A 57671-nucleotide genomic window follows, 5' to 3' on the forward strand; every position below is an offset into this window, starting at 1 on the left:
ACATTCGCATAGGATAGAATGTGAAAGGGGGTGTCACCATGAGCGGTTACACTCAAGGCGGTTCTGGATCATCAGGCTTTGCTTTAATTGTTGTGTTATTCATTTTGTTGATCATTGTAGGTGCTGCATACTTGTGCTAAAAAAAAGCCCGCCCCCAGCAATGGGGGTGGGCAATACATAGTGTTATGCGCTAAAGAATACTTCTACATATAAGGATAAAATGAGGATTGTGATTAGAATGTTTACAGTCCGATATATCTTAGGCTGCTTTTCTTCTGGAATCTCTCTAGATTGGCAAAGAGCAAATGTCATTTTATTAATTTGATATAAGTAGAACAATGAAAATAGAATGGTAATCGCTATAACCATTTTAGACCTCCTCTTTCTGCTTCTGTACTATCATAGCAGAATTTGTGAGCAAAAGGAAAAACCTAAACCTTGTATGGAGAAGGTAGTTAAGACTCCACTCGGGATTTTGTTAGGTAATCATTCGAGTCGACATAGGTTTTCTCGATGTTTTGAAAACCGCGTTCGAAAATATCCATAAAGTCATCGCCATAAATATTACGTAAGACAGACATGACCTCGAGAAATTCTGGGAACTTCCCGTAAATATCGCGAATTGGAAGAGACCCTTGAAGAACACTGTAATCTTCATTATGATAATTTGCGTTCATCTCTACGAGTAACTTTTTGCCTTCTTCTGAAACCGTCACATATGTATTGCGACGATCGTCTTCCTTTTTGGAAAAGTATAGAAGTTGACGTTGTTCCAGTTTCTTGGAGAAGTTGAAAGCAGTTGAGACGTGCATAACTCCGAACTTGGCGATATCTGAAATAGTGGCGCCTTCAAGGTGGTAAGCGATCCATAAGATATGATGTTCGTTGATATTGAGGTCATACGGTTTAATCCATTGTTGCCAATCTTTCTCTACAGCTTTCCATAATGCTTTGGACATTTGGGCTACGCGCTGATTGAAGATCATGGCATCTTTACGTGAAATGATTTGCTCTGCCATCGAGACACCTGCTTTCTGTCAGTCTTTTTTATTTATTATACCAAAAAAGCAACAAATAAAAAAGACGGAATAATAAAATAATTAGACCTAGGCGTATATACCCATGTAATACAGCTCTTTAATAGCTTGTATCGTGTGGGTATGCACACGTTGACTAGCAAGTACTGGATGGACGCTGAAAGAGAAATAGATTAACGAGTTCCGATGGATTTCTCTAGATCATCCAATGCATTTTGAATGGCAGAAATTTCTTTCTCTAATCGCTTCTTGTTGTGCTCAGTCGAGCGCTTCCAGTCTGCTACGGAAACTTTCATTTCTTCGACAGTCTCTGGCACAAGCTCCTTTGCTTCTTTAGACAAATCTGTCACAGAATCTTTTAAATCTGCTACTTGGCCTTTGACATCTCTCAACTTATCTTTCAGTTCCAATGATGCAGTTTTGACGCTGTCTCGTAGTTCGCTACCCGCTTTTGGAGTAGAATATAGAACCGTAATAGCAGAAGTTACAGCACCAGCTGCCAGACCAATAAAGAATGTGGACGCTTTCATGTAGACGACACTCCTTTTGTATAGTTATTATTTTATTAAAGCATGTTACTACGTATATGAGCAAGAAAATTAATGAAATATTATACAATCAAAAGCTTTTCAACCTAAAAGAGCGAAAAGGTGGAAGCGAGTGCAGGTTTTTATCAAATGAAGTAGAAAGAAATACAGTGTACTTCTTTTCTACTTACTCGGTGTGTTATTGTTGCAGGCGTTTTGAAATACTTGACGCTAGTTCAGAGACTACGTCCATCGGGAACTGCTCCACTTTTGTATGGAATTCTACGTTCAAACCATCTGATTTATCATAACGAGGAATTAAGTGCATATGGAAATGATAAACCGACTGCCCTGCGAAGGATCCGTTGTTTTGCAAGAGGTTCATGCCACATGGCTGAAACTCTTCTTTTAAAGCATTGGCAATTTTCGGTGCTACTTTAAATAGATTTCCTGCTTCATCTTCAGTTAATTCATACAAATTCTCACGGTGAGTTTTCGGAATTAGAAGTACGTGGCCTTTTGTAACCGGCATAATATCCATAAAGGCGATGACATGTTCATCTTCGTACACTTTTTCTCCTGGAATCGTTCCTTCTACAATCTTGCAGAAAATACATGAAGTCATTTCTACACTTCCTTTCATGTTTGGATGTATTGTAGCATATTTTCAGATAGTTAACGAAGGCGGATAAAGCAATTTTACAATTTCTTTGCTAAAATAATAAAAGAAGATTGGAGGAAATACAATGGCAATCCTAGAACTAGAACATGTAACAGGTGGTTATACGCGCAAGCCCGTTTTACATGACCTTTCATTTCAGATAGAAGAAGGTGAATTGGTCGGGTTGATCGGTCTGAATGGCGCAGGTAAAAGTACAACAATCAAACATATTATAGGTGTTATGAACCCGCTTGAAGGAATAATTAAAATTGACGGCGCTACATTTAGTGACAAAGAACATTACCGCCAATCATTCAGTTATATTCCAGAGACGCCCGTGTTATACGAAGAACTTACATTACAAGAACATTTGGAACTGACTGCCATGGCATACGGTCTGGACAAGCAGCAATTTGAAATCCGTACCGAACAATTGCTAAAAGAGTTCCGTATGGAAAAGCGCTTGAAATGGTTTCCAGCGCACTTCTCCAAAGGTATGCGACAGAAAGTCATGATCATGTGTGCTTTCCTCGTAGAACCGAAACTATATATTATCGATGAGCCATTTGTTGGGTTGGATCCGTTGGCGATTCGTGCATTGCTTGATCAAATTATCGAGAGAAAAAATGCCGGCGCTTCTATTTTGATGTCGACACATGTGCTCGCTACAGCTGAAAAATATTGTGATCGTATTATCCTGTTGCACGAAGGACGGGTGCGTGCGAATGGTACGATGGACGACTTGCGCAAGGCGTTCGGACGACCGGATGCCACACTGGATGATTTATATATTGCTATGACTGAGGAAACCGATCATGAACAACATGCATGAGATTTGGGGACAGCGGTTCTTCCATTATGTCAATGAATTACAGAAATATATGCGCTATGTATTCACAGGACATTTGGCCATCGTCTTCATGTTTGCCATTGGGGCAGGGGGCTATGCGTACAGTGAATGGTTGAAGGGAGTACCCATCACATTCCCTTCTGCCTTCATCATATCTGTTGTCATTGCCCTATTATTAATGAAGGCTGCGCCGACTACTTTGCTTAAGCCGGCAGACATTGTATTTTTCTTGCCATTGGAAAATCAATTGCCGAACTATATGAAACGTTCGAAAACTTGGTCGACATTTTCCCAACTGCCATTGCCGCTAATCGCCATGGTCGTCGCATTGCCTTTATTAAAGGCGACAGAAGTAGGAACTGGCACGGATTATATTTTAGTCATGTTACTGATTATTGCTTTTAAAGGACTGTTTGTAGCGACTGAATACAGTGTTCGGATCGCCAATCATGATTTCGTATGGCCGGATCGTGTTGTTCGACTAGTTCTAACATTTTTAACGATTCAATTCGCACTGACATGGAGCCCAGTGGCAATCTTCATTGGAATTTTGATCGCCATGCTCTATGCGAAGTTTTGGGATAAAAAAGCAGCACACTATCCGTTTCCCTATGAGCAGTTTATTGAATTGGAACAAAATCGTATGATGCGTTTTTATCGATTCGCGAATTATTTTACGGAAGTACCACATTTGGTTGGATCGGTGAGTAAGCGTAGCTGGTTGAAATTTGCAATGAAACGTTCCACGTTTAAGCGTAGAGATGTGCAGAGTTATTTGGTTGCCCGGACATTCATTCGTACAGATGATACATTTTGGTTGTGGGTAAGATTGACGGCATTATCTGCATTGGGCGCGTTTTTAATACCATTGCCAATTGTGTCATTCATATTTGTTGGGGCGTTAGCCTTCGCGACTGCCGTTCAGTTGATTTTGGCACTCGAAGGCGGAGTCGAATTCACGATGGATCAGCTGTTTCCTGAAATGCAGGAAAAAACGCAAATCAAAGCGGTTCGTTCGTTAGTAAGAAAATTGATTTGGTTACAAGCGATTATTCTATTATTGGCGGCCTTGCCGTTATATGGCTTAAGCGTTACACCCGTCTTGATTGCGGTTGTTGCATTGATTGTAGGAGAAGCGACGATTCAATTAACGAAAGAGCAAGTGAGAGAGATATGATGATAGGCGTAAAATGAAATGGTGTTAGTAAGACATAGTTTTCAAGTAATTATTTATTTTTTACAGAATTATTTGAATATATGTACCTAGTCAATATTCTTCTATTTATACGAAAGTAATTCAAAAGTTCGAATAGTATGATTAAGGGTTGCAATTCATATTCTACTGCATATATAATTACTAAAAGGTATCAGGGGTGAGAGAGATGAATAATAACAACTCATATGCTGAATTTTTGAAAGCGGTAGGTAACAACAGCACTTCTCTCCAAGCGGAAAAGCTGCTGAATGAAATCTATTGGGATCTGTTTCTACAACACATTCATTGGGAACAAACGCAAGCGCGAATCATGACGTTGATTGATGATGCGCTAGATCAAAATGACAAAGACGCATTCGACCTGTATACACAACAATTACTCGATATTTCACAAGAACAAGGATATGAACTTAAAACAAAATAATGTATGCATAGGCACTGCTAAGGCGAAATCCTGGCAGTGTTTTTTTATTGTATAGAATGTCATAGCTGTAAGTTTCTTTCACAAAGTACAAGGGTACAATAAAGTACATAGAGAGTTAGCTTAAAACGTACGTTCGTTATTTCTTTAGAAAAAACACGAGGTGTGGTAAAATAGAAGGACAGGTGTTTAAGAAGAGGAGTGGAACCATTTGAACGAAACATTTCAATTGCAGGCACCATATACGCCGCAAGGAGATCAGCCAAAAGCGATCGCCAGCCTTGTTAACGGCATAAAAGAAGGTAAGAAACATCAAACCTTACTCGGTGCAACAGGAACAGGTAAAACATTTACGGTTTCCAATGTACTGACAGAAATTAATAAACCTACACTGGTCATTGCCCATAATAAAACGTTGGCTGGCCAATTATATAGTGAGTTCAAAGAGTTTTTCCCAGATAATGCAGTAGAATACTTTGTCAGCTTCTATGACTTTTATCAACCGGAAGCATATGTTCCGCAGACAGATACATTCATTGAGAAGGATTCATCAATCAATGATGAAATCGATAAACTTCGTCACTCAGCGACCAGTGCTTTATTCGAACGAAATGATGTACTCATTGTTGCATCCGTATCGTGTATTTACGGTCTCGGTTCTCCAGAAGAATATAATGACATGGTCTTTTCATTACGTAAAGGGATGGAAATACCGCGTAATCAATTGTTGCGCACGCTAGTGGACATCCAGTACGAACGTAATGATATCAATTTCACACGTGGTACATTCCGTGTCAGAGGGGATGTAGTCGAGGTCTTCCCTGTAGCACGAGATGAGCGTTGTATACGTCTTGAATTCTTTGGCGATGAAATCGAAAGGATCCGTGAAGTTGATGCCTTAACAGGTGAAGTCATCGGTGATCGTGATCATGTCGCTATTTTCCCAGGATCCCACTTCGTTACGCGCGAAGAGAAGTTATTAAAAGCGATTGAAAATATTGAAATTGAGTTGGAAGAACAACTTAAATATTTACGTGATAACGATAAGTTATTGGAAGCGCAGCGCCTAGAGCAACGAACGCGCTATGATTTGGAAATGATGCGCGAGATGGGCTTCTGTTCGGGTATTGAAAACTATTCTAGACATTTGACATTGCGTGAAGCAGGCGCAACCCCTTATACACTTCTAGACTATTTCCCTGACGACTTCTTGATCGTCGTAGATGAAAGCCACGTCTCCCTACCGCAAATCCGCGGTATGTACAACGGGGACCAAGCGCGTAAAAAAGTTTTGGTGGAACACGGTTTCCGTTTACCATCGGCTTTGGATAATCGCCCATTAATGTTTGAGGAATTTGAAAAACATATTAAACAAGCGATGTATATTTCCGCAACCCCAGGACCTTATGAAATAGAGCATACAGATAAAATGATTGAACAGATTATTCGTCCAACAGGATTACTTGATCCTATCATTGAAGTTCGACCGATTGAAGGACAAATTGATGATTTACTGGATGAAATAAATCTTCGGATCGAGCGAAACGAACGGGTGTTGATTACGACACTGACGAAAAAAATGTCAGAAGACTTGACGGATTACCTGAAGGATATCGGGATTAAAGTTCAATATCTCCATTCTGACGTCAAGACACTTGAACGGACAGAAATTATTCGTGAACTGCGTGTCGGAACGTACGATGTACTCATCGGGATCAACTTATTACGTGAAGGTATCGATATTCCGGAAGTTTCATTGGTCACGATTTTGGATGCAGACAAAGAAGGATTCTTGCGTTCAGAACGTGCATTGATTCAGACGATCGGTCGAGCAGCACGTAACTCTGAAGGACGCGTTATTATGTACGCGGATAAAATGACAGATTCAATGAAGAAAGCCATTGATGAAACAGAGCGTCGTCGTGAAATTCAAAAGGCTTATAATATAGAACACGGAGTCACACCGACAACTATCGTCAAACCAATCCGCGAATTGATCCGTGCAACTCAAGTAGCTGAAGAAACGGAATCTTATTTGCAGAAAGTAACGAACGGCAAGAGACTTTCGAAAGACGAGAAAGGCTTACTGCTAATCAAATTGGAAAAAGAAATGAAAGAGGCAGCGAAAGCTTTGGACTTCGAAAGAGCTGCAGAGCTACGCGACACTGTAATAGAACTGAAAGCAGAAAGGTAGAGTCCGCATGAAAAATAAAGAACTTATAATACAGGGAGCGCGAGCGAATAACCTAAAAGACATAACGGTGAAGATTCCGCGCGATAAATTGGTCGTGCTCACGGGCCTATCGGGCTCAGGAAAGTCTTCACTGGCTTTTGATACAATCTATGCGGAAGGACAACGCCGCTATGTAGAATCATTATCCGCATATGCTCGCCAGTTCCTTGGACAGATGGACAAGCCGGACGTGGATTCTATAGAAGGATTGTCACCGGCGATTTCTATAGACCAAAAGACAACTAGCAAAAATCCTCGTTCGACTGTAGGGACCGTTACGGAAATCTATGACTACTTGCGGTTGTTATACGCGAGGGTTGGGAAACCGCATTGTCCGTATCACGGCATTGAAATCTCTACGCAAACGATTCAGCAGATGGTGGATCGCGTAATCGAGTTGCCTGAGCGTACTAGAATTCAAATTTTGGCGCCTATTATTTCAGAACGTAAAGGAACGCACGCTAAACTATTCGAAGATATAAAGAAACAAGGTTATGTACGTGTCCGCGTTAACGGCGAAACGATTGATCTGGATGATCATATAGACTTGGATAAAAACAAAAAACATACGATTGAAATCGTCATTGACCGAATCGTCATGAAAGAAGGCGTCGAAACACGGCTTAGTGATTCATTGGAATCTGCATTACGCCTTGCGGACGGCAATGTTCTTGTAGATGTAATCGGTGAAGAAGAATTGTTTTTCAGTGAACATCACGCATGTCCTATTTGTGGATTTTCTATCGGTGAACTTGAACCGCGTATGTTTTCATTCAACAGTCCGTTCGGTGCATGTCCTGAATGTGATGGGCTTGGAATGAAGCTTGAAGTAGACCCTGATTTAGTTATTCCTAACAGTGAGTTGACGTTAAAAGAACACGCCATTGCGCCATGGGAGCCAACGAGTTCTCAGTATTATCCAGAGTTGCTCAAGACGATTGCCAAGCATTATAAAATTCCAATGGATGTACCTGTCAGTGAGCTAGCCGACTCGGATATTGAAAAACTAATGCTGGGATCCAAAAAGGAAAAAATACGATTCCGCTATACGAATGAATTTGGAAATACACGCGACAGCGACATTTATTTTGAAGGTGTATTGCGTAACGTGGAACGTCGTTATCATGAGACATCATCAGACTATATACGCGAGCAGATGGGTAAGTATATGGCGGAAAAATCCTGTCCGACATGTACGGGCTACCGCTTAAAACCGGAATCCCTTTCGGTGTTAGTAGATGGTCAGCATATCGGGAAGATCACGGAACGTTCAATTGTTGAAACGACGAAGTTCTTTGACCAATTAACACTTTCCGAAAAAGATACGCAGATTGCCGACATGATTCTGAAAGAAATCCAGGAGCGTCTAGGCTTTTTAGTGAACGTCGGACTCGATTATCTAAATTTATCTCGTTCAGCGGGTACATTATCTGGTGGAGAAGCACAGCGTATTCGTTTGGCTACACAAATCGGATCCCGGTTGACAGGCGTTCTTTATATACTTGACGAACCTTCCATCGGCCTACATCAACGAGATAATGATCGATTAATCGGCACGTTGCAAAGTATGCGCGATATTGGGAATACGCTAATCGTTGTAGAACATGACGAGGACACGATGATGGCTGCAGATTATTTAATTGATATTGGTCCTGGCGCTGGAGTGGCGGGCGGAGAAGTAATCGCTGCGGGTACACCTGCGAAAGTGATGAAAAACAAGAAATCCTTGACGGGTCAATATTTGAGTGGAAAGAGATTCATCCCACTTCCGATTGAACGTAGATCACGCGATGAACGCAGTATTATCGTTAAAGGGGCTGCGGAGAATAACTTGAAGCATATTGATGCAGAGTTCCCACTCGGTCAATTTATCGCGGTCACTGGGGTCTCGGGTTCAGGTAAGAGTACATTGGTCAATGATATTTTGCATAAGACGTTGGCTCAAAAATTAAATCGATCCAAACAGAAGCCTGGAAAGTTCGATAGTATCAGTGGTGTAGAACATTTAGAGAAGATCATTGATATTGATCAATCACCAATTGGGCGTACACCACGTTCAAACCCGGCTACTTATACAGGAGTCTTTGACGATATTCGTGATGTGTTTGCGATGACGAATGAAGCCAAAGTACGCGGCTATAAAAAAGGTCGCTTTAGTTTCAACGTCAAAGGTGGACGATGTGAAGCATGCCGTGGAGACGGAATCATTAAGATTGAAATGCATTTCCTTCCTGACGTGTATGTACCGTGCGAAGTATGTCACGGCAAACGCTATAACCGCGAAACACTTGAAGTGAAGTATAAAGGTAAGAATATTGCAGACGTACTAGCGATGACAGTGGAAGATGCGGTAGTATTTTTCGAAAACATTCCGAAAATCAATCGTAAACTACAAACGATTGTTGATGTCGGGCTAGGCTATGTACAATTAGGCCAACCGGCGACGACATTATCTGGTGGGGAAGCCCAACGTGTAAAACTCGCTTCCGAACTGCATAAACGTTCCATGGGCAAATCATTCTATATTCTAGACGAGCCGACAACAGGCTTGCATGTACATGACATATCCAAATTACTTGAAGTGCTTCAACGTCTAGTTGACGGAGGAAATACGGTTCTCGTCATTGAGCATAATCTGGATGTCATTAAGACAGTTGATTATATAATCGATATCGGTCCGGAAGGCGGAGACAAAGGTGGAGAAATTGTTGCGACAGGAACACCGGAAGAAATAGCTGAAGTGAAAGAGTCTTACACAGGGAAATATTTGAAGCCGATTTTAGATAGAGATCGAAATCGAATGAAGGAACAAATTAAACAAGTAGTAAAAAAATAGAAAATGAAACTTTTACTCCGCAGAACCGTATAAATAGATAGGTACTGAAAAGATTGTTCAAAATAAGGAGGAATCCGGAAATGCAAAATGAACGCATACGAATACTTACGTTGCTAGAAGATGGTAAAATCACGGCTGATGAAGCATTGAGATTACTGGAAGCCATGGGTAAAGAATCTGAACAAGGAACAGCAGAAGAGAGTTCATCAGCTGATGCTTTCTTCGAAGATATCCGCAAAGAATTCGTCACAGCAGGTGACCGCTTCATGCAATTTATGGATACGGCTGTACACCGTGTGAAAGAATTCGATTTCGAAGCACCATTCAGCAAGTCGGTTTCCTTCACGCATACAGAAAGTAAATCTGCAGAAGACATCGAAGAAATCATCATCCATATCGATCATGGTAATGTGGAAATTCATCCTTCAGACAATGATGAGGTCACGGCGAAGTTTTCCGTGAAGCATTTCAATAACGATTCAGAAGCAGGCGCACTTAGTCAGTTCCTTGAAAAATTATTGTTTGTAAAAGATGGCGACAAGCTACGCATCGGTAGCGATTTGAAGATGCTGCAAGTGAATGTTCATTTATACGTACCGGCTACAACACCGTATCGTAAACTATCTGTACGTTTGTTGAATGGCGGATGTTCTGCTGAAGGTGTGGATTTCAAAGATCTACGAATTAAAACAGCGAATGGGAAAATCGAGTGTGCTGATACTACATTCCATGAAGCGGAGCTCGAAACGGCAAACGGTATGATCCGTATGTTGAAAGTGACGGGTGAAAAGCTGGAAGCCGAGACATTGAACGGCCGTGTCTATGTAGATGGCGCTATCACAGATATAGATGCGAAATCTCTCAATGGCAATGTGACGTTGACGACTTCTTCTACTGAAGCCAAGAGAATGGAAGCGAAGTCGATTAGCGGTACAGTGGAAATTTACTTCCCATCTACTTTAGGTGTTAAAGGAGAGATTACTTCCAACATGGGTAAGCTCGACTTGCAGTTGAAGGATGTATCGCGTGTAGAGGAGCAAGAGCAGTTCTTGCACCGCACTATTCGTTTCAGCAAGAGTGGAGAAGACGAGACGAAAGAGCCGCTACATGTTACGGGCGAGTCTAAGACAGGCACTGTTATGGTTCGCTATAACTCTGTTGATATGGGTTGATAGAATAAGTAAACACCTGCATGGCCATTTTCGTGGCTGGGCAGGTGTTTTTTTGTTTATGTGTTTAGTGAGTGGTGATGGGAATGTGGGGAGGTAGGGGAGAAGACATGGGCGGGCATGGGGCTATGCTCAATGAATTCGTTTAAGCGCTCTATGCATCCGCGCGACCGCTCTATCCATGAAGTGATCCGCTCTATCGCGTCTTGTATTCGCTCATAGCGACACGTTATCCGCTCTATTAAGCCATGCGACCGCTCTAAGCTCGCGGTGTGACACTGAGTATTCACGCAAACTATGCGCCGCGCCATCTATCTTTGATCCTCGAGTGGGAGACGCTTGCTGTCGCTCAGTGAATCTCGTTAACCGCTCTATGCATCCGCGCGAGCGCTCTATCCACGGGTTTATCCGCTCTATCGCGTCTTGTATCTGCTCTATACAGACGCGCGACCGCTCTAAGCCACGCCCTATCCGCTCATAGCCCTGCCCCCCATCCCAGCAACGTTCACCGCGCATACTCCCAACACAAAATCCCAAAAGCGATAGCCCGTGCGCATTGGTGTTGATAGGCTTTGCTTTGCAATAACACGGCTTCTGTCTGGTTCGACATGAAGCCGCACTCTACTAGAATTGCAGGCATATTCGTGTCGCGTAAGACTGCGAAGTTGGCCCTTTTTACGCCGCGGTCGGGACGCTGGCAAGCAGAGATTAAGGATTTTTGCACGACTGAAGCGAGCGTTGCGGAACTTTTGCTGGCTTGTGGATAAATATATGTTTCAATTCCTTGTGCTGTGTGCCAGCCATTGCCGAATGCATTTGCGTGGATTGAGATAAATGCGTCTGCTTTCATTTGATTCGCTGAAGTCGTTCGTTCGCTTAACGGTACGTCGCGTGAAGAGTCATGCGTATACTTCACCGTCATACCTTCCTTCGTTAAAAGTCCACAGACAAGTGCAGCTACTGCCGAATTAAAATGATACTCACGCAGCTTTCCGTCAGGTGTGCGTTTACCGGGTGTATCTGGTCCGTGACCTGCGTCGAGAATAATTAGTGTCAATTCTATCCACTCTCCTTTATCCTCTATATAGAGAAGACTTTTGAAAAGGATACAAAAAGGATGTATAGAACAAGGAGTAATCCATTTCTTTTCGTTTCCTTCATGGTAAAATGGGTTGAATGATAGCTACATAAGTAAAGAAAATGATGATTCAGCAGTGACTTAAAGAGTTTATTCATTGTAGCAGAGAGTGAGGGATTTCATGGTTGGATTAACAGTAGAAGATATTATGAATCGTTTTGGATTGGAATTGATTGCTGGACACGATGGCATTCATAAGCAAATCCTAATGAGTGATATTTCACGGCCAGGACTTGAAATGGCTGGTTATTTTGATTATTATCCTGCGGAACGTGTGCAGTTGATCGGGCGTAAGGAGATGTCTTTCCTGGAAACTTTACCAGCTATCACGCGCAGAAAACGTTTGGAGCGACTTTGTTCGAGCGATACGCCAGCATTCATTATTGCTCATGGTGAAGAAGGTCCGAAAGAGTTGAGCCAATTGGCAGAGGAGAAAAATATTCCTGTTCTGCGGACGGATTATAAGACGACACAGTTTTCGGGTATGCTGACGAACTACTTGGTCGGACAACTTGCTCCGATGACGACAGTTCATGGCGTGCTAGTCGATGTGTATGGTGTCGGAGTTTTAATCACGGGTGGTAGCGGAGTAGGGAAAAGTGAAACGGCGTTAGAACTCATTAAAAAAGGGCATAGATTAGTAGCGGATGATTCGGTCGAGATTCGTCAAGTATCCGATAACATCTTGATCGGAACGTCACCGAAACTGTTGAAGCATATGCTGGAAATTCGCGGTGTCGGTATTATTGACTTGATGACGTTGTTTGGTGCGAGTTCGGTGAAAGATGATAAGCGTGTATTATTAGCGGTCGATTTAGAGATTTGGGATGATAAGAAGCATTATGACCGTCTCGGGATCGATGAAGAGAAAGTAGAGATCCTCGATTCGCAAATTACGAAATTGTCCGTTCCGGTAAGACCTGGACGGAATATCGCCGTCATCATTGAAGTAGCAGCGATGGATTATCGAATGAAACGTCTTGGAATTAATGCTGCAGAAGAATTTACCAAGCGTTTGGATCAAGCGATCGCAGACAATGCGGAACTATTAGAAGAAGAGGGGCGCGACTAAGTGAATGTATCCATGCTAGCGATTAACCCAGTCGCGATCAGTATTGGCAGCATAGAAGTTCGCTGGTACGGTATTTTGATCGCGCTCGGAATTATTTTAGGGTTTATGATTGTGCAAAGAGAAATGCTGAAGCGGGGAATGCACCCTGACTTACTAACGGACATGCTCATTTGGGCAATCCCCATTTCCATCATTAGTGCACGAATTTACTATGTTATTTTCACATGGGATTATTATCGGGATCATCCAGAGCAAATCATTCAAATTTGGAATGGTGGAATTGCGATCCACGGTGCGTTGATCGGTGCAGTCATTACAGCTGTGATTTTCTGTAGAAAGCGCGGCGTGTCGTTTTGGAAAGTTGCAGATATTACGGCACCTGGCTTATTGATTGGACAAATTATCGGTCGCTGGGGTAACTTCATGAATCAGGAAGCTCATGGCGGACCGGTTTCAGAAGCGTTTAAAGAAAGTACGATCATTCCTGATTGGATTATGAATCAAATGACGATTGATGGGATCACGTATCATCCAACATTCTTGTATGAATCGTTATGGAATGTAGTTGGACTCGTTTTGATTTTAGTGATCCGAAGAATGCTGAAGATGAAACGTGGAGAAGTATTCTTGTTTTACGTCATCTGGTACTCAATCGGCCGATTCTTCATTGAAGGAATGCGGACGGATAGTCTCTATGTGATCGGCAGTTTACGTGCAGCGCAGTTAGTATCTGTAGCAGGAGTTGTCATAGGGATCGCAATCTTGCTGTATCGCAGGTATGTAATGAAAGTAAAAGAGAACTATAATGACAAACAAAAGTAATATTGCGTTATCCAGTACGTTGAAAGACGGTTTGCAAGTTGGACTGAAAACGACATGGTCACTCGGTAAGATTATTTTCCCTATTACATTACTCGTGACCATCTTGCAGTTCACACCCATTTTACCTTGGCTTGTGCAGTTAGTTGAACCTATTATGCATCTTTTCGGTTTACGCGGTGAAGCAGCCGTGCCGCTCGTGCTTGGGAACGCATTAAACTTATACGCTGGAATTGCCGGTGTCATTTCATTAGAATTAACAGTTAAAGAAGTATTTATCATCGCAGTCATGATTAGTTTTGCGCATAATCTGTTCATTGAAACAGCTGTCGCCATAAAAGTGGGCGTTAAGCTATGGCTGGTGCTCGTCGTACGACTTGGATTGGCTGTGCTGGCGGGTGTACTCATTAATCTGTTTTGGACAGGAGGCAATGAAATCGCGCAATACGGTCTGACGCCACAAGCGGAAGTCTTGCCTGAAGGATTTTTACAAATATTCTTGCTGGGACTTGAAAAGGCTGCATTTGGCGTGTTGCAACTGGCGTTGATCGTTATTCCGCTCATGTTGTTTGTGCAATATGTGAAAGACCGTAATTATTTGGAGCGTTTTTCGAATGGTTTGGCACCGTTTACGAAATTGATCGGTGTAAAGCCGAATGCGTCGATGACACTCGTTGCGGGATTATTGATTGGCTTGGCATATGGAGCTGGGGTCATGATTCAAGCAGTGCAGGAAGACGGCGTATCAAAACGGGATATTACATTAGCTTTTATATTCTTGATGGCATGCCATGCGGTGATTGAGGATACACTGTTATTCCTACCACTGGGTATACCAATTTGGCCATTATTGATCATCCGGCTTGTAACTGCCATTGTACTGACTATTTCAGTGAGTATTCTATGGAAACAGCCGAAAGAGAAGGGGGAAGCTGTTATTGACTAATCAACCGATTACTACATTATTATTTGATTTTGATGGAACGCTTGCTAACACAAATGAGTTAATACTCTCTTCTTTTGAACATGTCCTTGAGAAGCATTTCCCTGGACGTTTCGGACGGGAAGAGATGTTGCCGTTTATTGGACCTACGTTACATGATACGTTTTCCTCGATTGCGCCTGATATGACCGACCAATTGATCAATGAATATCGTGAATGGAATTTAGCTCATCATGATGACTATGTAACGGAATTCGAAGGCGTGACAGACACACTCCGCAAATTATATGATCTAGGTTTGAAGATGGCGGTCGTTTCGACGAAAAAGCGCGACATGGTAGAAAGAGGGGTCAATCTTCTTGGGATCACGCCTTATTTTGAGACCGTGATTGGACTGGATGATGTGACAAAGCCTAAACCAGATCCCGAACCATTATTGCTTGCACTAGAACGTCTCGGGCGAACACCTGAAGAATCACTGATGATTGGCGATAACTTCCATGACATACTCGGTGGCCAAAATGCAGGAGTACGAACGGCGGCCGTTGCATGGGCGTTAAAAGGGGAAGAGTATTTGCAGACATTCAAACCTGACTACATGTTGCAGCATATGTCCGATTTACTGAAAGTCACTGCGGGAATCAAGTTATGAGACGCACCGAGCGGCATCCCTCCAAAGGAGATGCAAATTCACTTTGGCATATTTATCGGACAGTCTCGATTTTTAAAGTAGCAAAGAATTTCATCGTCATCCAGATTGCGCGGTACACTCCGTTTGTTTCATGGAAAAATGTTCTCTATCGATTGTTCTTGCGGATGAAAGTCGGGAAGCATACGGCATTCGCGCTGATGGTCCTTCCGGATGTCATGTTTCCGGAACGAATTTCTGTTGGTGAAAACTCCATCATTGGATTCAATACGACGATTTTAGCGCATGAATATTTGATTGATGAATACCGAATTGGTGACGTGGAAATAGGTAATAATGTGCTGATTGGAGCCAATACGACGATTTTGCCAGGCATCAAAATAGGCGATGGTGCGATTGTTTCCGCTGCCTCACTCGTGAACAAGGATATTCCCGCTGGTACATTTGCTGGTGGAAATCCAGTGCGCATTATATATACTGCCGAACAAATGGCGGAACGTGCAACGCGTGAAAGCAAATGAATGACGGGCTAAGTAGTTGTGGTATACTAGAGGATACATTGCAGGGGGACGTCAAGTGCGTTCCTCTTACTTTTTCGGAGGAGTTCGATTGAAAAACAACCAACGATTTATAAAAGATAAAATTATATCATTTTTGCCTGACGGTGATTTTTATCGCAAACGCGCTATGCAAGCTATGCAACGAGAACAATTTTCCGACGCTGAAAAATACTATAAACGTGCACTAGATCTAAATCCAGACGATGCACTGACACATATGGAATATGGTGTATTCATTATGGAAGTTGGACGTTTTGAAGACGCATATGAGCTACTGCAAACGGCTGATGATCTAGATCCGAATAATGAAGAAACGACATTCTATTTAGCAGAAGTTCACGCACATTTAGGTTTATTACGTGAAGCGAAACAATATGCATTGAAGTATGTTGGTATGGCACCAGACGGCGTATTCGTGGAAGAAGCACATGAAATATCTGAGTTCGCTGATCAAGAAGAAATGTTCGTCGAAGAAGGCGAACAACTTGATGGCGCAGTAGTATTCATGCAAGAAAAAGCGCGACGTATGATGGAGCAAGGTGATTTTGAAGAAGCGATTGAAGTGCTAGAAGATTTACTCGCGGATTATCCCAAAACGTGGGCTGTCCATAATAATTTGGCGCTAGCGTATTTCTATATTGGTAAAGAGAAGCACGCAGAGGAAATATTATATGATGTGTTGCGTGAAGAGAAAGGTAATATCCACGCGCTTTGCAACTTGGCTGTGTTCTTTTATTACAACCGAGATGAAGAGCGTCTGAAAAGCATGATGGAGCTTTTGTCGAAGATTAAACCTTATCAGTTCGAACAGCGTTATAAGCTGGGTGCGACGTTTGCGCTGACAGGTCGTTATGAGGAAGCGTATCACTGGCTCCGTAGTCTGCAAAAACGTGGATTTGAAGGGGATGTAGGGTATTACTTCTGGCTAGCGAATGCTGCTTATTTTACAGGTCATCGTAAAGTGGCGGAGCAAGCCAATGAAGCCTTGCTGAAACTGGATCCGACGAAAGAAGGATTCGAACCTTGGAAATCACTGGACGAAGAGTTGGACGCGGATTCCTATGAAGAAGATGTTCCGTTCTTGATCGAGAAAGTCTCAAATCCTTATCGCAGCGAGAGAATGTTCGGACTATACTTGCTAGGAAAATCTTCACATTTACAAGAGATCCTTTCGCATCCAGGCTATATAGATGTTGAAAAGTTGAGTGCCGCAGAACAACTTTTCTTAGCGCACAGCTTAGAGTATTCATTCAAGGCGAGCAATTCGTTTGAAAAAGCATTGAAAAAAGCTTTGGCGATTTGTGATGTATTGTATGAAGAGTATAAACCGCTGGATGAAGAAGGCGTACAGCTATTTCAAATGTGGTTTACGTTATGTGAAAATGCACTGGAAAAGAAATATGCGTTCAGTAATGTAGATGCACTCGCTGCGGCTGTGGATTATATGTTCCAAACTGCACACTTTGAAAAAGTGACAAAAAAGTCTATTGCAGAAAATTATAGTGTCTCTGTTGCAACACTTTCGAAGTATATTCAGGAACTGATCGAATTCTTGCCACAAACAAAGGATTAAGTATCAAACAGATGTTGCATTTAAGTTGATATTCAAGTGTATTTCTCGTACGATTTTATATAGCGATAGTTTTATCTGCGAGCCAGATAAAATCTTTGGTGAAGTCAATGAAGACCAAGGGATGCGTACTTTGAAGGAGGAAAATCACTATGACAATGGAAGAAAAGGTATATGACGTAATCGTAGTCGGGGCAGGACCAGCAGGGATGACAGCAGCTGTCTATACATCACGTGGAAATATGTCTACATTGATGCTAGAAAGAGGCTTGCCAGGCGGTCAAATGGCCAATACCGAAGAAATTGAGAACTATCCTGGATTTGAAAGTATTTTAGGTCCGGACATCTCGACTAAAATGTTCGATCATGCGAAACGTTTCGGAGCTGAATATGCTTACGGGGATGTAACGAAAATCGAAGACGGCCGTGAATTCAAAACGGTTCATGTAGGCGAGAAGAGTTATAAAGCACGTGCAGTTATTTTAACTACGGGTGCAGAATACCGCAAGATCGGTGTACCGGGTGAAGAAGAACTAACTGGCCGTGGCGTAAGTTATTGTGCGGTATGTGACGGAGCATTCTTCCGTAACAAAGATATCGTCGTAATTGGTGGCGGTGACTCTGCGGTAGAAGAAGGTTCATATTTAACGCGTTTTGCTAATAAAGTAACGATTATCCACCGTCGCGATACATTACGTGCACAAAAGATCGTTCAAGAGCGTGCGTTTGCGAATGAAAAGATTGATTTCATTTGGAATTCAACGGTTAAGCAAGTAAATGAAAAAGACGGTAAGATTGGTTCCATCACGCTAGTTTCTACTGAAGACGGTTCTGAACGTGAGATGGAAACTGAAGGTATGTTCGTTTATATCGGATTAGACCCAATCACTGAGCCTTTCAAAGATCTTGGCATTTTGGATGAAAACGGCTATATTGAAACAAATGACATTATGGAAACAAAAATTCCGGGTATCTTTGCTGCGGGCGATGTGCGCGAGAAATTATTGCGTCAAGTCGTGACAGCTACAGGAGACGGAAGTATTGCAGCTCAAGCAGCTCAGAAGTACATTGAAGAGTTGATGGAGGAAGTAGAAGCGAAAGCATAAACGGGTCATGAAATCGTAACGTATATGTAATCGTCTTGCAATATAGATGGGGGATAATAGAAAGAAGAAAGACCCCCTTTTCATAATATAGCAACTTTGTGGCTATTTGCGGTATAAACTTCCGTGAATAGTCACCTTTTTTTATCGTTTTCATTGAAAGCATTGTATACTATAACTACATACTTGAAAAGTGGGGAACTACATATGCAAAAAATTGCTAATTTGCTCGTGGTGAAAGACGGTCAAGTCCTTTTACTGAAGAAGCCAAGACGCGGTTGGTATGTGGCACCGGGTGGAAAAATCGATGAAGGTGAGTCTGTTTATGAAGCAGCTAGTCGGGAGTTTCTTGAAGAAACCGGAGCGCACGCTATCGCACCACATTTAAAAGGCGTATATACGATGATGATTATGGATGATGAAGGGAAAGAATTACTGAATGAATGGTTGCTCTTCACATTTGTTGCCCATGATTATTCTGGAGAATTATTGAAGACCACCGTAGAAGGTGAACTGGAATGGCATCCACTGGATAGTTTGCATACATTGCCAATGGCAGAAGGAGACCGCAAGAATCTTCTCTTTGCAGTCAGTCAAAAAGGTACGCAGTATGGAACGTTCTATTATACAGAGCAATTCCGCTTCTTGCGGGAGTCGCTTCAACAATCGACGGAAGGTGAATAACATTTATGGATCAGCCACAAGCGGTAAATGAATATGAAGTCGTAATAATTACAGGAATGTCAGGTGCAGGTAAGACAGTCGCTATGCAATGCTTTGAAGATATGGGATTCTATTGCATAGACAACTTGCCACCGGAACTATTTGTGACGTTCCTGGATTTGATGATGAAATCGGATAATCAAATGAGACGGATTGCAGCCGTGATGGATACACGCGGTGGAAGTTTATTTGATTCTTTGATTGCCGCACTCGACGGATTGTTCAAAATGGAAGATGTGAAAACAAGTTTGTTATTCTTGGATTCAGATGACGAAACACTTGTGAAACGCTATAAAGAAACACGCAGATCACACCCATTGTCTGAAGGTGGCGTGTTACTCGAAGGAATTCGCAAAGAGCGTCATTTGCTAACTGAATTAAAAGGACTTTCGCGTTCGATTATCGATACATCGAAATTAAAGCCAAAGCAATTGCGCGAGAAAATTTCACGTGAATTTTCTGAAGCAGGTGAGCCGAAATTTACATTAAATTTCGTGTCGTTTGGATTTAAGCATGGTATGCCGATCGATGCAGATGTTGTATTTGACGTACGGTTTTTACCGAATCCGTTCTACTTAGAAGAATTGCGTCCGTTGACAGGTCTGAATCACGAGGTATCAGATTACGTGTTGAAGTGGGCAGATACGAAAGAATTAATCGAAAAACTAACAGATTTATTCAAGTTTTTAATACCCCAGTATAAACAAGAGGGTAAAGGTCAAGCGGTCATTGCATTCGGCTGTACAGGCGGTCAACACCGTTCTGTTACACTTGCTGAATACTTTAAAGGCGTCTTTAAAGAGGACTACCCGACATACGTATCGCATCGGGATGTTGAAAAAAGAAAGGGTTGACATAAATATGCAATCCACTGCTATGAAAAAAGTCGTTGTGTTCGGCGGCGGTACGGGGTTATCTACGATTCTTCGCGGGTTAAAACGACATCAGATTCAGTTGACAGCTATTGTCACGGTGGCGGATGATGGGGGAAGTTCGGGTCGTTTATTCGACCAGTACAATGTCCCACCGCCCGGAGATGTAAGACAGGTTATGGCAGCGCTTTCAGATGTTGAGCCGATGATTGAGAAAATGTTTCAACACCGTTTCGAAGGATCAGATGGTTTAAAGGGGCATTCTCTTGGGAATTTAATGCTTACTGCTCTCACGACCATCACTGGAGATTTTGCCCGTGCAGTCGAACAGATGGGCGTTGTGCTGAATATAAAGGGGAAAGTATTACCTGCAGCAAATCAGCGAATTACCTTGCATGCAGAGCTTGAAGATGGTTCAATTATTACAGGTGAATCGAAAATTCCTCTCTATGGAAGAAAAATTCGTAATGTCTTCATCACGCCACAAGACGTAAAACCATTGCCAGAAACAGCTGATACGCTAAAAAATGCAGATTTAATCGTTTTTGGACCGGGAAGCTTGTATACTAGTACTTTGCCAACTCTTTTAGTGCAAGATATTCGCGATGCGATTATCGAAAGCACCGCTAAAAAAGTATATGTCGGCAATTTAACTACGCAACGTGGTGAAACGTATCGCTACACCGCTTCTGAGCACGTGCAGGCACTCTATGACCATGCTGGAGCACCTTTCCTCGATGCTGTACTGGTGAATAATGCAGAAGCGTTCAGACGCACGTACAACCGCGATGAAAAAGAAGAGCCTTGGCTTGTGGAGAACGATTTGGAAAAACTGCAAGCGCTGGTACCCGAAGTATTTGTGCAGGAAATCGCGACAATTGTAGATGGAACGATAATGCATAAAACGACAGAAGTAGCAGACATGTTGATGCGCTATATAGAGAGAACGTAGAAGGCGGATAGATATGAAAATCGCCGAAGAGGGGGAATATCATGTCTTTTGCATCCAAAACGAAAAAAGAATTGACGCAGATTGAAGCGGATGATTGCTGTACGAAAGCTGAAATTGCAGCATTCATCCGTATGAATGGTGTCATGTCTTTTTCAAATAAACAACTGAGTCTCGACGTTCAAACAGAAAATGCCTCTATTGCGCGTCGTCTGTATTCGAACGTGAAGGCGCTATATCCGTATAAAGTGGAATTGCTTGTACGAAAAAAAATGCGTCTTAAGAAAAATAATGTATATATTTGCAGAATCCGTGACGGGGCCAAGCATTTATTGGTAGAATTATCGATTATGACGGATGATTTCCAAATGATCAATACGATCGATCCACAGCTAATTGAAAAAGACTGCTGTGCACGCGCATACTTACGGGGAGCTTTCCTGGCAGGAGGTTCCGTTAATAACCCAGAGACGTCTTCTTATCACTTGGAAGTCTTCTCGAGCTATCAGGAACATAGTCAATCGCTTGTCGAGTTGATGAATCGTTTTCAATTGAATGCAAAGTCTATCGAGCGTAAAAAAGGATTTATCGCCTATTTGAAAGAAGCAGAAAAGATATCCGATTTCCTAGGCATCATCGGCGCCCATGTATCCCTTATGAAGTTTGAGGATGTACGGATCATGCGCGATATGCGAAACAGTGTGAATCGATTGGTGAATTGTGAAACGGCCAATCTGAATAAAACAATCGGAGCGGCACAAAGACAAGTTGAAAATATTAAGTTGATTGAGCGCACGATTGGTTTGGATCAATTACCGGAACGTCTGCAAGAGATTGCTCAATTACGTGTTGCGCATCAAGATGTGACATTGAAAGAGCTAGGCGAGCTGGTGACGGGTGCAACGGTCAGTAAATCGGGAGTCAATCATAGATTGCGTAAAATTGAAGAAATTGCAGATCGGTTACGTTGAAATTACTAGTAGATCCTTCATGAGAAGAGGAAGAAAAGGAGCACACAATATGGTAGAAAAAACAGTGATAGTAGGAATTAAGCCTGGTTTGCAAGCGCGACAGGCAGCGTTGTTTGTACAGGAGGCCAATAAGTATACGGCTGATATTTATTTGAAGAAAGATAGTCGTCAGGTGAATGCGAAGAGCATTATGGGGATTATGAGTTTGGCGATTGCGAAGGGGACGGAGATCACGTTGATTACGGACGGGATTGATGAGGATTTGGCCCTTCAGAATTTGGCTGATTTAGTCGAAGTGGAGCAGTGAGTTGGATATGGGTGGCGATGACCTTTTGAGGTTTCGTCATCTTTTTTTTGTGCAATTGAATAGTGAGGAGATAAGAGATAAGAGATAAGAGATAAGAGATTAGGGAGAGTGGGAGGCGCAGTTGGTCTGCGTTCCAGGCGGACGCTTTCCCATGGGCCCGCGGTGAGCCAACTAGTCACTGCGTTCCTTTAGTTGTCTCACCTGATCGGGCTGATCCATCGGGAGTCGCCGCCTTCCACGCAGACCAACTGGTGTCTATTTTTGGAGTTAGAATGCTGATACATTTGTGTTGTGAAGATTAAACCAAAGCCAATACCAAAATCAAACCCAAACCCAAACCCAAACACAAACCCAAACCCAAACCAAACTCAAACTCATAAAAAAGCACAAAATAAAAAGGTTGTCGCGGAAGGCCTTTTGGCTTTCTGCGACAACCTGTAGTTGTTATTTCTTTTCGATTTCGTTGCGTTCTAGAACGTGGTCGATTAGGCCGTATTCTTTTGCGCGTTCGGCAGTCATGAAGTTATCGCGGTCTGTGTCTTTTGCGATGACGTCGATTGGCTGGCCTGTGCGGTCTGCTAGGATTTGGTTTAGTTTTTCGCGTAGGTGTAGGATGCGTTTTGCGGCAATTTCGATTTCAGTTGCCTGACCTTGTGCGCCACCTAGTGGTTGGTGAATCATGACTTCTGCGTTTGGCAATGCGTAGCGTTTGCCTTCTGTACCGGCTGTTAGCAAGAATGCACCCATGGATGCTGCCATACCTACACAGATTGTGCGGATGTCTGGTTTGATGTATTGCATTGTATCGTAGATCGCCATACCTGCTGTGATGCTTCCGCCTGGGCTGTTGATGTAGATCGAGATGTCTTTTTCTGGATCTTCAGCTTCTAGGAAGAGCAATTGTGCAACGATAGAGTTGGCTACGTTGTCGTCAATGCCGCTACCCAACATGATAATACGGTCTTTCAATAGACGAGAGTAAATGTCGTACGCTCTCTCACCGCGGTTTGTTTGTTCAATAACTGTAGGAATTAGATTCAATTAGACTTCCTCCTTTAATTACTTCATAATATTCGTTCGGTTGAAATCAGTTTGTATTTCAACTATAACTGTATTTTACCTATTAAGGTCAACAAAGGTCAAATCATTTGCCTTAAAAATACACATTGCTTTTCATTATATTCTGCGATACAATGGAAGATGTCTCTTACAGAAGAAAAGTTCTTTCTGTAGTGAAGTTATCATAGCTAAAGCTTGATCATACATGTTTCGTCCTCGTGGTGCAATGGATAGCACGCAAGCCTCCGAAGCTTGAAATGTGGGTTCGACTCCCGCCGAGGGCATCAAGAAATCAATGAGTTCCTATGTTTGTAGAGTTTTTCTACGAGCATAGGGACTTTTTTGTTTGGGTGCTTTTCATTCGTTAGTACCACGCAACGAATAACACGCAATGGAGGGCATTAAATTATGTCAAGAAGAAAATCAGTTAGCACAAATGTGTTGGAAAAACTTGTTCAACGAGAAGAAAAAACATCTCAAGATTTCCAGAAGGCTTCAGAAGAATTTTTTAAGCACTGTAAAATTAAAGGGCTTTCACCAGACACGGTCAAATTTTACAATAAAGAACTTAAAGGATTAACTAGGGCATTTGCTGATATGGAGGTCTTAATGGATGATGTGCGTACTATCAAAGCAGATGATATTGAGAATTGGATCGAATACATGATGGAACGTAATAGGGCGGTCTCTTCAATCAATGCAAGGATGAGGGCAGGCAGAACTTTTATGAATTTTTGTATGAAGAAAAGCTATATCGATAAAAATCCTTTTGATGAAGTAGCGCAGCTTAAAGTACGTCACACAGTTGGAGCTACCTTTACAAAGAGACAATTAGAAAAGTTGTTAAGCACGCCAGACATCACTCAATTTGTTGGTCTGCGTGACCTTACAATTATGTTGACCTTTGCCCATGTTGGACTACGTCTTAAAGAGCTTTGTTCACTCAACGTTCAAGATATTGCATTTGATGGCAAAGGAGAAGTCATCATTCAACAAGCAAAGAACCGTTATGCAAGACGTGTCCCTATGACTAAGCGCTTAAAGGCAGTTATGAAAGCGTATGTTGAAGAACGTGGTGTGCTAGAGACTGATACTTTGTTTGTAAGCGTTGGCAATGCCCCGATAAACCCCCGTACCGTTCAAGAACGGTTGAAACATTATGGAGCAGTATCAAAGCTTGAGAATGAGGTTACAGTGAGTCCACACGCTTTCAGAAGGACGTTTTGTAGGTTGAAAGTTGAAGCAGGTGTAAACTTGTTTGTATTGCAAAGACTTACGGGACATAGTGATCTTGAGATGCTGCAACGATACGTTCAAATTTACGGAAAAGATCTTGAGCAGGCAATTGAGAAAGGATTTGAATAAGTTCTTCTCATTAATTGAAGTACAAGTAATAACTTTGGATTGTAAAATTGTGAGGAGGATTATTTCAAATGATAAAAATAGACACAGATGGTCAACTTTTTCTGATTGATAGAACTGACATTGAAATAGGGATTAGAGAGATTAGAAAGCGCAGTGCGATTCCCGTACATGCGAACGGTATTTATAGGCTTTACGATAAGAAAGGCATTCTTTTATATATAGGAAGAAGTAGTAAAATTCTAGCTAGAGTTATTGATCATATGGTAGGAAAATGTGAAAATACAAAGCGTTTCTACGAAGAAATGTATAGAGCTGAAATTTACTTGTTACCTTTCTATAGCAAATATGAGATTGATGACATTGAACAGTACCTTATTGAATTATGCAATCCTAAATACAATCAACTAAAGTGGTCTGAAGGTACGGCTAAATATAGATGCAAAGAGTATGAAGTTTAAAAGTCAATATGTGTATGAATATTTTCTAGGAAATCCTCACTGTTATATAAAAGTTAACGGTAAGCTAGTTGTATTTCAAAGTCACTGTCGGTGTTTATAGAACGATAGTGTATTTAAGATAGTCAAAAACCACCTAGCATTAGAGATGATTATCCAAGTCGCTACACCGCGTTGTAGTCGTGGTATAAAGTTCCGATACGAGACGCATACATGATGCTTTCTTCCAATAAAAACACCCCCACACTCAGCATTTGAAAAGTGAATTCCGAGCGTGTACATTTTCTTTGATTCACATCTACAGAGATATGAAAAACATTGTATGAAACATATTGACTGATATCTATTGCAATAATGAATTACTAGTATTACAATGTTAGAAGTGAAAATAAAAAAATATCATTATATAAAATAAACTATGTAGGGAGAGAATCTAATGCACCCGCCTCATTAGGAGGCACACTTACTGAATATCCATGGTTTACTTTAGAATTGGCAATTATCTTTGTCAGCTATGGGTAGGGAGAAGTGTGCTTTCTGGGAGGTGGATTGTATTTAGATTCTTTCCTTTTTTGTGTTGTTTAAGGATTTTCTATTACAAGTCATTTAAAACAATACAATAATGTGACCAATTATAGAAAGAGAGTTGATCTTGGAGTATGCCAATAATGTCGAAGTGATTTTCGTTCCTCGAAACCTAAGTATAAAAATATACATTGATTTATAAAAGTCTGGAATTATGAGTATAAAAATATACACGTAATTTAAAATTACAGAAATCGGGGTATGAAAACATACTTAGAGTGGTAGTGTTATAAAGAAAAACAGTATAAAGAAAAACAGTATAAAGAAAAACAAATTATATAGAGACATAGATGCGCCTCGCAAGGAGGACACATCATAATTTGAACTAACTGATATTAAAATTAAAAGGGAGGGATTTTTAAATGACTGCTATTATCAATAGCGAAACTTAGTCATTAGAAAGTAGAAAAAGAATTGACAACAAAGGATACAGGTAAGCCGTACATCATGATTCCAAATGTAATCGTTCGAAATAATGGAATCTCAAACATGAGCAAGATGATTTATACGTCATTTGCAATGAGTCGTAATATAAATCAAACTCGATTATTTCAACAAACAAGCATCAGCGGGTTACTGGGTATGGCGGGTTACAAACAACGTACCGAAAATCAAAACATGGTAAAACAGGGACTTATAGAACTATTGGAACTAGGCTTTATTAGCATCTATTCAGACCTTGCACTATCAAAAGAAATTAAATCGATTGAAATAAAAGGAAGTACGAAGTTCTTTGTCAAGTTTAATGACGAGGAGGTCTACAGCAAAATGTTTGTTAATAGATTTGCTGATGACGAAGTAGACAAAGAGTTGATTGAGACTGGATTCACTTATACAACAGTCTATGTTGAGGATGCAATACAACTATTTATTTATGAAACGAAACTTAATAGGGCTAATTTGATATCTTTCTACTTGATGGCACTATCAAGAGCATTGATTGGTGATAAGGGTAATAAGTATTCGACAGAACCAATTGAAGCTTTAACGAAATATGCAGATATAAATGAAAAAACAGCATACACCTATATTAAAGTTTTATTTGATTGCCAACTATTATTCAAAATAACTATGCGACAGACAGTAGTTAGAACTGGTGAAATACGAGAACACAATGTATATACAAGATGGTGCGATAGAGATGTTATTATGAATGCAATGGAAGTCAATGATTGGCTAATGAGTATGACATTAGTGAAGATTGGCGAAAGAGTAATATCAGAATCAGAACGTAAATCGATAAAAAATAAATCAAGGAAACAATATGGTTTATCAGAAATATATTAATTGATATCATTCACGGAGGGTCTCAATATTGAGACCCTCTTTTGCATATGGATATGAATGATTGAACACAGATCGGAAGTTAACAACACCGTTATACATACTAATAAAACTTTGATTTTATTAATAGATTCTCTACAATCGCTTATCGCTTTTATTCTTACCTATCCTAATGGATGTTGTATGATGTATTAAAGTGAACTTGTGGGGGAGATAGCGTTGAGTAATATTGAATTCTTAATTAGATATGAGCGTGAAGGAACTAAACTGGATTTTAAGAGAGAGCAGTATAACAAAGAAAAGTATCAAGATCTTCTTAAGGATATTATGGCTATGGCAAATGCTCCGATTGAAGGAAAGCGTTATATTATTGTAGGCGTAAAAGAAAAAACAGATGGATCAAAAGAGTTTCATTCAATACCTAAAGATGAAATTGTCGACCAAGCTACCTATCAACAAATTGTGAGGGAAAATATCGAACCACATATAAATTTTTCATATTATTCAATTGAACTTGATGGAAACATATTAGGTATTATTGAAATCGATAAATGCGATAATCCACCATATATGATGAAGAAAGATTATAGAGCCTTAAAAAAAGGGGAGTGTTTAATTAGAAGGGGTAGTCAGCAAGAACGTATGACTAGAAGAGACCTAGAAGAGATTTTACAGTTCAAATCCCATACTTATTTTGACGATAAAATTTCTATTGGTTTTAATAAAAACTTTGACCAAAAGCTGACTATGAAAGCTGTAAGGGAATATAAGTTGCCCTCTAGTGAAGCGAAGGAAAAAATTGAATCGATTTTGAAAAAACGAAAAAAAGAATCTAAATTAATTCCTAACAATCACTATGAACGATTAGGTTTAAATATTACAGCCTTTAGAAGCCCTTTTCAAAATGTTCCTTATGAGGAGAGAACAACTGAAGAATTAGAAAAAAACTTGAAAGACGTTCAAGAAACATATAGGGACGATGATTGGTATTATATCGGTGAAGAAATGTCTGAGAAGATTAATTTCATAATGAGAAATGATGGCACTAAGTATTTGGAGGACGTCTCAATAGAATTTAAAATTCCTATAGAGCTAGTTGATGTTATGGATAGAGTACACAGTGAACCTAAATCGTTTTATGAATCATTAAACGTTTCTAATATTACGAGTTTATCAAATAATTATTACCCGAATGTGATTGAAGAAGATGGTTACTATATAATTCATGAAAACATTGGTGCTTTAAAACATCATCAAGATACTGAGGTTTTTAATGAGCATTTACGAGTTTTCTTTGGACAAAAAAGCTTCAATAAGAGTTTTACATGGTCATACACTATCTATGCCAAAAATTTACCTACCCCTATAAAAGGGGACTTAATAGTGGAGGTAATCTAAAGAGAGAATATCATAACTCAATAGGCATGAGTTTGAGAGCAGATAAAACTGCTCTTTTTTCATTGAGATAGTTTTATCAAACTGTACTCTAAAGATGACGATTATAAGTATATGTATAGTATCAGATTTTGCATTAGGATTCTTAAGGATATAATTCGCTATCACTTGGCTGTTCCAGTATTAAAATTAATCTAAGGTGTAATAAAGCTAGAAAGCTAGTTCTATATGAGAAATTCAGATGTATAAGAGTAGCTACAGAACAACAAAGTACAGCACGTCGACTTTAAGCACTTAAAGAAGCTGATTGCAACATGTCCTGTGAGGAGAGATTGAGCGGTAAGATTACGGGGCGTCCAGAGCTGCATCGTATGCTTTTGGAGTTAAGACCAGATGATGTAGTTCATGTGCATGAGATATCCCGTCTATCCCGCTCTGTAAAAATTTACTTACTATAGTTGAAAGTATAAAAGATCGAGAAGCTTCTCTTAGGTAATTAAATGAATCGTGGATAGATGCGTCTAATGATAATCCTATGAATGAATTCCATCTTAATCTCTTTGGTAGTCTAGCTCAGTTGGAAAGAGGTTTGACACTGCAGAGGCAAATAGAAGGCATCGAGATTGCTAAGTCACAAGGTAAATTTAAAGGTCGCAAATTAGAAGTTACAGCTGGTGGGAAGAAAGCCGAAAAAGCCTTGTAAGCCTTCGAGTAGTATCAAGAAGGTAAATCTATAAGATATATGCGTAAAACTTTATCGATAGGTACAGAGAATCTATATAGGTTGGTGGAGAGAGAAGGGTTACGATCGAACCTTCATTGCTTCCAATGAATAGTACACAAATAGTTACGATTACTGATCTATAGCTTATTAGAAGGTATAAATAAAGATCTTCTTGCGACAGATGTATTTAGCTTAAGACACCTTTACTGTACACATTACAAATGTTATTTATGACACTAATACAATCAGCGAGAAATGTTACTTTGATAATGACTATAAGTACTTATTGAGTTGATTTACTCTGTCTTAATTAGTTATGTTGAGCTTAATAAAGCTTGGAATTTGAGCGAGAAAATAGATATGTGTAATACAAGCTTAAAAATATATACACAAAAGGATAATATATAACAATGGTGTTATGGATCTATCGATGATGCTATTGCTAGGTGGGCGCCTAATCTTTAATAGATAACTATGCAGGGGGGCTTGATAGCACATTTAAGCCCTTCTTTAGGTGCTAACAAGCAATAGTAGGTGTATGCACACGTGAGTCTTAGAACGGTCGTCCGACTCCATAAGAGAGACGACTCATCTGTTTGACACTCTACAGTGGCGGTGTCAAAGCTTAGTAATATGGATTATATACATGAGACTTAGCAATACTGGATGAAAAATGGCGAATTGTCGGCAATTCGATTATTTAGGTGGGTTTCCAATTTTCAGTATAGTACAATGGAAGTAATATACTATATTGAAAAGCGGTGATTTCAATGAAGAGTAACTTTGAATTTTTTGAAGATCAATGGAAAGTGATAGGGGAACTTGGCGAAAGTGCGGAACGGTATGCATATAAAGATCCGCATGCTGCTATTATGAAACTGCGTCTATTAGGCGAGTCTATTGCAAAATCAATCTTGTCTTCTGATAACATTCAAGAAGCTTATCGCGCAACTCAAGTCGAACGAATCAATATGATTAGAAAAGAAGGACTTGCAGAGCCTGAAATTCTTGATATTTTTGATGTGCTACGACGTAAAGGTAATTTAGCTTCTCATGAAGCCAGTTATGGGAATACTAGAGAAGCTAAAGGATTGATAGAACTAGCATTCAAGCTCTCTATTTGGTTTTATGAAGTTTATGTAGATTGGGAATTTGTTGCACCAGTCTTTACCGAAGTCAGTGAATTAATAGATGAGCCTACTGAGCAACTTCGTATAGCTATGGAGGAACTTGAACTAGTATTTGCTGAAAAAGAGCGACAACTTTTAGAGCAAGTAGATGCTAATTCAAAGGACACTATCTCATCAGAAGTTCGAAGAAAGCGAAAAGAAAAGTCTCATATTCATATCCAAAAACATAGACTATCTGAAGCCCAGACACGTGTCATTATAGACGATAAACTACGTTCAGTCGGATGGACAGTAGATACTGAACAGCTAAACCGTAAAAAGAATAAAACTATGCCGCAAAAGAATAAGAACATGGCAATCGCAGAATGGAAAGTTGGCACTAAATATGCGGACTATGCGCTCTTTATCGGATTGCAGTTAGTTGGATTGATTGAAGCTAAAGCTAGCCATCGTGATATTCCTGCAGCGCTAGAGAGCCAAACAAAGACGTATGCACGTTTAATAAAACCACAAGAAGGAGTTACATTACTTCCTGCTCATGGTGAATACAAAGTACCTTTCCTATACGCTACGAACGGAAGAGACTATCTTAAACAGCTACAAGATCAATCGGGAATCTGGTTCTGGGATTCCCGTACACCTTACAAACATGCACACGCATTGGAAGGGTGGCATTCACCAGATGATCTACGTTTGCTCTTGGACATAGACGATACGGAAGCGAACGCAAAGCTTGCTGAAGAGGATATTACGAAGTTTGGATTACGCTACTACCAGCAGGATGCCGTACTAGCCACAGAGAAGGCATTAATTGAAGGTCAACGTAAGATGTTGTTAGCGATGGCAACGGGAACAGGTAAGACGCGTACAGCTATAGCGCTTATGTATCGTCTTATTAAAGCTAAAAAATGTAGACGGATTCTGTTTTTGGTCGATCGCAATTCTCTAGGTCAGCAAGCATTGGATTCATTGAAAGATACAAAGTTTGATGGATTAGCTTTTTCAAGTATTTACGATGTGAAGACACTTGAAGATATGACGCCTGAAATAGAGACGAAAGTACAAATAGCGACTGTTCAAGGAATGGTAAGACGGCTATTTTACAACGACGGAGAAAAGTTACCTTCTGTAGGTCAATATGATTTCATCATCGTGGATGAAGCGCATCGTGGGTATACAAGTGATCGTGAAATGTCAGATGATGAACTATTGTTTGAAAATCAAAATGACTATGTGAGTCAATACCGTCGTGTGATCGATTACTATGATGCTGCAGTACTTGGATTAACTGCTACACCAGCGCTACATACAACTGACATCTTCGGACTTCCGATTTATAAATATTCCTATACAGAAGCTGTACTCGATGGGTTTTTGGTCGATCATGAGCCTCCTTATTTGTTTGAATCAGAATTAGCAAAAAAGGGTATTAAGTTTGAAAAAGGCGAAGAAGTCGAAATGTATGATCCTGAGAAGAGTGAAGTGTTTTTGGATTGCCTAGAAGATGAGCTTACTTTCAATGTAGAACACTTCAATAGACAAGTAATTACCGAATCGTTTAATCGGGCGGTCTTGGACAAGCTAACGGACTATATAGACCCTGATAGTCGTGAAAAGACATTAATATTTGCAGCTACCAACCAACATGCCGACTTAGTAGTACGTTTACTAAAAGAAGCTTTCGAAAACCGTGGAGATACTGTATCGGATGATGCAATCGTTAAAATCACGGGTTCGATCTATAACCCGAATGAAATGATTAAACGTTTTAAAAATGAACGTTTGCCTAATATTGTGGTGACTGTAGACTTACTTACAACAGGGATAGATGTTCCAACCATTACGAACTTGGTCTTCTTGCGTCGTATCAAGTCACGTATTCTATACGATCAAATGCTAGGACGTGCAACACGTCTATGTCCTGAGATAGGCAAGACTCATTTCCGTGTGTATGATGCGGTTGGTATTTACAATCAACTCCAGCAATACACGGATATGAAACCTGTCGTAAAACAGCAGAACTTCACAATTACAGACCTACAAGAATCATTTACAAATGCAACAACGGAAGATGAAGCAGATCACTTCCGAAATCAGTTAGTTGCTAAGATTCAACGTAAAAAGCAAAGGATTGATAGTGAGGGGCAGCGTCGTTTTGAAGAATTGTCTAAGGGAACTACTTTGGATGATTGGGTACAAGACGTTCAGCAATATCGTCCACAGCAAGCAGAAGCAAATAGTATTCTGTTTGAGTTCGTCGCAACGTATCAGACACCTAAAGACTTTCAAGTGATTTCGAATCATGAAGATAGTATTGGCGATGTAACCCGAGGATATGGAGAAGGAAACGAAAAGCCAGCAGACTATTTAGATGGTTTTGTACAGTTCATTCGTTCGAATATGAATGAGATCCCTGCACTTCAATTAGTTTGCACCCGACCTCGTGATTTGACTAAGAAAGACTTACGAGAACTGGTTACACTGTTAGATACAAAAGGTTTCAAACAATCACATCTACAAACAGCGTGGAAGCAATCCAACAACGTAGAGATTGCTGCAGATATTATTAGCTTCATCCGCCAAGCTGCTTTAGGTGAAGCGCTTGTAGATCATGAAACACGTGTCAAACAGGCGATGCAAAAAGTCTATTCACTTCACGACTGGACACCTCGACAAGAGAAGTGGTTGGAGCGAATAGAGAAGCAGTTACTACAAGTGCCTATTCTCGCTCCTACGCCAGAAGAAGCATTCTCTGAAGAACCATTCAAGAGCAGTGGCGGTTATAAACGGCTCAAACGTGACTTTGGAGACGACTTAGATACTATTGTCTATGCGATAAACGATAATTTGTATATTAGTTAAATAGAGAGAAAGGGGGAGATCTATCTGTGTAGATTTCCTCTTTTTTCGAGAAGTACAGCATGTTAAGGTATACTACTATGTGTAAAGAGAAATCAGGAGGAATGACATGAATAACAATGAGATCGTAGCAAAATTATGGAGTTTAGCCGACGTTTTACGGGATGACGGTATTACATATCACGAATACGTGACAGAGTTAACCTATTTACTATTTTTGAAAATGATGCAAGAACAAGACACAGAAGAAATTATCCCTGAAGGTAAACGCTGGAGCGACTTAGTCAGCAAAGAAGGAATCGAATTAAAGAACTTCTATCGCCAATTACTACTTGATCTAGGCAATGAAGAAATTAAAAATGAAAGCTTGCGCATGATTTATAGCGGTGCATCCACAAGTATCGATGAGCCGAAAAACCTTGAAAAGATTATTAAATCAATAGATAGCCTTGATTGGTACAATGCAAAGGAAGAAGGGCTAGGAAATCTCTATGAAGGATTACTCGAGAAAAATGCGAGTGAGAAGAAATCTGGAGCAGGACAGTACTTTACACCGCGTGTATTGATTGACGTAATGGTTCAGTTAATGGATCCAAAGATTGGCGAGCGTTGCAATGACCCCGCAGCAGGAACATTCGGCTTTATGATTTCAGCCGATTATTATTTGAAACAACAAACAGACAACTATTTTGATCTATCACCAGCAGAAGTTGAATTTCAAAAGAGAGAAGCATTTACTGGTATGGAGCTAGTAAAAGATACACATCGTTTAGCTATCATGAACGCATTGCTTCATGATATGGAAGGACGACTTGAGCAAGGCGATACGCTATCATCCAATGGTAAGTGGATGAAGAACTTCAACGTAGTCTTAACCAACCCTCCATTTGGTACAAAAAAAGGTGGAGAGCGTGCCACGCGTGATGATTTGACGTTTCAAACGTCAAACAAACAATTGAACTTCTTGCAACTGATCTATAATTCCCTTGTAACCGACGGTACTGGACGTGCAGCAGTTATTCTACCTGATAACGTTCTGTTCGAAGGTGGGATTGGTGCGCAGATTCGTCGAGACTTAATGGATAAATGTAATTTGCACACGATCTTACGCTTACCGACAGGAATCTTCTATGCGCAAGGCGTTAAGACAAACGTTTTGTTCTTCGACAGAGGAATAACAGAGCAAGAGAATACAAAAGAAACATGGGTATATGATCTTCGTACCAATATGGCTTCATTCGGTAAGCGGAATCAGTTAACAATGGCTCACTTTGAAGACTTTATGAAAGCTTATGTGGCGGATGATCGTTCTTTAATTGAAGATGAGCGGTGGAATAAATTTATGCGTGAAGACATTGCAAAGAAAAACGACAGTCTGGATGTAGGATTGATTGCAGATGACTCATTATCAGCGTATGATAACTTGCCCGATCCGATTGAGTCGGCAGAAGAAGCGATTGCGAAACTGCAGCAGGCGATGGAGTTGCTTCATGAAGTGGTGAATGAGTTAAAAGCAGTTGATGAAGAGGTGGTAAATCAGTGAGTCAGAAACAAAAGATCGATGATGAAATGTTAGAAGATGTACTATTACTAAAAAACGAGCAACCACATGAAATTCCAGAAAACTGGGTGTGGACAAGGGTTTCAAATTTTATTGAAATGGAAAGGGGAATTACTTTTCCCGCCAGTGCTAAAAAAAATGAATTTGAGGATGGTCTTATAGGTTGTGCAAGGACAGCAAATATTCAGGAAGAGTTCGTATGGGATGATTTAATATATGTTAATAAAGCATATACGAAAGGAAATGAACGTAAACTTGTTCAAGAGAATGATATATTAATGTCCATTGCCAATTCGTATAATTTAGTAGGTAAGATTTCTTTTATTAAAGAAGTTAAAGAAAATATAACATTTGGAGGCTTTTTATTATGTATTAGATCTAAAAATTTCAATGTGAATTTTATTTTTTACTACTTCAGATACTTATTCCTAAGTGGGAAGATTCAACAAATAGCAAGTCAGACAACTAATATAGCTAATATTAGCGCTAAAAAAATTCAAGCTCTACCAATCCCGATACCCCCAGTACCTGAACAAAAACGGATTGCTGAGAAAGTGGAGCGTCTTTTAGGTAAGATTGATGAAGCTAAGCGGTTAATTGATGAAGCAAAAGAAACGCTTGAACTTCGTCGAGCTGCTATTTTGGATAAGGCTTTTCGGGGTGAATTGACTAAGAAGTGGCGGGAAGAAAACCTAAATGTTGAGAACGTTGATTCAATATTTAATAAAATTAAGGATGATCAAAGTATAAAACGAAAGATAATAAAGCCAATTGAGGAAGATGAGATAAATTCTATATTACCATCGAATTGGAAGTGGGTAAGATTAGGTGACGTTTTTAAAATAACGTCTGGGGGAACACCTAAGAGAGCTGTTTCAAAATATTATGACGGTCATATCCCATGGGTAAAGACAGGAGAAATAAAATGGAATACTATTTATGATACAGCTGAACATATTACTGTAGAAGCTATATCAAATAGTTCGGCTAAATTACTACCTAAGGATAGCGTTTTAGTTGCTATGTATGGACAAGGTTTGACTAGAGGTAGGGCAGCGATATTAGCAACTGAAACTACATGTAATCAAGCCGTATGCGCTTTACTTCCAAACGAATTTATACTACCGAAATATCTGTTTTATTATTTTATGGAGGGTTACCAGAGATTTAGAGAAATAGCTAAGGGAGGAAATCAGGAAAATTTAAGCGCAACCTTGATTTCTAACTTTATTTTTCCATTCCCACCATTAGAAGAGCAAAGAGCAATTGTAGAAATCCTCGATACCATATTTAATAATGAAGATAAAAGTACAGATTTAATTGATGAAAGATTGAAAAACGATGAATTAAGAGCGTCTGTATTAGCGATAGCATTTCGTGGTGAACTTGGAACAAATGATTCAAGTGAAGAATCTGCAATGGAGCTATTAAAGTCTATGGTGCAACAACAAGTAAAATAGTTTTAAGAAGGCATCCAAATTACTTGGGTGTCTTTTTCGTTTTATTATTATTATCTGAATTCTGGAATAATCATAACGGATAGTAACCCACTCAGCGCGGATCCAATAGAGTCACATCCACAGATGTTTGGAATTCCTTAGAGTCGTGATTCTAGGTGCATAAATGAAGTTAAGTTCACAGGTTGAATTTAAAGTCTTATGATAGCTCTCTGTGGAGTTGATGAGTTATTGTTTTTGAGATGTTGAAACCACATGTATCCACAAATAAGTATTTGATAAATTTCCGATACGACTCAAGTAATATGTATGATTTAGTCTGTTAAAGGGTTGATACGAGTAGAGATAAACTGGGGGTATTTCGATAACGATTATCGACATCAGAATCGTCTTCTATTGGAGTGGTAATAAATGAATAAGCAGCTTTTTCATGTTGTTAACAAAATCGCATGTAAGTTTAGAGCGTGCCTTAGATTTACAACCGATAAACATTGAACGAATGTAAATATAGAGTTGTGTAGATAATTTATTTACGAAATGTAAATGAAATCTTGAACCTAAATTTACGATATGCTATCTTTGATCCATTAGATAAATACGGAAGGATCGAATAACATGAACATAGCATATATCAGAGTGTCAACAGTTGAACAGAATGAAGCAAGACAAATTGAGGCGATGAGGCAGTATAGAATAGACAAGTTGTATCAAGAGAAAGTCTCTGCTAAGAATACAAACAGACCAAAACTTCAAGAGATGATAGACTTTGCAAGAGAAGGCGATACGATCTATGTCGCAGATTTCTCTAGGTTAGCACGCTCAACAAAAGACCTCTTAGAACTAGTCGAGCTATTAGAAACAAAGGGTGTTCAATTGGTATCTATTAAAGAAAATATCGACACATCAACGGCAACTGGCAGACTAATGTTAAAGATGATTAGTGCTATTAATGATTTTGAACGTGAGAATATGCTTGAAAGACAGCGAGAAGGTATTGCGATTGCAAAAGCAGAAGGCAAGTACAAAGGTCGAAAAGAAGTATCCATCGCAGATTTTGATCATCACTATCGACGTTATATGAATCGTGAAGTAACCAAGTCGCAGCTTGCTAAAGAGTTAAAAATATCAAGACCAACATTGGATAAGTTAATCAAGAAACATTAAAAAGTAAGTTAAGGGACTCCCATGGGATCTCTTTCTTTGCATCAATGATATAAGACTTGATTTCCACTATTTTAGTATGTATATGAGCGGGAGATAGTCTAGGTTGCTTTATCCACACGTCATAGAAAATCCAGTTTTTGTTGTGATGGATCTATTCTAAGTGCAATGGAAATTAGATCATCACCTAAAACGTAGTACGAAATTAATGGTATTTAACCCTAAAAAATACATAACATTGTATAATAGTGTAATAAATGAATTTTAGGAGGGGAAAATTTTGTCGGTCAATAGCTATTTATCAACATTATCGAGTTCTCTGGTTCTATCGTCTTTGGAGAATGCCAACATTAGAACTTCTATTGCTAATTTATCTAAAAATCTAAATTACTACTTTAATCAAGGGGAATTACACACTCATTTCCAATTTGGGTCAAGTACAAGAGGAACAATATTGCCCCGTAGAGTAGATTCGGATTCTGATGTCGATTATATGGTAGTATTCAAGAACCCGAGAGGCTTTACTCCAGAAACTTTATTAAAGCGTTTAAAAGATTTTATGCACACCTACTACAGTCGTTCAGAAATATATAAAGATAGCCCAACAATGGTATTGGAATTGAACCATATTAAGTTTGAATTAGTCCCCGCAATTCAAGACGATTGGGGGAATATCTCAATACCTTCAAAGGAAAACTTTTTCTCAAGGTGGATACCAACAGACCCATTAGGATTCAATGAAAAATTAACACAAGTAAATGTATATAATAATTCAAAAATAAAACCTTTAGTAAGGTTAATGAAATATTGGAATACTAACAAATTAGATGGACATTTTTATTCGTTTGAATTAGAAAATTGGATTGTGCAAAAATATACTTTCAATAGGCAGGTGTTCTTAAAGGATTATATTTACGACACTATTGAAGGTCTAAGTCCAAATTATGATGATTCTCAAAGGTATAAAGAACGTCTGGTAAGGGCTAAAAATATTATTAGGGAAGTTAAATGGTTTGAACAAAATGGTCTCGAAATACAAGCAAGAGAGAAAATAAAGAATATTTTTCCAGAAATATATGTGAGGTGAAGTATGAATAAACGTTTTGATTCTCTAGATAGACACTACAAGATAATAGATAAACTTAATACGACAACTTCTACACTATTTTGGGTGAACGCTGTCTTATCAATTTCGGTATTTTTCGTAGGTGAATATTTAACTGCTAAGACCATTTTGTTATTTCTATTTACTATAACTACGTTAAGCTACTTTTTAATTGATAATTATTTAAGCATTTTCAAAATCCCTCAAGTTGAGGATAGAAGAAGGGTTCATTTGTTAACGAACTCATTTAATGTTCCTTTAGATAACGAGAGAACCAACATGTATTACAACAATGATATAGAACCTTCTTTACTAAAGTTGGGGGCAAATATCTTTGAAAATTCCTTGTTTGCTGAGAGGGTTACTCATGAGATGGCAAAGAGGGAGAGGATAAAAGTAGGTATATTTGTTATAGTATTCGTTATAGCAATTATGTTACGAACAACTGATATAGAATTAATTTCGATACTTGCACAAACCTTGTTTGCCAGCACATTAATTCCTGCCTATTTAAGACTTGAAGTTTTACACTATAAGAACAAAGCAATTTCAGATTGTCTTCATGACATTTTCTTTTTCCATAACCAAGGGACGATTAATGAAAATGACAGATTATCTGCAAAACTCCTTGATTGTTTTGTTAAGTATGAATCAGCGAAGGCATATTCGGGGGTTAAACAGGATTCGAATATATTTCATAAAATTAATCCACAAGTTACGCAAGAGTGGGAAAAAATGAAACGTGATCTAAATATAGGTAGTGATTAAAACGACAGAAGAATAGGATGAATGAAGAATTGCCAAGACCCAACTTTTAATGAGATGGGTCTTATTTTATTATTTGCAATCAACCTCTTTTTTTAGTATCGTTATCTGTAGGTATAACACGCATAGAAAAGTACTCAAACAAGTATAAACCATTGATATAACAAGCTTTATAGACCCTCGGTGCGGAATGTGGTGCAATGGATAGCACGTGAGCCTCCGAAGCTCAAAATGTGGGTTCGACTCCCGCCGAGGGCATCATAGTAAAGCGTTTGAACAGTTCGCAACTGCGATATTTGTTCAAACGCTTTTTTGTGCTGTCAATCAGACTACCCGAAACGACATCATGCTATTCATTTTCCCCTGTTAGAACTTCTTTTAAACTTGTTTGTGTGTTGAGTTTAAATTGAAAGGTTAAAACGTGAATGGAAATGAGAGTTATGTAGTGTTGGCATGGGGATGGAAGCTCCAGTTGGGGGACGCTTTCCCATGGGCCCGCGGTGAGCCCTCTAGGAAAGCGTCCCCTCCGTAGCGCCAATTCCCGCCCCTAACCTTTGCCAGTTTCATGATTTCAACCTATCTTGTATCAAAGTCGCACTAGATTATAATTCCCCTCTCGCTACCTTCAAGAAACCGTCAGCCACCACCATAACCCAGTCAACGTGATCAACAGCGTAGGCACTGTCAGAACCATTCCTACCTTTCTATGTTCAATAGAAGGAACGGGTAATAATTTCTATAAATTGAGCAGTAAAGAATAGTGGGGATGGCTCGTGTTGAGTGATCAGTATAGCCAGCGTCCGCGTCGTTCATCACATACGATTCCGTCGATTTTTAGTCTGCGCATATGTTGACTGACTGCGGGCTGTGAAGTATCGAGTAAAGGCAGTAGATCACAAATATATATTCGATACTTTTTTGCAAACAAAAAAGGAAGCCACAGGGGAGTGTGACTTCCTTTTTGTATTAGGTCGGTTGACCGTGAGTTTATCGTTCTTTGCTTAACTCGTCGTGAATCAAATCCATATTATATGTTAAATATTTTACATACGTATCGACTTCGTCACCAGGGTTACCGATTTCGTCAGAGTAGATCGGCTTTTCAGCAATAGGTACGCCAGTCTCTTGAGAAACAGTTTCCATCGGACGAGTATCCACGTTGGATTCTACGAATAACACAGGCACTTTGTGATCTTTAATATACTGAACAAGTTCTTTGATCTGCTTAGGAGAACCGTTCTCTTCTGTATCGATTTCCCAAATGAATGCTTCTTTCAAACCGTAGTGGTCATTCAAATATTGGAAAGCGCGTTCACTTGTTATAAGCACGCGATTTTCTTCAGGCACTGTAGAAATGCGCTCTGCGAATTCGTCGTCAAGCTCTTGTAGGCGTAGCACATACTTGTCGCCTTGCTCTTTGATTTTATCGCTATGTGTTGGGTGTTTTTCAATCAATGCATCACGCATAGATTCTGCCATTTTCACTCCAACAGCAGGATCGATGAACGCGTGTGGGTTAATTTCTTCTTCACGTCCGCCGTCGCCACCAAGATACTTAGGCTCTACATTTTCAGTCAAGCTGTAGATGTTTTCGTCTTTCTGTCCAACGGAATCCATCATCTTGAAGAACCAACCTTTTTCTCCGCCTTCAAGGTTTAGACCGTTATAGAATAAAACGTCTGCATCTGTTGCAGCTTTAATATCATTTGGCAATGGCTCATATTCGTGTGGATCCGTTCCAGTAGGTACTAGGTTATAAACCTCCACATAGTTTCCACCGATTTCGCGTGCCATATCTGCAATGATAGTAAATGACGTAACGACTTTAAGCTTGTCACCTGTTTCGGCTACTTTGTCACCTTCGTCTGTGCCTTCTGTCTTTTTGCCCTCATCGTCATTACCGCACGCTGCTAACATAAATACAGCGAGCAATGATAGCGTGAGCCATTTTGCTAAGTTCTTCATGTAATCATTTCTACTCCTTTATGGATAATAAATTTATATTTCCGCCGCGGCGGTTGATCCTTTAATGTGTTGCATTTGTAATCGCTTTGCGTTTCGCTCGTGAACGGATCTTGCTGACGATAATCCCTTGCTTAGGGGAGAATAGGAATGCCAGGATGAATATACCTGTTGCTGCCAACGCGATGACCGGTCCTGACGGCATATTGTATAAGAAACTGAAGTACAGACCAATAATAGAAGATACTGCACCGAAGAATGCTGCGAGTACGACCATGATCGATAGGCGATTCGTTAACAGATACGCTGTAGAAGCAGGCGTAATCAACAATGAAACGACCAAAATCACGCCAACTGTTTGCAAGGAAGCGACGGTAACCAATGTCAGTAAAAACATAATTGTATAGTGGATAAGCTGCGTTTTTAAACCGTATGCTGCAGCCATCGTCTCGTCGAAACTCGAAACGAGTAGTTCTTTAAAGAACAACACAACGACTAGAATAACGATAGTTCCGATAATCAATGTCAGCCACATATCCGATGTGCGGACAGACAAGACGTTACCGAATAAAATCTGCGTCAAATCAGTCGCACTTTTTGCCCGCGTAATTAAGATAATCCCGAGAGCGAAAAATGCGGAGAAGACAATTCCGATAGACGAGTCATTTTTAATGCGACTATTTTGAGAAATGGCTCCTATACCGAATGCGGTCAGAACACCCGTCAACACGGCACCGTAGAAATAGTTGATACCGAGCATATAGGAAATGGCGATCCCCGGTAGAACCGCGTGGGAAATCGCATCCCCCATTAGTGCCATCCCGCGAAGGACGATAAAACTACCGATGACGCCGCAGATGACGCCGACCATAACGGAAGTGATCAACGCTTTTTGCAAGAAACTATAGGTCATTAAATCTTGAATAAACTCCATTACATAGTAACCTCCAAGCCGTCGATCATAAATTCACGATTGTATGCTTTCGTCATATTGCCCGACTGGAAGACTTTACTAGTAGGGCCTGCATCAATTAACTCTTTATTGATAAGAATCAACTCGTCAAAATAACTTTTTACTTTTGATAAATCATGGTGAACAACGAAAATCACTTTACCGGCTGCTTGCAATTCGCGTAAGATCCCGATAATAATTTCTTCACTGGATACGTCAATTCCGACGAATGGTTCATCGAGGAAGAAATAATCTGCTTTTTGAGCGAGAGCACGTGCAAGGAACACACGCTGTTGCTGTCCGCCTGAAAGTTCACCAATCTGACGGTTTGCGAAGCTTTCCATGCCTACTTGCTTCAAACATTCCATAGCGAATTCTTTATCCGCTTTACGAGGACGTCTAAGTATACCGGTTCTTGGGTAGGTGCCCAGTAAGACAGTGTCTTTTACGACGATCGGGAAGTTCCAGTCGATATTGGAACGCTGTGGAACGTATGCGATTTGTTTACGCATGGAATTCACAGTCTGGCTACCGATTTTCACGTCTCCGTGATCTTTGTGGATTAAGCCTAGCATCGCTTTCATCAACGTGGATTTACCCGCGCCGTTTGGTCCAAGCACACCAATCAAACTGCCAGCTCCAAATGAAAAAGATACATCCTTTACGACTTCATTGCCGTCATATGAAACACTAATATGCTTAACTGTTATCGGTTCGATCATACTGTTTCCTCCTTCTTTCCCTCGTGCAACTTTTACGTAAAAAATAAAGCACCATTATATATGACTTGAGTAGAATTGTAGTTAATTTATTTATTAATATAAAGCAATAGTTTCCTTCACGCAACTCTAATGCATGATTAGGACTATATTGTTTCCCTCGTGCAACTTTAATAGTATAACTTACTAAAAATAATCTGTAAAGAGTTAATTGAAAATAATCTCCAAGCCGTATCAATGATTTTAGTGAAAAAACGAATCATATTTAAAGTAGTCTATGCTTATAAATAAGAGTGAAACTAGACATACCCCCAACTATTACCAGTTAATTAATTTCAACTATAAGTTTGGGGAGTGAAAGAATAAGGGTAAGGATATACTAAAGAGATGAGGAAAGGAGTAGTGATCTATGAAGAAATTAGCTGGTCCGCTTATAGCCATTATAGTACTAGTTGTTATAGCTGCGATTATGATCGTACCTTCTTACAATAAATTAGTGAATTTAGAAGAAGACGTAGATCAATCATATGCACAAATCGAAACGCAACTACAACGCAGAGTAGATTTAATCCCGAATTTGGTCAATACGGTAAAAGGGTATGCCTCACATGAAAAAGAGGTACTCGAAAACATTGCCAACGCACGTAGTAAAATGGCGGGAGCACAAGGTCCTGAAGAACAAGCAGCAGCCGATTCAGAACTATCGAGTGCATTGAGTCGTTTACTAGTCGTAGTAGAAAACTATCCAGATTTAAAAGCGAATCAAAACTTCCAGCAGTTAATGGATGAATTAGCCGGTACGGAAAATCGTATCGCCGTTGCGCGTAAAGATTATAACGACGTTGTTTCAGTCTTCAACAGAACAGTAAAACGTTTCCCAGGCAAGATTGTCGCATCCATCTTCGGATTCGATGAAAAAGAATACTTCAAAGCGGTCGAAGGGGCGCAACAACCGCCATCAGTCGATTTTGGGGATGACAAGAAGTGATCAACCGTTTCTGCATGTTCCTCGTAGCCCTACTAGTTGCCCTTACTGGTACTACGACAGCCCATGCGATTACGGATGTGGTGGTAGATGAAGCAAATATTTTATCACCTGAACAAGAGGCAGAAATAGAACAATATGGTATAAGACTACAGGCAGCGACAAAAGCTGAACTTGCGGTACGTACAGTATATTCACTTGAAGGCGAGCCTGTAGAGGATTATGCATTACGGACATTTCGTGAATTGAAATTGGGCGATAGTAAGCTAGAAAATGGTGCGTTGCTAGTCGTTTCTACTGAGAAAAACGAAGCGCAAGGAATAGAACGTAAATTTTATTTGCTCACTGGCTACGGTCTAGAAGGAGCGCTGCCTGACGGTAAGGTAGGACGTTTCATTGATGAACTGGCCATGCCATATTTACGAAATGAACAACCAGACCTCGCGATTATGGAAGCGTATAAAGCGTTCTACAATGAAATCGCAGCAGAATATGGTTTGGATGGCGACGACTTACCCGTCACGTACCTTGAAGGGGGAAGTGACGACGGAGATGTCGGCATGCCCAACTTCTTCATCATTGTCATCGTCCTCTACATTCTCTTCCGCATCTTCTTCGGAGGCGGAGGTAGGGGTGGCAGAGGAGGCGGCCCACGTGGCAGATCGGGTGGAGGTCCAATATTCTTCCCAGGCGGTGGTGGCGGCTTCGGAGGCGGAAGCAGCGGCGGTGGAGGCTTTGGTGGCTTCGGCGGCGGTGGTTCCAGTGGCGGAGGCGGCGCCGGCAGAAGCTGGTAAGCCTTTGAAAGTGACGATAACTCGTTTAACGGGTTATCGTCACTTTTTTTGATTGTGGAGGAGTTTTTGCTTTAAGCCCGCGGCTCGCGGCTCAATGAATCGCGTTGACCGCTCTATGCCACCCCGCGACCGCTCTATCCACAAAGTTATCCGCTCTATCACGCCACATATCCGATCATAGCCACTCGCTATCCGCTCTATTGAGCCGCGTAACCGCTCATAGCCCGCGGCACGACATTCCGATCTCTACGAATTCTATGTGCCGCGCCATCTCTCTTTCCGCACTTGACGTGGTCGCGGCGCTGGTTGCTGGCTGCTCGCGGCTCAATGAATCGCGTTAACCGCTCTATGCATCCCCGCGAACGCTCTATCCGCGAAGTTATCCGCTCTATCGCGCCACGTAACCGATCATAGCCATACGTTATCCGCTCTATTGAGCCGCGTAACCGCTCTAAGCCCGCGGCACGACATTCCGATCTCCACGAATTCTATGTGCCGCGCTATCTCTCTTTCCGCACTTGACGTCGTCGCTGCGCTGACTGTTTGCTGGTCGCGGCTCAATGAATCGCGTTGACCGCTCTATGCCTTCCCGCGAACGCTCTATCGACGAAGTTATCCGCTCTATCACGCCACGTATCCGATCATAGCCACACGTTATCCGCTCTATCCGGCCGCGTAACTGCTCATAGCCCACAAACCCACACACCCCTCAAAAAAAGCAATTCACTAGAAATCCGCCTCAATCCATGCCATCATAATAAAAAACGAGGTGAATCCTAACATGCACATTACATTCTACACAAGACCCAATTGCGAGCTGTGCGAAGAAGCGGAGCGCATGCTTAAATTAGTAGCGGAAGATCATCCGCTCGAGTGGGAGACCATTAATATAGAAGAAGATGAAGAAATCCATGAAAAATACATGCTGATGATCCCGGTTATTGAACACGAAGGACGTGTGCGAACCTACGGGAACATAGGCTATATTGACGTTTTGGAATTAATTGACGAGTGAAAACGCTTTCTAATTGTGTTTTGATTTTCAAGATGCTATACTACGTGTATAGTATTTTTTTACACTATGTGGGACAGTAATAATATCAAGGGATCAAAAATAACCCACTTGAAAAGAGTGATGTGAGTGAACTTATCATTTTTGGAAGCGCAACTCGCACTTGTACCAGAACTTCCGCTATTGATTGAACAACGATATCACATGTTGAAACTGATTAAAGCGTCGGGTCCTGTCGGCAGAAGAACACTTAGTTCTGTGTCGGGTTATTCCGAAAGGGAAACACGGACGATGCTCGATTTATTGAAAGAGCAGGGATTGGTGAATATTGCCAAAGAAGGTGTTTCAACTACGGAAAAAGGTATAGAAGTACTCTTTGCGCTGCATGATACGATGGAAGAAAGGTCTGGTAGACGTCAACTTGCGAATGAATTAGCAGAGCGTCTGGGCATTCTGAAAGTACATGTAGTAGAAGGAGATTCTGATGATTCACCTTTGACGAAAAAGTTGCTTGGCATGCAAGCGGCAAAACAGTTTCGTTCCCGTATTAAAGGAAATGAAATCGTTGCAGTGACTGGCGGTAGTACAGTAGCCGCGATTCCATCGTTTATGCAGCAAGATGAACTGCCCAATGTGCAATTTATCGCAGCAAGAGGTGGCGTAGGGGAAGAAATTGGATTACAAGCGAATATGATTGCAGCTTCGTTTGCAGAAAGTTGTCATGCAACATACAAAGCATTTTATTATCCTGACACATTAAGTGAAGAAGCGCATGCGGTATTTCAGCATGAACCAGCAGCAAAAGAGATGCTCGAGTTATATAGCCAGACGGATTGCGTCATCCACGGTGTCGGCAATGCGGCGAAAATGGCAGTATTACGAAACTCTCCTGAAGACGAACAGCAGATTTTACTGGATCGTCAAGCAAAGGGAGAAGCATTCGGCTTTTATTTCAACCAGCAAGGTGAAATTGTCCATCGAATCCGCACAGTCGGAATTCAAATGGAACATCTGCAAGACATTCCGCACGTGTTCACAGTAGCCGGCGGAGCAAGCAAAGCGGAAGCACTGCTGTCGTACTTAGCAAGTGCACCGTCCCAAACTATTTTAGTAACAGACGAAGGCGCAGCGGAACATATGCTGTCGCTTATGAAAAAGTAGATACAGCGTCTATGTAAGTTTTAATTAAATTGTTAAAAGAATACTTAGTTGATTGTAGTGGAAGGCGGCGACTCCTGCGGGAACAGCGCGAGCTGAAAGCCCCGCAGGTAGCGAAGCGGACGAGGAGATTGAAGCCGTGCCCGCGGAACGCGTCCGCCTGGAACGGAAATCAACGGTGCTTATGGAATCATGAATTCTTATATTTAACTTTTGCATTAGGCGAAAACATAACAACCATTTTACGGAGGCGATTTAAGATGACGGTAAAATTAGCGATTAATGGATTTGGACGAATTGGACGATTGGTACTTCGAGAAGCATTTGCATCAGAAGATATGGAAGTAGTAGCGATCAACGACTTAACAGACGCAGCGATGTTGGCACATTTATTGAAATATGACTCCGTGCACGGTGTCTTTGACGCAGACGTGCAATCGGATGAATCATCGATCAATGTCAATGGCAAGAAAATCAGCGTATTTGCAGAAAAAGACCCTGCGAACCTACCTTGGAAAGACCTTGGTGTAGATATCGTCGTTGACTGTACAGGTGTATTCCGTACGAAAGAAGGACTACAAAAGCACATCGATGCAGGCGCGAAAAAAGTTATCTTGTCAGCTCCAGCTAAAGGTGAAATGACAACACTTGTAATGGGTGTCAACGAAGAAACGTATGATGCAGCGAGCGACAACATCGTATCGAACGCATCATGTACGACAAACTGTTTAGCACCTGTCGTTAAAGTATTGAACGATTCATTCGGTGTTAAACGCGGAATGATGACAACGATTCACTCGTACACGAATGACCAAAAGATTCTTGATCTTCCACACGAAGACTACCGACGTGCGCGTGCGGCAGGCGTGTCGATGATCCCGACTTCAACGGGTGCAGCTTCTGCTGTAACGAAAGTCATTCCTGAACTAAAAGGCAAACTAGACGGAATGGCAGTGCGTGTACCGACTCCAAACGTTTCACTTGTGGACTTTGTGTCGGAATTAGAAAAAGAAGTAACAGTTGAAGACGTAAACGCTGCGTTGAAGGAAGCTTCAGAAGGCGATTTAAAAGGACTTCTATTCTTTAGTGAATTACCACTAGTATCTGTTGATTACAATGGTAATACAGCTTCAACCACAGTAGATGGTTTGTCTACAATGGTAATGGAAGGCAATATGGTCAAAGTTATTTCTTGGTACGATAACGAGTCGGGTTACTCTGCTCGTTGTATCGATTTGGCACGTTATATGAACGAACAAGGACTATAAAAAGGGAAAACCATCAATTCTGTTATAAATCATAGCCATTCTACAGGTAACCGATTATAATGAATAAATATGGGTCAGAGGAACGGTGAACCCGTTCCTCTTTTTGTATTTAAGCCAAGGAGGACTTACTTTATGAAGACGAAAAAGACGATTAAAGATATTAAATTGAATGGCCAACGCGTATTTTGCCGCGTGGATTTCAACGTACCGATGGAAAATGGAAAGGTAACGGATGATACACGCATCAGAGCGGCTGTTCCTACAATTGAATATATGACGAACGAAGGAGCAAAGGTTATTTTAGCCAGCCACCTGGGACGTCCCAAAGGTGAAGTAAATGAAGAGATGCGTTTGACACCTGCTGGCGATAAATTGTCTGAGCTTCTTGGCAAAACAGTGAAAAAGCTAGATTCTTCAATCGGTGAAGAAGTAGAAAAAGCGATCGCAGAAATGAAAGACGGCGACGTGATCTTGTTGGAAAACGTTCGCTTCAATCCAGGCGAAGAGAAGAATGACGCAGAACTGTCCAAGAAATTTGCTGATTTGGCAGACGTTTTTGTCAATGATGCATTTGGAACAGCTCACCGTGCACACGCTTCTACTGCTGGAATTGCGGAGTACATACCCGGTGTTCTTGGCTTCTTGCTAGAGAAAGAATTGGATGTCCTCGGAAAAGCATTGTCTCATCCAGAGCGTCCGTTCACAGCAATCATTGGCGGCGCGAAAGTGAAAGATAAGATTGGTGTCATTGATAATTTATTGGATAAAGTCGATAACTTGTTGATCGGTGGCGGACTGTCGTATACCTTCACACGTGCACAAGGTCATGAAACTGGAGATTCATTAGTAGAAGAGGATAAAGTAGAACTAGCTAAGTCGTTCATTGAAAAGGCGAAGCAAAAAGCAGTAAATCTGTACTTGCCGACAGATGCAGTCGTAGCGAATAAATTTGCGGCGGATGCAGAGACGAAAACGGTTTCTGTAGAAGACATTACAGAAGGTTGGATGGGGCTAGATATCGGACCGGAAACAGCAGAGCGTTACAAGCAAGTCATCAAAGACTCGAAGTTCGTGATCTGGAACGGGCCGATGGGTGTGTTCGAAATGGAACCATTCGCAAACGGGACGAAAACAGTAGCGGACGCTATGGCAGAAACAACTGCTTATACAGTAATTGGCGGGGGAGACTCTGCAGCAGCTGTTGAAAAGTTTGAAGTAGCAGACCAAATGGATCACGTATCTACTGGTGGCGGTGCTTCACTCGAGTTCATGGAAGGCAAAGAATTGCCAGGAGTAGCTGTATTAGAAGATCAAGAATAAGGAGGGTTTCTTTTGAGAAAACGAATAATTGCGGGCAACTGGAAAATGTTCAAACTTTCTAACGAAGCTGCAGATTTTGCGGAACAGATCAAAGAACAACTCAAGCCATCCGATCACGTCGAGGCGGTCATTTGTCCACCGGCGTTGTATTTGAATGATTTACTACAACGTTTTGAAACGACTGCGATCAAAGTAGGTGCTCAAACGATGCATGATACCGTCGAAGGAGCATTTACAGGGGAAATCAGTCCGGCGATGCTTGAAAACGTAGGCATAGACTATGTCATTCTTGGACATTCGGAACGTCGTCAGTATTTCAATGAAACAGACGAAAGCGTTAATAAAAAAGTACGGGCAGCATTCGATCATCACTTAGTACCGATTGTTTGCGTAGGCGAAACATTGGAAGAGCGCGATGCACATGAAACGGTTTCGATCGTTTCAGCGCAAGTCGAAAAAGCATTCAGTGGTGTGACGGCGGAACAAGCGAAGCAAGCAGTCATTGCGTATGAACCGATTTGGGCGATTGGCACAGGCAAAACAGCAACGGCTGACGATGCCAATGAAGTATGCGCTGCGATTCGTCATAAAGTCGAAACACTGTACACAAAAGACGTGTCAGATGCAATTCGCATTCAATACGGTGGCAGTGTAAAACCAGAAAACATTGCAGAATTACTGAGCAAAGACAATATTGACGGCGCATTGGTTGGGGGAGCAAGTCTTGATCCGGCAGCATTCGTCAAATTGGTGGAGGCTGGAACTCATGTCGAATAAACCGGTCGCATTAATTATCTTGGACGGGTTTGGCTTACGAGATGAAACATACGGTAACGCAGTTGCACACTCTAAGATTCCGAACTTTGATTTGCTGTGGGAGAACTACCCGCATGCGACATTGACGGCTTGCGGAGAAGCGGTAGGGTTACCAGAAGGACAAATGGGGAACTCTGAAGTCGGGCACTTGAATATCGGTGCCGGTCGTATCGTCTATCAAAGTTTAACGCGTATTAATAAGTCGATTCGCGAAGGCGAGTTTTTCGACAATGCGACGTTACTTGAGACGATGGAGCATGTGAAGACAAAAGGTTCTGCACTTCACGTCATGGGCTTGCTATCTGACGGTGGTGTTCACAGCCACTATGAGCATTTATTCGCTTTATTGAAAATGGCGAAAGAACACGGTGTAGAGCGTGTCTACTTGCATGCATTCCTTGACGGACGTGATGTTGGACCGACGACGGCACTTCCATATATCAAACGTACAGAAGATGTCATGGAAGAAGTCGGAGTGGGACAAATCGCGACTGTATCGGGTAGATATTTTGCAATGGACCGCGATAAGCGCTGGGATCGTGTACAAAAGACGTATGACGCGATGGTCTACGGGATCGGACCACATTGTCAATCGGCAGAAGAAGGAGTCAGAGCTTCTTATGCCGAAGAAATACATGATGAGTTTGTTGAGCCGTTTGTTATTCAACAAGATGGCAAACCGGTAGCGATGATTGAAAATGGAGACGCAGTGATTTTCTTCAATTTCCGTCCAGACCGTGCCATCCAAATGTCACGCGCGTTAACGCAACCGGGCTTTGATGGTTTCAACAGAGGCGTCAAAAAATTTACGGACTTACATTTTGTCGGCTTTACGCATTATAATGATGATGTAGTAGCAGATATTGTATTCCACAATGTCAATTTAACGAAAACAATCGGTGAAGTGCTAGAAGACCAAGGCAAGCGTCAATTGCGCATTGCGGAAACAGAAAAGTATCCACATGTGACGTTCTTTATGAGTGGCGGACGCGAAGAGACGTTTGAAGGGGAAACCCGCATTCTGATCAATTCGCCAAAAGTCGCGACGTATGATTTGAAACCTGAAATGAGCGCATATGAAGTAACAGATGCGTTAATTGCAGAAATCGAAGCGGAACGACAAGACGCCATAATCTTGAACTTCGCGAACCCGGATATGGTAGGCCACAGCGGAATGCTAGCGCCAACTGTTAAAGCGATTGAAACGGTCGACGAATGTCTCGGCCGAATCATAGATGCCTTATCTGCAAAAGGCGGATCAGCTATCATCACAGCGGATCACGGCAATGCGGACGAAGTCACCACAATGGGTGGACAACCGATGACAGCGCACACGACCAATCCTGTGCCGGTTATTGTCACGAATCCAGATGTGGTGTTGCGTACAGACGGTATTCTTGCAGACTTGGCACCGACCATGTTAAAAATGTTAGGAATTCCACAACCGGTTGAAATGACCGGAAAATCATTATTCTAAGGAGAGATCTTCATGCCAATCATTACTCACATTCAAGCTAGAGAAGTACTAGATTCACGAGGCAATCCAACTGTAGAAGTAGAAGTATTCACAGAAAGCGGTGCCTTTGGACGTGCGATCGTACCATCGGGTGCATCGACTGGAGAGCATGAAGCGGTAGAACTACGTGACGGCGATGACAATCGTTACAACGGTAAAGGTGTACTGAAGGCAGTAGATCACGTCAATGAAGTCATCTCTTCAGAACTGGAAGAAAATTATTCTGTTTTGGATCAAGTAGTCATCGATAGAGCATTGCTCGATCTAGACGGTACAGATAATAAAGGCAAACTGGGCGCAAACGCAATTCTTGGTGTATCGATGGCCGTTGCACACGCAGCAGCAGATTACCTAGATGTTCCGTTATACCAATACCTAGGTGGATTCAACGCGAAGCAATTACCGGTACCGATGATGAATATCCTAAACGGCGGAGAGCACGCAGATAACAACGTCGACATCCAGGAATTCATGATCATGCCAGTTGGCGCGGAATCATTCCGTCATGCACTACGCATGGGCGCAGAAATCTTCCACAGCCTAAAATCTGTTCTACATGAAAAAGGCTTGAGCACTTCAGTTGGAGACGAAGGCGGATTTGCTCCGAACTTGGCTTCTAACGAAGAAGCATTATCGACGATCATTGTAGCGATCGAAAAAGCAGGCTATAAAGCAGGCGAAGATATCGTGCTCGCAATGGACGTGGCATCCTCCGAGTTCTTCGATAAAGAACAGAACAACTACTACCTTGCAGGTGAAGATATCCGTAAAACATCTGAAGAGATGGTTACGTGGTATGAAGAGCTTTGCGAAAAATATCCAATCGTATCTATTGAAGACGGCTTGGATGAAAACGACTGGGATGGCCACAAGCTATTGACAGATCGTCTTGGCGATAAAGTGCAATTAGTAGGTGACGATCTATTCGTTACAAATACGGAGAAGTTGGCACGCGGAATCAAAGAAGGAATCGGTAACTCGATCCTCATCAAAGTGAACCAGATCGGTACATTGACAGAAACATTCGATGCGATTGAAATGGCGAAACGCGCAGGCTACACAGCTGTTATCTCTCACCGTTCAGGTGAAACAGAAGACGTAACGATCGCAGATATCGCAGTCGCTACAAACGCTGGCCAAATCAAAACGGGTGCACCTTCTCGTTCGGATCGGGTAGCGAAGTACAACCAATTGCTTCGTATCGAAGATCAGTTATTCGAAACAGCGCAGTACTTGGGTAAAGACACGTTCTATAATATAAACAAATAATAGCGTTCGTTACAGGTCACTCGGCATAATTCGCAACAAAAGGTTGTGCCGAGAGACTTGCTTTGGTAGAATAGAAATGTTGTAACTTGCTATTTTTGGAGGTGGAAAAACATGCATGCCGTTTTAACAGCATCGCTGATAGTCGTAGCTATAGCATTAATAGTAGTCGTTTTATTGCAATCCGGTAAGAGTGCGGGACTGTCAGGAGCCATCTCCGGAGGGGCAGAGCAACTTTTCGGTAAACAAAAAGCACGTGGATTGGATCTCGTTCTACAAAGAGCGACAATCGTCTTATCTGTCTTATTTTTTGTCCTAACCATTGCGATTATGAAAATATAAATGGAAGCGCCTGACCATGTTTGAACGGTCAGGCGCTTTTCGTAGAAAGGAACGAAAGACATGCGAATTGCTCAACCGAAGCCATTCTTTTTTGAACATGGAAAACGTGCGGTATTACTGTTGCATGGTTTCACAGGAACATCGGCGGACGTGCGGATGCTCGGACGCTTCCTTGAAAAACATAATTACACGTCACTGGCACCACATTACCGTGGACATGGTGTGCCACCTGAAGAATTGATCAAGACAAATCCTGACCAGTGGTGGGAAGATGTCTTGGATGCATATAATCAACTAAAAGAGGCAGGATATGAAGAGATTGCGGTGGCGGGATTATCGCTCGGTGGCGTATTTTCATTGAGACTCGCAACACAATTTCCGCTAAAAGGCATCGTCACAATGTGTGCGCCGATGTCGATGAAAACAACCGATCTCATGTGGTCAGGTGTACTGAAATACGCACGCGACTACAAAAAGTTCGCAGGTCTTTCCGATGAACAAATCAAAGAGGAAATGGACGACTTGAAAACGAAGTCCATGCCAGGCCTCGACGGCTTACAATCGATGGTTCAAAGCGTACGAAACAAAGTCGACTGCATCTACACACCATTACTCGTCGTCCAATCACGTCACGACGACGTAATCGATCCGAACTCTGCACAAATCATCTACGACGAAGCAGAGTCTACAGACAAAGAACTACAATGGTACGAAGAATCCGGGCACGTCATAACACTCGGTCCCGAAAAAGCACAACTTCACGAAAATATACTAAAATTCTTAGAATCCCTTGATTGGCAAGAGTGAAAACAGGGGAAGATATAACTAAAGAAGTTGAACTTCAGTCCTTACTAGTAATCACCTTTTAAAAGGACACTCAGTTGATTGTAGTGGAAGGCGGCGACTCCAGCGGGAACAGCGCGAGCTGAAAGCCCCGCAGGTAGCGAAGCGGACGAGGAGATTGAAGCCGTGCCCGCGGAACGCGTCCGCCTGGAACGGAAATCAACGTTTATACCAACTTACTTTATAGAAACAAAAGGAGGAGATGATTGTTTGGAACCAAATATAAAAGAGTTACAAGAACGGGTTATGTCTTTACTAAAAGAAAAATCCTACATGCCGTCTACAGTCCACGAAATCGAAGAAGCACTCGGATTGACAGAGGCAGACGAATTTAAAGATCTAGTAAAAATGCTCGTACAACTCGAGCAAAGCGGGAAAATCGTTCGTTCACGCAACAACCGATACGGCTTGCCTGAACAAATGAACCTCATCCGTGGGAAATTCATCGGTCACGCAAAAGGCTTCGGCTTCGTCGTGCCAGAAGAGGTAGAGGGCGATGACGTCTTCATCCCACCCCATGAAATCAACAGCGCCATGAACGGCGATATCGTCTTAGTACGTGTGTCAGGCAGCTCATTCGGCGATCGTCGCGAAGGAGTCATTACGAAAGTTGTCGAACGCAAAACGTCACAACTTGTCGGAACGTATCAAGCACACGAAGGATACGGTTTCGTCTTACCCGATGATAAAAAATTACCGATGGATTTATATATCGAAAAAGGTCATTCACTCGAAGCGGTAGACGGTCAGAAAGTCATTGCAGAAATTACGAACTGGCCAACTGATGAAAACAATGCAACGGGTATGATCACAAAAATTCTCGGACATAAAAATGATCCGGGTGTAGACATTCTATCGATCATTCACAAGCACGGCATTGCAGTCGATTTCCCTGAAGACGTCATGGAACACGCGACAAGCGTACCGACGACAGTTCAGCCAGAAGACTTCGAAGGCCGTAGAGACTTACGCAAAGAACTGACGATGACCATTGACGGTGCCGATGCAAAAGACTTGGATGATGCGATTTCGGTCTTCAAAGAAGACAACGGATCCTATCGTCTATTTGTGCATATTTCAGACGTTAGTTACTACGTCACGGAGAACTCGCCAATGGATGTAGAAGCTGCAGACCGTGGTACGAGTGTCTATCTAACCGACCGCGTCATTCCGATGTTACCGCATCGTTTGTCAAACGGCATCTGTTCATTGAATGCAGGGGAAGATCGTTTGACTCTCACTTGCGAAATGAAAGTCGATGCAAACGGTAAAGTGATTGATCATGAGATCTATCCAAGTGTCATTAATTCAAGCTACCGTATGACCTATGATGAAGTGTACCAAATCATCGAGCACCAAGATGAAGAACTATCGAAGAAATACGAAGAAATCGTGCCGATGTTAAACGATATGGCAAAACTGGCTGGGAACTTCCGTCAGAAGCGTAAAGATCGTGGCGCTATCGACTTCGACTTCAAAGAATCCAAAATTCTTGTAGATGAAGAAGGTTGGCCGAAAGATATCGTCATTATCGAGCGTACAGTATCTGAACGTCTAATCGAGGAATTCATGCTAGCTGCCAATGAAACAGTTGCAGAGCACTTCGACAAAATGAAAGTACCGTTCCTCTACCGAATCCACGAAGATCCAAAAGAAGAGAAACTACAGCGCTTCTTCGAGTTCTTAACGACATTCGGAATCGTAGTGAAGGGATCGGGTAAAAAAGTCGATTCCAGCGCATTGCAGGACATCATTGCAGAAATCGAAGGAATGCCAGAACAATCGCTGATCTCGACGATGCTATTGCGTTCGATGCAACAAGCGAAATATTTCGAAGACAGCATCGGACACTTCGGTTTGTCAACGGACTACTACACACACTTCACCGCACCGATCAGAAGATATCCAGACTTGATCGTTCATCGTCTAATCCGTACGTATTTATTCAATAAAGACGTTTCGGCACAAACGGTTGCACACTGGTCTGCGACACTACCTGAGATTGCGAAACACACGTCAGAACGTGAACGCCGTGCAGTCGATGCAGAGCGTGATACGAACGCACTGAAGAAAGCACAGTTTATGTTGGATAAAATCGGGGAAGAGTTTGAAGGTGTTATTTCTTCTGTTACGAACTTCGGGATCTTTGTTGAGCTTGAAAATACAGTAGAAGGACTTGTGCATGTCAAGAACATGAACGACGACTATTACCGCTTCGACGATCGCCAAATGATGATGATCGGAGAACGTACAGCGAAACAATACCGTATCGGAGACGAAGTGAAAGTGCGTGTGACTTCTGTTAAGCCAGAAGAACAATCAGTCGACTTCGAAATCGTTGGAATGAAAGAAAGCTTTAGAGGCTCTCGTAAAGAAACGCCGAAAGTCATTCAATCTGGCAGAGGCAAGAGCCGAGGCCAAGGCGCAGGACGTGGAAGAAGCAAAGGGCAAGGTGCTGATTCTTCTAAACCTCGTGCGGGTGGCGGAGCGAAGAGCGACGGCGACAAGCGCAATAAAAAGCATGAAAAGCCGAAGCGTAAGTTTTACGAAGGTATGCCAAAGAAATCTAAGAAACGACCGAAGAAAAAATAAGACTGGAGCGCGTCTCCGGTCTTCTGTCAGGGAGGAAGTTGCATGGCCAAAGGAACCGGTAAAGTACTCGCCGTCAATAAAAAGGCGAATTTTGATTACGCAATTGAAGAGACGATTGAAGCAGGAATCGTGTTAAAAGGAACGGAAATTAAATCGATCCGCAAAGGGAAAGTCCAGTTGCGTGATGCCTTTATATTAATCCGTAATAACGAAGCATGGTTGTCGAATATGCACATCAGTCCATATGAACAAGGAAATATTCATAACCATGATCCTGTCCGCGTGCGGAAATTACTTTTGCACAAAAAACAGATTGCTTCACTCGCAGGCACGATGAAAGAACAAGGATATTCGATCATCCCGTTGAAAATGTATATTAAAAATGGCTTCGCTAAAGTATTGATCGGTGTCGGTAAAGGGAAGAAACTCTATGATAAGCGCCAAGACTTGAAAGAAAAAGAGCATAAGCGTGATATGCAGCGAGTATTCAAATCCAATCAACAAGATTGATAAGCGAGCCGATTTATTATATACTAGATGAAGTATCAAGTACGACCCGCCGTTTTAAGTGAAACGGGCCTGGGTTCCGGACTTT

General features: G+C 41.3%; 54 protein-coding genes and 1 tRNA gene. 45 read left to right on the top strand and 10 right to left on the bottom strand.

The genetic code is table 11. From position 1 onward, the window contains the following. Nucleotides 1-38: 38 nt before the first annotated feature. Nucleotides 39-140: a YjcZ family sporulation protein gene (locus Q7P97_RS03035; protein ID WP_099625567.1), complete on the top strand. Its 102-nt coding sequence runs from the start codon at nucleotides 39-41 to the stop codon at nucleotides 138-140. 43 nt (nucleotides 141-183) lie between these two features. On the opposite strand, the gene Q7P97_RS03040 is transcribed toward Q7P97_RS03035, so the two are convergent. The 4 genes from Q7P97_RS03040 to Q7P97_RS03055 all read right to left on the bottom strand — a co-directional run bounded on the left by Q7P97_RS03040 (nucleotide 184) and on the right by Q7P97_RS03055 (nucleotide 2189). Continuing rightward, nucleotides 184-369: a hypothetical protein gene (locus tag Q7P97_RS03040; protein ID WP_029054118.1), complete on the bottom strand. Its 186-nt coding sequence runs from the start codon at nucleotides 367-369 to the stop codon at nucleotides 184-186. An 86-nt stretch (nucleotides 370-455) separates the two neighbouring features. Next, on the bottom strand, nucleotides 456-1019 hold the full coding sequence (locus Q7P97_RS03045; protein ID WP_099625568.1) for an HTH-type transcriptional regulator Hpr: 564 nt from the start codon (nucleotides 1017-1019) through the stop codon (nucleotides 456-458). 191 nt (nucleotides 1020-1210) lie between these two features. Next, the gene (locus tag Q7P97_RS03050) at nucleotides 1211-1567 is read right to left on the bottom strand and encodes a YtxH domain-containing protein (RefSeq protein WP_303966422.1); all 357 of its coding nucleotides are present in this window, start codon (nucleotides 1565-1567) and stop codon (nucleotides 1211-1213) included. 196 nt (nucleotides 1568-1763) lie between these two features. Beyond that, nucleotides 1764-2189, bottom strand: coding sequence for an HIT family protein (locus Q7P97_RS03055; RefSeq protein WP_099625569.1), 426 nt, complete (start codon nucleotides 2187-2189; stop codon nucleotides 1764-1766). Nucleotides 2190-2310: 121 nt separating this feature from the next. On the opposite strand from Q7P97_RS03055, the gene Q7P97_RS03060 reads away from it, so the two are divergent. The 6 genes from Q7P97_RS03060 (at nucleotide 2311) to Q7P97_RS03085 (ending at nucleotide 10953) form a co-directional block, all read left to right on the top strand. Further along, nucleotides 2311-3057 carry an ABC transporter ATP-binding protein gene (locus tag Q7P97_RS03060; protein ID WP_085426981.1) on the top strand — a complete coding sequence of 249 codons (747 nt, stop codon included), beginning with the start codon at nucleotides 2311-2313 and terminating at the stop codon, nucleotides 3055-3057. Then, nucleotides 3041-4252 carry an ABC transporter permease gene (locus tag Q7P97_RS03065; protein ID WP_303966430.1) on the top strand — a complete coding sequence of 404 codons (1212 nt, stop codon included), beginning with the start codon at nucleotides 3041-3043 and terminating at the stop codon, nucleotides 4250-4252. The genes Q7P97_RS03060 and Q7P97_RS03065 overlap by 17 nt, the downstream gene beginning before the upstream one ends. A gap of 205 nt (nucleotides 4253-4457) precedes the next feature. Beyond that, on the top strand, nucleotides 4458-4715 hold the full coding sequence (locus tag Q7P97_RS03070) for an IDEAL domain-containing protein (protein WP_303966433.1): 258 nt from the start codon (nucleotides 4458-4460) through the stop codon (nucleotides 4713-4715). A gap of 208 nt (nucleotides 4716-4923) precedes the next feature. Next, nucleotides 4924-6906 (top strand): excinuclease ABC subunit UvrB, encoded by a 1983-nt coding sequence (gene uvrB / locus Q7P97_RS03075; RefSeq protein WP_303966436.1) that lies wholly within the window; start codon nucleotides 4924-4926, stop codon nucleotides 6904-6906. A 7-nt stretch (nucleotides 6907-6913) separates the two neighbouring features. After that, entirely contained in the window at nucleotides 6914-9781 is a 2868-nt protein-coding gene (gene uvrA / locus Q7P97_RS03080; protein WP_303966439.1) for an excinuclease ABC subunit UvrA, read from the top strand. 80 nt (nucleotides 9782-9861) lie between these two features. Beyond that, a complete protein-coding gene (locus Q7P97_RS03085) occupies nucleotides 9862-10953 on the top strand; it encodes a DUF4097 family beta strand repeat-containing protein (protein WP_303966442.1) in 1092 nt (363 codons plus the stop codon). Between the two features lie 502 nt (nucleotides 10954-11455). On the opposite strand, the gene Q7P97_RS03090 is transcribed toward Q7P97_RS03085, so the two are convergent. Continuing rightward, entirely contained in the window at nucleotides 11456-12007 is a 552-nt protein-coding gene (locus Q7P97_RS03090; protein ID WP_369684310.1) for an N-acetylmuramoyl-L-alanine amidase family protein, read from the bottom strand. A gap of 202 nt (nucleotides 12008-12209) precedes the next feature. On the opposite strand from Q7P97_RS03090, the gene hprK reads away from it, so the two are divergent. The 12 genes from hprK to Q7P97_RS03150 all read left to right on the top strand — a co-directional run bounded on the left by hprK (nucleotide 12210) and on the right by Q7P97_RS03150 (nucleotide 22626). Then, nucleotides 12210-13160, top strand: a complete 951-nt coding sequence (gene hprK, locus Q7P97_RS03095) for an HPr(Ser) kinase/phosphatase (RefSeq protein WP_303966445.1) — start codon at nucleotides 12210-12212, stop codon at nucleotides 13158-13160. Beyond that, nucleotides 13161-13982, top strand: a complete 822-nt coding sequence (gene lgt, locus Q7P97_RS03100) for a prolipoprotein diacylglyceryl transferase (RefSeq protein WP_303966447.1) — start codon at nucleotides 13161-13163, stop codon at nucleotides 13980-13982. Then, a complete protein-coding gene (locus Q7P97_RS03105) occupies nucleotides 13966-14925 on the top strand; it encodes a nucleoside recognition domain-containing protein (RefSeq protein ID WP_303966451.1) in 960 nt (319 codons plus the stop codon). Before lgt ends, Q7P97_RS03105 begins: the two co-directional genes overlap by 17 nt. Further along, entirely contained in the window at nucleotides 14918-15574 is a 657-nt protein-coding gene (gene ppaX / locus Q7P97_RS03110) for a pyrophosphatase PpaX (protein WP_303966454.1), read from the top strand. The genes Q7P97_RS03105 and ppaX overlap by 8 nt, the downstream gene beginning before the upstream one ends. Further along, complete coding sequence (locus Q7P97_RS03115; RefSeq protein WP_303966457.1) at nucleotides 15571-16092, top strand: acyltransferase; 522 nt, start codon at nucleotides 15571-15573, stop codon at nucleotides 16090-16092. Before ppaX ends, Q7P97_RS03115 begins: the two co-directional genes overlap by 4 nt. Before the next feature lie 88 nt (nucleotides 16093-16180). Beyond that, nucleotides 16181-17704 (top strand): tetratricopeptide repeat protein, encoded by a 1524-nt coding sequence (locus Q7P97_RS03120; protein WP_303966460.1) that lies wholly within the window; start codon nucleotides 16181-16183, stop codon nucleotides 17702-17704. Between the two features lie 149 nt (nucleotides 17705-17853). Beyond that, the gene (trxB, locus tag Q7P97_RS03125; RefSeq protein WP_085426970.1) at nucleotides 17854-18807 is read left to right on the top strand and encodes a thioredoxin-disulfide reductase; all 954 of its coding nucleotides are present in this window, start codon (nucleotides 17854-17856) and stop codon (nucleotides 18805-18807) included. Nucleotides 18808-19011: 204 nt separating this feature from the next. Continuing rightward, nucleotides 19012-19488, top strand: a complete 477-nt coding sequence (locus Q7P97_RS03130; protein ID WP_085426969.1) for an 8-oxo-dGTP diphosphatase — start codon at nucleotides 19012-19014, stop codon at nucleotides 19486-19488. 5 nt (nucleotides 19489-19493) lie between these two features. Beyond that, the gene (rapZ, locus tag Q7P97_RS03135) at nucleotides 19494-20381 is read left to right on the top strand and encodes an RNase adapter RapZ (RefSeq protein WP_303966466.1); all 888 of its coding nucleotides are present in this window, start codon (nucleotides 19494-19496) and stop codon (nucleotides 20379-20381) included. A gap of 7 nt (nucleotides 20382-20388) precedes the next feature. Continuing rightward, nucleotides 20389-21351, top strand: a complete 963-nt coding sequence (locus Q7P97_RS03140; protein WP_483315750.1) for a gluconeogenesis morphogenetic factor MgfK — start codon at nucleotides 20389-20391, stop codon at nucleotides 21349-21351. Nucleotides 21352-21392: 41 nt separating this feature from the next. Next, nucleotides 21393-22319: a DNA-binding protein WhiA gene (gene whiA / locus Q7P97_RS03145; RefSeq protein ID WP_085426967.1), complete on the top strand. Its 927-nt coding sequence runs from the start codon at nucleotides 21393-21395 to the stop codon at nucleotides 22317-22319. Nucleotides 22320-22368: 49 nt separating this feature from the next. Then, nucleotides 22369-22626, top strand: a complete 258-nt coding sequence (locus Q7P97_RS03150) for an HPr family phosphocarrier protein (protein WP_085426966.1) — start codon at nucleotides 22369-22371, stop codon at nucleotides 22624-22626. Between the two features lie 444 nt (nucleotides 22627-23070). Here the strand turns inward: Q7P97_RS03150 and clpP are convergent, their stop codons facing one another. Then, nucleotides 23071-23667 (bottom strand): ATP-dependent Clp endopeptidase proteolytic subunit ClpP, encoded by a 597-nt coding sequence (gene clpP / locus Q7P97_RS03155; RefSeq protein ID WP_085426964.1) that lies wholly within the window; start codon nucleotides 23665-23667, stop codon nucleotides 23071-23073. A 230-nt stretch (nucleotides 23668-23897) separates the two neighbouring features. Between clpP and Q7P97_RS03160 the strand changes: the two genes are divergently transcribed. The 13 genes from Q7P97_RS03160 to Q7P97_RS03220 all read left to right on the top strand — a co-directional run bounded on the left by Q7P97_RS03160 (nucleotide 23898) and on the right by Q7P97_RS03220 (nucleotide 39534). Then, nucleotides 23898-23969 (top strand) — tRNA-Arg (locus Q7P97_RS03160). Nucleotides 23970-24093: 124 nt separating this feature from the next. Continuing rightward, nucleotides 24094-25050 (top strand): tyrosine-type recombinase/integrase, encoded by a 957-nt coding sequence (locus tag Q7P97_RS03165; protein WP_303966475.1) that lies wholly within the window; start codon nucleotides 24094-24096, stop codon nucleotides 25048-25050. Between the two features lie 68 nt (nucleotides 25051-25118). Further along, entirely contained in the window at nucleotides 25119-25508 is a 390-nt protein-coding gene (locus Q7P97_RS03170) for a GIY-YIG nuclease family protein (protein ID WP_303966478.1), read from the top strand. 996 nt (nucleotides 25509-26504) lie between these two features. Beyond that, nucleotides 26505-27377 (top strand): hypothetical protein, encoded by an 873-nt coding sequence (locus tag Q7P97_RS03175; protein ID WP_303966480.1) that lies wholly within the window; start codon nucleotides 26505-26507, stop codon nucleotides 27375-27377. 216 nt (nucleotides 27378-27593) lie between these two features. Then, nucleotides 27594-28772 (top strand): ATP-binding protein, encoded by a 1179-nt coding sequence (locus tag Q7P97_RS03180; protein ID WP_303966483.1) that lies wholly within the window; start codon nucleotides 27594-27596, stop codon nucleotides 28770-28772. A gap of 311 nt (nucleotides 28773-29083) precedes the next feature. After that, nucleotides 29084-29227: a recombinase family protein gene (locus Q7P97_RS03185; protein ID WP_303966487.1), complete on the top strand. Its 144-nt coding sequence runs from the start codon at nucleotides 29084-29086 to the stop codon at nucleotides 29225-29227. A gap of 119 nt (nucleotides 29228-29346) precedes the next feature. Continuing rightward, a complete protein-coding gene (locus Q7P97_RS03190) occupies nucleotides 29347-29472 on the top strand; it encodes a hypothetical protein (protein WP_303966489.1) in 126 nt (41 codons plus the stop codon). Nucleotides 29473-30263: 791 nt separating this feature from the next. Continuing rightward, nucleotides 30264-33485 carry a type I restriction-modification system endonuclease gene (hsdR, locus tag Q7P97_RS03195; RefSeq protein ID WP_303966492.1) on the top strand — a complete coding sequence of 1074 codons (3222 nt, stop codon included), beginning with the start codon at nucleotides 30264-30266 and terminating at the stop codon, nucleotides 33483-33485. A gap of 106 nt (nucleotides 33486-33591) precedes the next feature. Then, nucleotides 33592-35025 carry a class I SAM-dependent DNA methyltransferase gene (locus Q7P97_RS03200; RefSeq protein WP_303966495.1) on the top strand — a complete coding sequence of 478 codons (1434 nt, stop codon included), beginning with the start codon at nucleotides 33592-33594 and terminating at the stop codon, nucleotides 35023-35025. After that, on the top strand, nucleotides 35022-36503 hold the full coding sequence (locus tag Q7P97_RS03205; RefSeq protein WP_303966498.1) for a restriction endonuclease subunit S: 1482 nt from the start codon (nucleotides 35022-35024) through the stop codon (nucleotides 36501-36503). Before Q7P97_RS03200 ends, Q7P97_RS03205 begins: the two co-directional genes overlap by 4 nt. Before the next feature lie 612 nt (nucleotides 36504-37115). After that, nucleotides 37116-37664 carry a recombinase family protein gene (locus tag Q7P97_RS03210; protein ID WP_303966502.1) on the top strand — a complete coding sequence of 183 codons (549 nt, stop codon included), beginning with the start codon at nucleotides 37116-37118 and terminating at the stop codon, nucleotides 37662-37664. Between the two features lie 277 nt (nucleotides 37665-37941). Beyond that, a complete protein-coding gene (locus Q7P97_RS03215) occupies nucleotides 37942-38748 on the top strand; it encodes an SMODS domain-containing nucleotidyltransferase (protein WP_303966505.1) in 807 nt (268 codons plus the stop codon). A gap of 3 nt (nucleotides 38749-38751) precedes the next feature. Continuing rightward, nucleotides 38752-39534 (top strand): hypothetical protein, encoded by a 783-nt coding sequence (locus tag Q7P97_RS03220; protein WP_303966507.1) that lies wholly within the window; start codon nucleotides 38752-38754, stop codon nucleotides 39532-39534. Nucleotides 39535-40315: 781 nt separating this feature from the next. Here the strand turns inward: Q7P97_RS03220 and Q7P97_RS15550 are convergent. The 4 genes from Q7P97_RS15550 to Q7P97_RS03235 form a co-directional block, all read right to left on the bottom strand. Continuing rightward, nucleotides 40316-40459, bottom strand: coding sequence for an ArsR family transcriptional regulator (locus tag Q7P97_RS15550; RefSeq protein WP_369684311.1), 144 nt, complete (start codon nucleotides 40457-40459; stop codon nucleotides 40316-40318). A 59-nt stretch (nucleotides 40460-40518) separates the two neighbouring features. Next, on the bottom strand, nucleotides 40519-41496 hold the full coding sequence (locus Q7P97_RS03225; RefSeq protein WP_303966510.1) for a metal ABC transporter solute-binding protein, Zn/Mn family: 978 nt from the start codon (nucleotides 41494-41496) through the stop codon (nucleotides 40519-40521). A 61-nt stretch (nucleotides 41497-41557) separates the two neighbouring features. After that, nucleotides 41558-42427: a metal ABC transporter permease gene (locus Q7P97_RS03230; RefSeq protein WP_303966513.1), complete on the bottom strand. Its 870-nt coding sequence runs from the start codon at nucleotides 42425-42427 to the stop codon at nucleotides 41558-41560. Then, complete coding sequence (locus Q7P97_RS03235; protein ID WP_303966516.1) at nucleotides 42427-43167, bottom strand: metal ABC transporter ATP-binding protein; 741 nt, start codon at nucleotides 43165-43167, stop codon at nucleotides 42427-42429. Before Q7P97_RS03235 ends, Q7P97_RS03230 begins: the two co-directional genes overlap by 1 nt. A gap of 406 nt (nucleotides 43168-43573) precedes the next feature. Between Q7P97_RS03235 and Q7P97_RS03240 the strand changes: the two genes are divergently transcribed. The 13 genes from Q7P97_RS03240 (at nucleotide 43574) to smpB (ending at nucleotide 57586) form a co-directional block, all read left to right on the top strand. Next, complete coding sequence (locus tag Q7P97_RS03240; RefSeq protein ID WP_085426954.1) at nucleotides 43574-44152, top strand: LemA family protein; 579 nt, start codon at nucleotides 43574-43576, stop codon at nucleotides 44150-44152. Beyond that, nucleotides 44149-44943 carry a TPM domain-containing protein gene (locus tag Q7P97_RS03245; RefSeq protein WP_303966518.1) on the top strand — a complete coding sequence of 265 codons (795 nt, stop codon included), beginning with the start codon at nucleotides 44149-44151 and terminating at the stop codon, nucleotides 44941-44943. The genes Q7P97_RS03240 and Q7P97_RS03245 overlap by 4 nt, the downstream gene beginning before the upstream one ends. Nucleotides 44944-45724: 781 nt before the next feature. Next, nucleotides 45725-45958 (top strand): glutaredoxin family protein, encoded by a 234-nt coding sequence (locus Q7P97_RS03250; protein WP_303966520.1) that lies wholly within the window; start codon nucleotides 45725-45727, stop codon nucleotides 45956-45958. A gap of 126 nt (nucleotides 45959-46084) precedes the next feature. After that, nucleotides 46085-47116 (top strand): sugar-binding transcriptional regulator, encoded by a 1032-nt coding sequence (locus Q7P97_RS03255; protein ID WP_085426951.1) that lies wholly within the window; start codon nucleotides 46085-46087, stop codon nucleotides 47114-47116. Nucleotides 47117-47373: 257 nt separating this feature from the next. Next, nucleotides 47374-48381: a type I glyceraldehyde-3-phosphate dehydrogenase gene (gene gap, locus Q7P97_RS03260; RefSeq protein ID WP_303966524.1), complete on the top strand. Its 1008-nt coding sequence runs from the start codon at nucleotides 47374-47376 to the stop codon at nucleotides 48379-48381. Nucleotides 48382-48513: 132 nt separating this feature from the next. Further along, the gene (locus Q7P97_RS03265) at nucleotides 48514-49701 is read left to right on the top strand and encodes a phosphoglycerate kinase (protein ID WP_303966526.1); all 1188 of its coding nucleotides are present in this window, start codon (nucleotides 48514-48516) and stop codon (nucleotides 49699-49701) included. A gap of 12 nt (nucleotides 49702-49713) precedes the next feature. Further along, nucleotides 49714-50478 (top strand): triose-phosphate isomerase, encoded by a 765-nt coding sequence (gene tpiA / locus Q7P97_RS03270; RefSeq protein WP_303966528.1) that lies wholly within the window; start codon nucleotides 49714-49716, stop codon nucleotides 50476-50478. Continuing rightward, nucleotides 50468-51994, top strand: coding sequence for a 2,3-bisphosphoglycerate-independent phosphoglycerate mutase (gene gpmI, locus Q7P97_RS03275; RefSeq protein ID WP_303966530.1), 1527 nt, complete (start codon nucleotides 50468-50470; stop codon nucleotides 51992-51994). Before tpiA ends, gpmI begins: the two co-directional genes overlap by 11 nt. Before the next feature lie 12 nt (nucleotides 51995-52006). Further along, a complete protein-coding gene (gene eno, locus Q7P97_RS03280) occupies nucleotides 52007-53302 on the top strand; it encodes a phosphopyruvate hydratase (RefSeq protein WP_303966532.1) in 1296 nt (431 codons plus the stop codon). Between the two features lie 111 nt (nucleotides 53303-53413). Continuing rightward, on the top strand, nucleotides 53414-53641 hold the full coding sequence (secG, locus tag Q7P97_RS03285; RefSeq protein WP_085426945.1) for a preprotein translocase subunit SecG: 228 nt from the start codon (nucleotides 53414-53416) through the stop codon (nucleotides 53639-53641). Nucleotides 53642-53701: 60 nt separating this feature from the next. Next, entirely contained in the window at nucleotides 53702-54448 is a 747-nt protein-coding gene (locus Q7P97_RS03290) for an alpha/beta hydrolase (protein WP_303966534.1), read from the top strand. A gap of 282 nt (nucleotides 54449-54730) precedes the next feature. After that, nucleotides 54731-57076, top strand: a complete 2346-nt coding sequence (rnr, locus tag Q7P97_RS03295; RefSeq protein ID WP_303966598.1) for a ribonuclease R — start codon at nucleotides 54731-54733, stop codon at nucleotides 57074-57076. Nucleotides 57077-57118: 42 nt separating this feature from the next. Then, nucleotides 57119-57586: an SsrA-binding protein SmpB gene (gene smpB, locus Q7P97_RS03300; RefSeq protein WP_085131562.1), complete on the top strand. Its 468-nt coding sequence runs from the start codon at nucleotides 57119-57121 to the stop codon at nucleotides 57584-57586. The last annotated feature ends 85 nt before the right edge of the window (nucleotides 57587-57671 follow it).

Origin of the sequence: Sporosarcina ureae (assembly GCF_029267015.1) — a bacterium.
Lineage (GTDB): Bacteria > Bacillota > Bacilli > Bacillales_A > Planococcaceae > Sporosarcina > Sporosarcina ureae_D.

Bases quoted from the DNA above. Each gene is read 5' to 3' on its own strand.
- Q7P97_RS03235 (WP_303966516.1), bottom strand. From the start codon at position 43,167: ATGATCGAACCGATAACAGTTAAGCATATTAGTGTTTCATATGACGGC.
- Q7P97_RS03130 (WP_085426969.1), top strand. From the start codon at position 19,012: ATGCAAAAAATTGCTAATTTGCTCGTGGTGAAAGACGGTCAAGTCCTT.
- Q7P97_RS03290 (WP_303966534.1), top strand. From the start codon at position 53,702: ATGCGAATTGCTCAACCGAAGCCATTCTTTTTTGAACATGGAAAACGT.
- Q7P97_RS03045 (WP_099625568.1), bottom strand. From the start codon at position 1,019: ATGGCAGAGCAAATCATTTCACGTAAAGATGCCATGATCTTCAATCAG.
- rnr (WP_303966598.1), top strand. From the start codon at position 54,731: ATGTCTTTACTAAAAGAAAAATCCTACATGCCGTCTACAGTCCACGAA.
- Q7P97_RS03230 (WP_303966513.1), bottom strand. From the start codon at position 42,427: ATGGAGTTTATTCAAGATTTAATGACCTATAGTTTCTTGCAAAAAGCG.
- Q7P97_RS03115 (WP_303966457.1), top strand. From the start codon at position 15,571: ATGAGACGCACCGAGCGGCATCCCTCCAAAGGAGATGCAAATTCACTT.
- trxB (WP_085426970.1), top strand. From the start codon at position 17,854: ATGACAATGGAAGAAAAGGTATATGACGTAATCGTAGTCGGGGCAGGA.
- Q7P97_RS03185 (WP_303966487.1), top strand. From the start codon at position 29,084: ATGTCCTGTGAGGAGAGATTGAGCGGTAAGATTACGGGGCGTCCAGAG.
- Q7P97_RS03140 (WP_483315750.1), top strand. From the start codon at position 20,389: ATGCAATCCACTGCTATGAAAAAAGTCGTTGTGTTCGGCGGCGGTACG.
- Q7P97_RS03210 (WP_303966502.1), top strand. From the start codon at position 37,116: ATGAACATAGCATATATCAGAGTGTCAACAGTTGAACAGAATGAAGCA.
- Q7P97_RS03070 (WP_303966433.1), top strand. From the start codon at position 4,458: ATGAATAATAACAACTCATATGCTGAATTTTTGAAAGCGGTAGGTAAC.
- uvrA (WP_303966439.1), top strand. From the start codon at position 6,914: ATGAAAAATAAAGAACTTATAATACAGGGAGCGCGAGCGAATAACCTA.
- whiA (WP_085426967.1), top strand. From the start codon at position 21,393: ATGTCTTTTGCATCCAAAACGAAAAAAGAATTGACGCAGATTGAAGCG.
- Q7P97_RS03055 (WP_099625569.1), bottom strand. From the start codon at position 2,189: ATGACTTCATGTATTTTCTGCAAGATTGTAGAAGGAACGATTCCAGGA.
- Q7P97_RS03050 (WP_303966422.1), bottom strand. From the start codon at position 1,567: ATGAAAGCGTCCACATTCTTTATTGGTCTGGCAGCTGGTGCTGTAACT.
- Q7P97_RS03170 (WP_303966478.1), top strand. From the start codon at position 25,119: ATGATAAAAATAGACACAGATGGTCAACTTTTTCTGATTGATAGAACT.
- hprK (WP_303966445.1), top strand. From the start codon at position 12,210: ATGGTTGGATTAACAGTAGAAGATATTATGAATCGTTTTGGATTGGAA.
- secG (WP_085426945.1), top strand. From the start codon at position 53,414: ATGCATGCCGTTTTAACAGCATCGCTGATAGTCGTAGCTATAGCATTA.
- Q7P97_RS03165 (WP_303966475.1), top strand. From the start codon at position 24,094: ATGTCAAGAAGAAAATCAGTTAGCACAAATGTGTTGGAAAAACTTGTT.
- Q7P97_RS03240 (WP_085426954.1), top strand. From the start codon at position 43,574: ATGAAGAAATTAGCTGGTCCGCTTATAGCCATTATAGTACTAGTTGTT.
- smpB (WP_085131562.1), top strand. From the start codon at position 57,119: ATGGCCAAAGGAACCGGTAAAGTACTCGCCGTCAATAAAAAGGCGAAT.
- Q7P97_RS03265 (WP_303966526.1), top strand. From the start codon at position 48,514: ATGAAGACGAAAAAGACGATTAAAGATATTAAATTGAATGGCCAACGC.
- Q7P97_RS03035 (WP_099625567.1), top strand. From the start codon at position 39: ATGAGCGGTTACACTCAAGGCGGTTCTGGATCATCAGGCTTTGCTTTA.
- Q7P97_RS03150 (WP_085426966.1), top strand. From the start codon at position 22,369: ATGGTAGAAAAAACAGTGATAGTAGGAATTAAGCCTGGTTTGCAAGCG.
- Q7P97_RS03250 (WP_303966520.1), top strand. From the start codon at position 45,725: ATGCACATTACATTCTACACAAGACCCAATTGCGAGCTGTGCGAAGAA.
- hsdR (WP_303966492.1), top strand. From the start codon at position 30,264: ATGAAGAGTAACTTTGAATTTTTTGAAGATCAATGGAAAGTGATAGGG.
- rapZ (WP_303966466.1), top strand. From the start codon at position 19,494: ATGGATCAGCCACAAGCGGTAAATGAATATGAAGTCGTAATAATTACA.
- Q7P97_RS03060 (WP_085426981.1), top strand. From the start codon at position 2,311: ATGGCAATCCTAGAACTAGAACATGTAACAGGTGGTTATACGCGCAAG.
- Q7P97_RS03085 (WP_303966442.1), top strand. From the start codon at position 9,862: ATGCAAAATGAACGCATACGAATACTTACGTTGCTAGAAGATGGTAAA.
- gap (WP_303966524.1), top strand. From the start codon at position 47,374: ATGACGGTAAAATTAGCGATTAATGGATTTGGACGAATTGGACGATTG.
- Q7P97_RS03040 (WP_029054118.1), bottom strand. From the start codon at position 369: ATGGTTATAGCGATTACCATTCTATTTTCATTGTTCTACTTATATCAA.
- Q7P97_RS03200 (WP_303966495.1), top strand. From the start codon at position 33,592: ATGAATAACAATGAGATCGTAGCAAAATTATGGAGTTTAGCCGACGTT.
- gpmI (WP_303966530.1), top strand. From the start codon at position 50,468: ATGTCGAATAAACCGGTCGCATTAATTATCTTGGACGGGTTTGGCTTA.
- Q7P97_RS03065 (WP_303966430.1), top strand. From the start codon at position 3,041: ATGAACAACATGCATGAGATTTGGGGACAGCGGTTCTTCCATTATGTC.
- Q7P97_RS03220 (WP_303966507.1), top strand. From the start codon at position 38,752: ATGAATAAACGTTTTGATTCTCTAGATAGACACTACAAGATAATAGAT.
- eno (WP_303966532.1), top strand. From the start codon at position 52,007: ATGCCAATCATTACTCACATTCAAGCTAGAGAAGTACTAGATTCACGA.
- Q7P97_RS03105 (WP_303966451.1), top strand. From the start codon at position 13,966: ATGACAAACAAAAGTAATATTGCGTTATCCAGTACGTTGAAAGACGGT.
- Q7P97_RS03225 (WP_303966510.1), bottom strand. From the start codon at position 41,496: ATGAAGAACTTAGCAAAATGGCTCACGCTATCATTGCTCGCTGTATTT.